We start from the raw sequence: 57,671 nt of genomic DNA on the forward strand, positions 1-57,671 counted from the left end.
GCCCACCGCCGCCCAGGGGCTGATGGTGGAGGCCCGCCGGGCCGCGCCGCCGGCCACGGGGACGCCGCCTCCTCCCCGAGCGGGCTACGGGCCGGCCCTGCCGCCCGCGAACACCCGCCCGCCTCCGCCCGTGCCGGACAACGCCCTGCCCCCTCGCGGCGGTACGGGTGCCACGGCGCCGGTTCCGGCAGGCACGCCCCCCGCGACGACGGGCGCCACGGCGCGTCCCCCGCCGGTGGCGTCGCGCTTCGGGCTGGCGGTGATCGCCGGGACGACGCGCGGCCAGCGCTACAAGCTGCCGGTGACGGGCTGCGTGGTGGGCCGCCAGCGCGGCGCCATCCTCTTCCCGGACGACGTCTTCGTGTCGCCGCTGCACGCCACCTTCCTGGTGAAGGACGGCGCCCTCTACGTGCGCGACGAGTCGAGCGCGTCGGGCGTCTACGTCACCTTCGCCGGCACGGAACCGCTCGCGCCGCGCGCCCTCTTCAGCGCCGGCCAGCGGCTGTTCCGCTTCACCGGCCGCGTGGAAGCCCCCTCGCCCGTGTCGGGCCGGCCCACCGCGTATGGTTCGCCCGTGCCGCTCGGCCAGGCGCTGTACGGAGTGGAAGAGGTTCACATGGGTGGCAGGGCGGGCCGCGCGGTGGTGACGGCCGCGGCGCTGCTCACCATTGGACAGGCCCACTGCGACCTGGCGTACCCGAACGACGAGGGGCTCGCCGGCCGGCACTGCGAGCTGAGCCCCACGGCGACCGGCGCGATGCTGCGCGACCTCTCTGGCGGCCTGGGCACCTTCGTGCGCATCCCGCCCGCGACGGAGCGGCCCCTGCGTCCGGGCGACCGCGTCCGCCTGGGCCAGCACGTCATGCAGGTCGAAACGCTGGGCTGACGGGAAGCGGCCCGCGCGGCACCGGGCCGAGGCGGGCCGAACCGGGTACTACCGGCAATCAGGGCGACGAGGGACGCGCCACCGGGCTGCCGAGCCGGACTTCGATGTACGCGCGCGCACGCGAGTCCGGCATGTCGGTCAGGTGGCGCACCCACCAACCGCGGGCCTCGTCCGTGTTGTCGCGCTGCCAGTACAGCTCACCCAGCTTGAGGGCCAGCTCCGCTTCCGGGTTGAAGTTGAAGGCCTCCTTGTAGCTGGAGGTCGCGCGGCCCAGCTCCCCGGCCATCACGTCGCGGTCCCCGTCCTGCGTCAGCTTGCGCGCCTTGTCCACGTTGCGCGCGTTGCTGGGGATCTGCCGCAGGTAGTCCGGCTGATCCGAACCGGAGGTGAGCAGCCGGGGCGCGTTGGGCGGCGCCACGTACTGGTTCCCCTCGGAGCCGCTGCCCGCGCCAATGCCGAAGTAGTAGACGAAGAAGCCCACCGCCCCCAGCACCAGCACGGTGGTGAGCGCCTTGAAGAAGAGGATGATGCCGTCGCCGCCACCGGAGGCGGGCGCGACCACGGAGGTCCGGGTGCCTTCCTGCGCGAGCGTGGACTCCTCGGAGACAGGGGTGCGCGAATGCGGCAGGCCCTGCACGGTGGCTTCCACCGTCACGTCGTTCCAGGCCGTGTTGTTGCGGGCGGAGTTTTGCGCGGCCTGCGACTTGCGCGGGATGGGGGCCAGCACGCCAGAGGCCTGGGGACGGCGCCCGCCCGTGTCGTTGGCGGCGGCCCCTCCGCGACGGCGCTCCTTGTCGACGGCGAGCAGCTCCGCCTTGAAGGCCCCGGCGTTGGCCGGCCGGTCATCCGGGTCCTTGGACAGGACGCGGAGGATCAGCCGCTCCATGCCCGGGGAGATGCGCGCGTCCGGACGGCGGCGCGTGGGCGGGGGCGGCTCCTCGGTGAGGTGCTTGGTGGCGAAGCCCACCGCCGAGTCGGACTCGAAGGGGAGCAGGCCCGTCGTCAGCTGGTAGAGGATGACGCCCACCGCGTACAGGTCCGAGCGGTGATCCAACACCGCGCCCCGCGCCTGCTCCGGCGACATGTACTCGGGGGTGCCGCACACGAAGCCCGCGCGCGTGAGGGCCGGGCCTTCATCCTGCGAGTCGGTGATCTTCGCGATGCCGAAGTCCAGCACCTTCACGAAGTCCGGCTCGTTGCGGCGCTGCTCCACCATGATGTTTTCGGGCTTGAGGTCCCGGTGGATGACGCCCGCGCCGTGCGCGTCCGACAGCGCGCTCAGGATCTGGAGGGCGATGCGCACCACGCGCGCCTCGCCCAGCGGCCACTCGCGGCTGAGGATCTGATGCAGGTCCTGCCCGGCCACGTACTCCATCGCGATGAAGAGCGCGCCGTCGTCGGCCTGGCCGAAGTCCAGCACGCTGATGGAGTTGGGGTGGTTCAAACGGCTGGCGGCCTTGGCCTCGCGCTGGAAGCGCGCGACGGTGCGCTCGTCCGACAGCAGCGTGTGGCGCAGCACCTTCAGCACCACCACCTTGTCCAGCGCGAGCTGCCGGGCGCGGTACACCTTGCCCATGCCGCCCTCGCCGATGAGGGCTTCCACCCGGTACTTGGAGGCAATCGTCTTGCCCACGTATTCGTCGCCGCCCTCCGCCGAGCGCAGGAGCGTCGCGCCGCAGGCAGGGCAGTAACGGGAAGAGTCTTCGGCGTCGGCGCCGCAGGAAGGGCAGTACACGTCAGCGTCCAGTCAGTGGGGCCGGGACTTCACCATGCCCCTCGGGTGGGGGCAAGCCGTACGCTGTCCGGCCCCCCAACGCGGCGCGGGCCTGCTAGAAGGGAAGCTCGCATGGACGCCGTGGACTATTGCCCCCGCTGTGACACCGAGAATTCCCGGGATGCCACTGTCTGCCGAGCTTGCGGCTCGGCGCTGCGCTCCGGAACCATGGTGATGGCCGTGGCGCACATCTCGTCGCGCCCACAGGTGTCCATCCGCGTGGTGCGCGCGGACGGCGGCCCTGAAGCGCTCGTGCGCATGCAGCGCGACACCCTCACCTGCGGACAGCAGGCGGACATCGCGCTCAACGACGACCCGTTCATCATGCCCGTGCAGGCGCGCTTCTTCTTCTCCGGCGCCCGCCTCGCCATCGAGGACGTGGGCGGCGCCAACGGCGTCTTCGTGCGCCTGCGCAATGAGCGAGAGCTGCCCGCCGGCGGTGAGCTGCGCCTGGGTCGTCAGCGCATGGTGCTGGAGCCCATCTCCGCCGCGGCGTTGGGGCCTGGCGGCACGCAGGTCTGGGGCTCTCCGGATCCCGGCTACCGGCTGCGGCTCATCCAGTTGCTGGAGGGCGGCCTGCGCGGCGCGGCCTTCCCGCTCAAGGACGGCGACAACCTGCTGGGTCGTGAGCAGGGCGACATCGCCTTCCCCACGGATGGCTTCGTGTCCGGGCGGCATGCGCTGCTGCAGGTGCGCGGGGACCGGCTGATGGTGCGCGACGTCGGCTCATCCAACGGCACCTTCATCCGCCTGGCGGGGCCGACCTTCGTCGACAACGGCGACCACTTCCTCATCGGCCGTCAGCTGCTGCGGGTGGAAATCCAGCCCGCGGCGGCCTGAAGCGGCTGCCCTTCGCTCAAGAGGCGCGGACCGCACGGGCAGGGAGCCCCGTGCGGCCCGGTGAAGCCACGGCCTTTAGCCGTAGGACTTCTCCTTCTTCTCCTGCTCTTCCTTGCAGCGGATGCAGAGCGTCGTCACCGGACGCGCATCCAGACGCTTGGGGGAGATGTCCTCCTCGCAGCGCTCGCAGATGCCGAAGGTGCCGTCCTCCACGCGCTTGAGCGCGCCATCAATCTTCTGCAGGAGGAACTTCTCGCGGTCCCTCAGACGGAAGACCATGGACTGGGTGTACTCGGAAGCGGCCTGGTCGATTTCGTCAGGCAGGTCGTCCGTGTCAAAGGACGATTCCTCCACCAGGGTCTTCTTCGCGCTTTCGAGCAGGCTCGTTTTGCTGTCCTCGAGCATCTTCTTGTAACGCTTGAGATCTTTCTGGTTCACAGCCTGCGGCTCCGTTGGACGGGTAGAGGGGGCCTGACCCCGAAAAAAAGGGCCCGAAAGCTTTATTCATGCAGTTCCCAGTGTCAAGCTGACCTGCTTTAAAAACGTGGGTGCACGAGGGGCGCCTTGAGCGACAACACGAAGTTCGATCGGGAATTCTTGCGCTCGGCGCTTTCCCTGGCCGCCAAAAGCGACGTCGACCACTTCCTCTACATCTGCGACACGCCCATTTCGCCGGACGACCTCCGGGGTAAGCCCGCGCGCAAGAAGCTGGTGTACGCGGTGACCTTGGAGCCGCTGGCGCAGGAGCTCCTGCGCAAGAAGGCCCGCGCGCTCGTCATCCCCGCGTATGACTACTCGCGCACGGAGCGCGTGAAGGTGGCGCTCGTCTCCGCGCTGTCCCAGGGAGCGTTCAAGGAAAGCGACCTCGTGCTCTGCATGACGGGAAAGGTAGGCCGCGCTCCGGACATGCTGATGCAGATGCGCATCGGCGGATCGCTGGACGACCGGCTGGCCATCGAGGGCGTGAAGCTGGGCGAGGAGTTCAACTCGCAGGTGGTGGACGCGCTGATTCAACTGGCGCTCCAGATTGGGCAGGAGGGCTTCGAGGGCCACCCCATCGGGACCATCATCACGATTGGCGACCACACGAGCGTGCTGGAGAAGAGCCGGCAGCTCACCATCAACCCGTTCCAGGGACTGTCGGAGTCCGAGCGCAACGTGCTCGACCCGAAGATTCGCGACGCCATCAAGAACTTCTCCGTGCTGGACGGCGCGTTCGTCATCCGCGAGGACGGCGTGGTGCTGGCCGCGGGCCGCTACCTGTCCGCCAACGACGACACGGTGAAGATTCCCCTGGGTCTGGGAGCGCGCCACGCGGCCTCCGCGGGCATCACGTCCTCCACCCACTGCATCGCGCTCACGGTGAGCCAGACCTCTGGCGCGGTGCGGCTCTTCAAGGGCGGCAACATCGTGCTGGAGCTGCACCAGACGGCGCGGCGGACCTGAGCGCCCTTGCCCTACTTCACGCGCTCGGGCGCGGCGTGGGGTGGGTGCTCCTCGCGGTAGATGTCCGCCAGGGCGTGTGCCTTCTCCACCTCGTCGCGCGCCGCATCCAGCGCCATCACCCGGTCGAAGCGCTCCACCTGCTCGCGCAGCGCTTCCGTGACGACGCCTCCCGCGGCCATGCGCGCGGACGCGCTCTCCCGCTCGATACGCAGGTCCGCCACGCGCTCGCCCAGCTCGCCAGCCGCGCCGAGCAGCAGCGCCGAATCCCGCTCCGCGCGCCGCAGCGATTCCCGCGTGGATTCCAACAGGCGTTCGGTCTGCACGCGGTCGCGCTCCAGCACGCCCACGCCCTTCGCGTCCCCCCGGTCATGCGCCGTCTGACGCCGTCCGGCGATGTCGCCCAGGCGGGCTGTGTAGCGCGTCACTCCCCGGGAGAGTTCGCCCTTGAGGGCCAGCAGCGTGGCGGCGGACTTGCGCACCTCGGCCGCCTGACGCTCCAGGTCCTCGATGAGCCGGTCGAACGTGGCCAACGGGTCCACGGGCGCCGCGGGTGTCTTCTTGCGTTTGAGGAAGCCGAACATGGCGCGTGCCTTGAAGCCTACCCGAACGGGCGGCAGAGCAACCGCACCCGTTCCAACGCCTCGGCCACCGGACGCCCTCCGCCGGACAGCACGGCCAGGTAGCGCGCGGGCGTGAGTCCGTAGACGGACAGCAGGTGCTGCAGGAGCACCACGCTCTCCGTCGCGCGCCGGTCCGCGGAGGCGAGCGACGCGGCCTCGCCCACCGCCTCCAGTATGTCAGCCACCCGCGCCACCAGCTCCGCACCGGGGGTCTCCGGCACGGTGGACGCCGCGGGAGTGGACGGGAAGAGCGCGTCGAACGAGGCCTCCACGGCGACGCCCGCCCCGGGTGCGCGACCCGCCGCCACCGCCTCCAGCGCGTCCAGGTGCGGGGCCAGGGCCTCCAGGGCCTCCAGCGAGGCCGGCACGTCGCGAGGCAGGAGCGTGCGCCAGGGCGTGTCGAACTCCGTGCGCGCCCAGCGGATCTCCTCGTCGGAGAGCGGGTGGTAGAAGGCGCGGCCTCCAGCGGCGCGCTGCTCCAGCACCAGGGACTTGAGGTCCGGGTTCTCCTCGCCCAGTGAGATGAAGCTCAGCGCGATGTCCAAGGCGCCCATGGGCGCGCGCGTGCGGCGGATGAGGTCCAGGTCCACGCGGTCCTCGCCGTCGGTGATGAGCACCACCGTGGCGCGCGCGAGGTACGGGTCGCGCCCCTGCGCGGCGCGGATGGAGTCGAAGGCGGACAGGAGGGCCAGCGAGATGTCCGTCTGCCCCTCCGCGGGCGAGTCCCGGAAGAGCTTCTCAATCTGCCGGGTCGCCTCCGCGGCGGTGTCCACGCGGGCCAGCTCCGTGGGCACGTCGTTGAAGAAGCTGAAGTAGAGCGGATCAAAGTTCTCTTCGCGCCGCGCCTTCACGCGCAGGTTGTTCAGCTCCGCGATGATCAACGCGTCACGGAAGCGCGCCCGCGCGCCGTGCATGGAGCCAGAGGCGTCACAGACGTAGACGCGCACGGCGGTGCGCTTCACCTTGCGCGGCTTGGGGGGCGGCGCGTCGTCCAGGTACGTGCGCACGAGCTGCCGGTGCCCCGCGAGGTCCTGGAGCAGACGCCGTGGATCCGTGATGACGAAGTGGTGGACCTCATCCAGGCTGCCCGTCGTGGAGAACGACATCGTCTGCGTCGGATAAGGCACCTGGCGCGGGACGGCCCGCACGGCGGCGGCGTCCTTGTCGACGATCTCCTCCGACAGCGCGTCCTCCACGTCGAAGTAGCGCGCGCACCCCGCCGCCAGGTCGAACGTGGCCAGCTGTTCCGGCTTCAGGGAGAACGCCAGGTCCGCGAGCTGCTCGTCCGGTGCGTCTTCCGCCTCGCGTCCGGAGTCGGCCTCGGCATCCGCCTCCCCCAGCCACTGGAGCCGCACGCCCGCCTCCGCGTCCTCCACCATCCGCGTCAGCCGGGACTCCGGGGGAAGCAACGGCGTCAGTGCGCGCCGGGCCGCCGAGGCCAGCTCCGCGTCTCCCGCTTCGATGGCGCGCTCATAGAGGCCCTGCAACGACCGATAGGCCTCCCGGGGATCCTCCTGGGCGGCCTTCCGCACGCCGCGCACCAGCGCCTCCAAGGAGCGCGTGGGTGGCACCTCGCGCACCCGCTCGCGAGCCTCCGCCACGTCGTTGCGCAGCGCCATGCTCCGCGCGCGGTCCGCGTCCGTGGTGCCCAGGCGCAGCAGCATCTCGTGGGCCAGGTCCAGGTCGCGCCGCTTCTGCACCAGGTCGATGACGTTGTCCCGAGCACGAGCGGCCAGCAGCTCCGCGATGGCCAAACGCGCATTCGCGGGAGGCCGCTCCCGGGTCGTCCCAGCCGGGCGTTCGAAGATCTCGAACGGCGCGTCCTCACCGCCCTGAGCCTCCAGTGGCCGGCTGAAGAGATCCGCCACTTTCACCGCGCGGGCCAACCGCACGAAGCCACGGTCCAGCGCGGTGAGGGCTCCCGAAGGTATCTCCCCGGAGCGGTGCGCCTTCTCCACCAGGCGCAGGCACTCCTCGTACTCCTCCAGGGCCTGGTTCGCGCGCGTCGCGAGCCCCTGCGCGAGTACCCCCGCCCTGCCCCGCTGGGTACCCAGCGCGAGCAACAGCCGGGCATCCGCGGCGGTGTGGACGCCCACGCGATCCAACTCGCGGTCGAGCGCCACGAGCACCGGCAGGCCCATGTCCTCCAGCCCCTTCAGCTTGCGGCCGAAGGGCCAGGACCACGGGCCGCCACGGGCCGCCACGGGCTGGCGGAGCGCATCCAGGCGCTGCCGCAGGGGAGTGAGCCGACGCGCCAGCACGTCTCAGCGCCGCCTTCCGAGCATGGCCCCGGCGCTCACGGCGCGGTCCGCCGCTCCAGCACCTGCCGGCTGAAGCGTCCGAAGTCCTCGTCGATGCCGCGAAGCTGGGCGGACAGCTTGCGCGCGCTCTCTCCCAGTTCGCCCGGGAGCGTCTCCAGCATGCCCAGCGTGGCCTTGAGCCTCACCATTTCGCCCTCCTTGAGCGCGAGCTGGGGGAAGCGGCTGCGCACCAGCCGCTCGAAGGTGCGCTCCGCGTCGGCACGGCCGTTGAGCGCCTCCGGGGCGGGCAGCGCGGACAACAGCTGGGTCAGCCAGCTGCGCAGGTACTTGATGCGCGACTGGAGGAAGGACAGCTCCGCCTCGGCCACGGCCGCGCGGACCGTGTCGGAGAGGAACGCGGACGAGGACGGAGGGCGTGCCGCCATCAGCTGGCCGTCCAGGCCCACGAGCGCGGTCAGCTCGCCGTCGGGGGCCTGCGCGGACAGCTCGCCCCGGTAGTAGGTGTACGCGTCGCCATTGAGCACGGCGTTCGGGGCCGGAGGCGGGCTGGCCACCTCGCGAGACAGCACCCGGGCATGCTCCCGGAGGCGGTTCTCCATCAGGTCGCGGCACTCGGCGAGCACCGGCTCCGCCATCACACCCTCGCGCCGCAGGTTCTCCGCAACCGCCTGCACCGCGCGGCCGTACTGCTCGATGCGCTCGAACGGGGTCGCGCCCAGCACCTCGCGCGCGTACGCCACACTCAGCGGCCGGAGCAGTTCCTGCTTCAACCCCGCCTGGGACGGATCCAACGCCGTCAGGGCGTTCTCCAACTGGGTGAGCCGCCGCGAGTCCGCGGACAGCGCATCCAGCGGATCCTTGCGGCCCCGGGGCGCCTGCGCGGGGAACGCCGCCGACACCCGGCGCCGGAGCGCGGCCACCACCCGGCGGCGCGTGTCCTTGTCCGCGTCACGCAGCCGTTCGTGGAGGGAGGGCACGGCCTCGCTGAGCATCGCCGCCAGCGAGCCCATCACACCCAGCTCCTCCTCCAGGTTCTCCGCGAGCCCGACCAGCCACTCCATCTTGACGCTGTCCTCGAACGCGAGCCCCTCCGCCGCGGACGCGCTCATCTCCAGCGCCTGCTCCAGGAACCGCGCGGCCGACTCGCACAGCGTGGGGTAGCTCGGCTTCAGCTCCGCAACCGACCGGCTCAGCTCCAGGACGTCGCGGATGGCGATGAGCAACGCCACGCCGCCGCGCCCTTCCCCCTGCCCCGCCGTCATGCCCCGCGACAACCGCTGCTCCAGGGCAGCCACCAACGCACGCGCCGCCACCAGCAGCGGCGCCCGGTTCTGTCCGTGGCGCGGCCCGGGCACCAGCTTTCCCAGCACGCCGCGCGCGGTGGTGGACACCACGCCCGCCTGCCAGTTGCGGCTCAGGCCCTCCGCGGCGTTCACGTCATCGGCGGCCGCGAGCGTCGTCGCCTCGCGCTCCACGCCACCGCCCAGCTCCTGCCGCACCTTGCCCAGCACCTCATCGAAGGTGCGCTGCTCCAGCCGGACGATCTCCAACTGCGCCCGCTCACGAGGGTCCACCGCCGCCTTGAGCAGCGCGTCCGCCTCCGCCGCGGGAGGACCGCCCAGGAGGAAGAACCAGCGCAGCGCGTCCAGGTCCTCCACCGTCGCTTCGAGCGGCCGGTCCGGACGGCGATAGATCTGATCGCGCACCACCGCGGCCTTCAACGTCCAGAGCGCCTTCACCACCGAACGCTGGGAGAAGTACTTCGTGGGCACGTAGTCCGGCAGCTTCGACACCTGCGCCACGAGCGCGCGCTCCAGCGCGTCCGTGAGCATCTCCACGCCCTCCAGCACGTGTCCGGGCACCTTCACCTGGGCCACCGCGTCCTGGAGCAGATCCAACTGCTGGAGCGTCAGCGTGGCGCGCAGGTCCGGCCGCGTCCCGTGCACGAAACGGTGCAGCATGGCGGCCCGGCTCTCCCGCCGGGCGAAGGCCTTGGGCACGAAGCTGATGAAGCTCAACCGGTCCGCGAACGCCAGGAGCAGCTCCGGCGAGCGCGCGAGCACCTCCGTGAGGTACCGGTTGCTCGTCATCACCACGCACTCGGTGCGGCCGGCCGTCACCTTGCGTCCGTGCTTCAGCTCCCGCTCGTACATCACGTTGAGGATGGAGCGCAGCAGCATGTCCCGGCCGTCGAAGACTTCGTCCAGGAACGCGTGCACCGCGCCCAGCATGCCCTCGTCGGTGAGGTACTCGGTGCGCCCCGTCTCCGTGAGCACCTTGAAGTCCACCGGACCGATGAGGTCCGTCTGCAGCGTCGTCTCCGCGATCTGCTTGGAGAACAGCGACGGCAGCCCGGACACCTCGTCGGTGATGCGCCCCAGGACGGCGCTGGCGACGGCGCTCTTCGCCGTCCCGGGCGGCCCCACCACCAGCACGTGCTCGCGGCAGAGCAGCGCCAGCTCAATCTGCGTGAACAGCGTTTCCCGCTCCAGGTACGTCTCTCTCAGCTCCCCGAAGAAGCGGCGAAAGGACTGGGCGGCCTGCAGGTTGGGAGGAGGCGAAGTCACTAAAGGGCCAGAGGAGGATGCGGGGAAGGCCGCATGCTACCCGCGCCCCTCCCCCTATTTGAAGTGCACCGCGCAGGCCCCGTCGGGGCAGTTGCGACCCGCGATGCGGAAGCGGTAGCGGGCCACCACCCCATACACCGCGTCCGCCAGCTGCCTTAAGCCCGGCACGTAGTACACGTAGAGCAGCCGCCCCAACGGCCGCCGGCCCAGCGCGCGGACAATGGCCTCCGCTCCTTCAAGGACGCGGCCGTCCGCCTGGATGAGCTGCATGGCCTTCTCGCAGCGCTCGAAGCTCACCCCCGGGAAAGCGTCCAGGACGCCCTCGTCGCGGAACGAGAGCAGCCGCGTGCCCTGCCCGCCCACCACCTTGCGCATCTCCCGCGCGGCGCCGCTGCAGACGCGGCAGTGGCTGTCGTAGAGCACCACGTCATGTCCCGGCGGTGTCGTCTGGAGCGTCGTCATGCGTCAGCGTCCCCTTGCGCCCAGTATGTCAACGCGGCTTGAGCATCTCATGCAGTTGTCCGTGCACGCTGCGCCAGATGTCATGTTGCCGTTCAATAGGATCCATCAGCGCCATGCCCACCGACGTCGCCGGGGAGCTGCCCTGGAAGGCCGAGTACTGTCGGATGCGCGTGCCGCCACTGCCATCGTCGTCGAAGACGAACTGGTTGGTGCCGCGCAGCGGGTGTCCGTCCAGCGTGGTGATGTGGACGACGCGCTCCGTCTCGTTGAGCTTCACGGCGATGGGCGCCCACACCGGCGGCGGACCCTGCTCCTCCAGGAACAGCCGGGCGCCGTCCGTCAGCGCGCTCGCAGCCGGCCGCAGCGAGATGCCCGCCGCCCCGAAGAGCAGCTCCGGGTTGCGGACGAAGGCCTCGAAGGCGTCCCTCGCGGACACACCGGGGATGGTGCTGGTGTAGTCGGTGAGCGCCGTGGGAGCGCCAGCAATCGGCGGGCTCGGGTCCAGGTGCCCCAGCTGCTTGCGCGCGTAGGCATCCATCGAGGCGCCCTTGTCCAACGTCACGCTGAAGGCGGCGGCCTGGGTCTGCTCCAGAAGCCGCGCGCCCTGCTTCAGCTGCTCCTGGAGGGACCCCGTGGGCTTCGGCGGGAACGCGCCTCCCACGCCGAAGTCGAAGCCGTTGCCCTCCCGCGCCCGGGGCGCCACCTGCGGCGCCCGCGCGGGAGTCGTGGCCTGCGCACCGGCCCCCCGAAACACCTCCACGGAGTTGGCCGGAGCAGCCGACGTCCGTGAAGGCGTCTCCAAACGCGGGGCCAGGGGAAGCGAGGCGCCCTCGGGCGCGGCGAGGTCGGGGAGGACGCCGGACAGCAGGGAGTCGATGCGGGACATGGCGGGACACCTTCGTGGTGGACAGCGAGGAACCCACCCGCCCCTTGCAGTGCCTCCGCCACGCGCGCCCGCGTGAATTCGCGGGGTTGCTCCCAGCCCTCATCCCGCGTCCGGCACACCCGTCCACCGCCGCGGAGAAAAGAAGAAGGCCGGCGCCCCTCGTCGGAGCACCGGCCCTTGGGACTTCAGCCCCCGCCACGGAGCGGGAGGCTCACGGCGTCAAGACTGGCGGAACTCGGCGTCCACCACGTCGTCCTTCGCGGACGGCTGGGCGCTGGAGCCCGGAGCCGCGGAGGGCTCGGCGCCCGGAGGAGGCGTGGCGCCCGGCGCGCCGCCGGTGGCCCGGTACATCTCCTCCGCCGCCTTGTAGCTGGCCTGCTGGAGCTTCTCGAGGGCCGCCTTGATGGCGTCCTTGTCCTGCCCCTCGCGGACGGAGTTCAGCTCCGCGACACCGTCCTCGACGGCCTTCGCCACCTCGGGGGTGAGCTTGTCCTTGTTCTCCTTGATCATCTTCTCCGCGGCGTAGGACTGGCTCTCCGCCTGGTTCTTCACCTCGACCAGCTCGCGGCGCGCCTTGTCAGCGGACTCGTTGCTGCGCGCGTCGTCGACCATCTTGGTCACTTCGTCCTTCGACAGGCCGGACGAGTGGCTGATGGTGACCTTCTGCTCCTTGCCGGTCGCCTTGTCCTTCGCGTTGACGTTGAGGATGCCGTTCGCGTCGATGTCGAACGTCACTTCAATCTGCGGCACGCCGCGCGGCGCCGGGGGCATGCCGGTCAGGTGGAAGCGGCCGAGGCTGCGGTTGTCGCCCGCCATCTCGCGCTCACCCTGCATCACGTGGATCTCCACCTGCGTCTGGCCATCCGCCGCCGTGGAGAAGGTCTCCGACTTGCGCGTGGGGATGGTGGTGTTGCGCTCGATGAGCTTCGTCATCACGCCGCCCAGCGTCTCCACGCCCAGGGACAGCGGCGTCACGTCCAGCAGGAGGATGTCCTTCACCTCGCCGCCGAGCACGCCCGCCTGCACCGCGGCGCCCAGCGCCACGACCTCGTCGGGGTTCACGGAGCGGTTCGGCTCCTTGCCGAACAGCTTCTTCACCGCCTCCTGCACCATGGGGATGCGCGTGGAGCCACCCACCAGGACGATCTCGTTGAGCTCCTTGGGGTCCAGCCCCGCGTCCTTCAGGCACTTGCGACACGGCTCCAGCGAACGCTCCACCAGCGGGCCAATCATCTGCTCGAACTTGGCGCGCGTGAGCTTCACGTTCAGGTGCTTCGGACCCGACGCGTCCGCCGTGAGGAACGGCAGGTTGATCTCCGTCTGCGTCGCGCTGGACAGCTCGATCTTGGCCTTCTCCGCCGCCTCCTTCAGGCGCTGGATGACCATCTTGTCCTTGCTGACGTCGAGCCCGGTGTCCTTCTTGAACTCGCTGATCAGCCAGTTCATGATCTCCAGGTCGATGTTGTCACCGCCCAGGTGCGTGTCGCCGTTGGTCGCGAGCACGTCCACCACGTTCTCGCCCACCTCCAGGATGGACACGTCGAAGGTGCCGCCGCCAAAGTCGTAGACGGCGATCTTCTCATCCTTCTTCTTGTCCATGCCGTACGCGAGCGCCGCCGCGGTCGGCTCGTTCACGATGCGCTTCACCGTCAGACCGGCGATCTCACCGGCATCCTTGGTGGCCTGGCGCTGGGCGTCGTTGAAGTACGCCGGGACGGTGATGACCGCCTCCGTCACCTTCTCACCCAGGTAGTTCTCCGCGGCGCGCTTGAGCTTCAGCAGCACCTGCGCGCTGATCTCCGGCGCGCTGTACTGCTTGCCGGCGATGTCCACGCGCGCGTCGCCGTTGGGGCCACGGCCCACCTTGTAGGGGACGAGCTTCGCTTCCTCGGTCGTCTCCTCGAAACGGCGGCCCATGAAGCGCTTCACCGAGTAGACGGTCTGCTCCGGGTTGGTGATGGCCTGGCGCTTCGCCACCTGACCGACCAGGCGCTCCCCGTCCTTCGTGAACGCGACCACCGAAGGCGTGGTGGGAGCTCCCTCTTCGTTGACGATGACCTTGGGCTCGCGACCCTCCATGATCGCCACCACGCTGTTCGTGGTGCCCAGGTCGATTCCGATAATCTTGCCCACGGTTCCCATCCTCTGGAAATGACTGCGTTTTTCCTGCGAAATCCCGATGTAAGCCCAACGTAACCACCCCCCCCGGAGTGTCAAACGCGAGGGTGGGTTTCCCGTAGGCCCGGGCACCCAGCGCAAAGGTGATGACGCCCGCTGCGTAGCGCAGTGCGCAGGCCCGGCCGGCCGCGTGTCACCGGAACGCCATCCGAGCGCCACGGGTGCGTAACGCGCTCTACACTGCCGTCACCCCGCGGTAGCAACCGGGCGGGCATTTTGGACACCAGCAGACCGTTCAACCCCTCGGAATCACTTCCACCTGCCTGCCTGACACCACGCGTCAGGGGTTGGCGAGAAAAGTGCACAGTCCGAACCGCGTCAGCGCTGTCATACCGCTCCCCGCCCCTTTGGAGTCGTCCATGCTGGTTCAGCCCCTGCGTTCCACGGACTTCCGCCGCTCCCCCGCGGCGCTTCCGTCCGTCGAACCGAAGGTCGCGGTGCTGCTGAACGCGAACGCCCGCAAGGTGGACGCCCGGGTGGTCAAGCTGCTGTCGCACGTGGTGCCGGAGGAGGACCTGTTCCTGTCGCGCTCGCCGCTGGACGCGCGGCGCATCGCGCAGACGGTGCTGGAGCGGGGCTACCCCACCGTCTTCACCGGCGGCGGCGACGGCACCTTCATGGGCTTCGTCAACGAGGTGCTGCAGCAGGTGGGCCCGCGCGGGAAGTTCGCCGGCCAGACCGCGCCGCGCTTCGGCATCCTCAAGCTGGGCACGGGCAACGGCATCGCGGCGTTCGTCAACGCGTCCAGCACCCGGGGCGACGGCATCCTCAACGACGTGGTGCGCGCCCGCGCGGCGGAAATCCCCAGCGTGCGCACCATGGACCTGGTGCAGGTGGACGGCCAGCGCGCGCCCTTCGCGGGCCTGGGCGTGGATGGCAAGGTGCTCAACGACTACATCGCCGTGAAGGAGTCGCTGGGCAAGGGCCTGTTCAAGCGGGTCATGTCCGGCGGTGGCGGCTACTTCTCCGCGGTGGCCTTCAAGACGGTGCCGCACTACCTCACCAGCTCCGTGCTGGTGGAGTGCGAAGTCGTCAACGGCCCGTCTGAAGCCTACCGCCTGGGCGCGGAAGGACAGACGGTGGGCGGGCCGCTGGCGCCGGGCGCGCTGCTCTTCAGGGGCAAGCTGATGATGGCCGCCGCGGGCACCATGCCCTTCTACGGCTACGGCTTCCGCATGTTCCCCCACGCGAATGACCGCCGGGGCTTCCTACAGCTGCGCCTGGGACAGGTGTCGCCCACGCAGGTGCTGGCCAACCTCCCCCGCCTCTGGAACGGCCGCTGGGCTCCGGAAGGCCTGCACGACTTCCACGCCCGCGAGGTCACCATCCGCTTCGCGCGCCCCATGCCCTTCCAGGTCGGCGGCGACGCGGCCGGCTACCGCGAGCAGGTCACGCTGTCCGTGGCGCCCGAGTCCATCGAGCTGCTCGACTTCAACGGCGTGCAGTAGTCCCGGCGGTTGAAGGGCCCGGAGTCTTCGGGCCCTCCCCCACGCATCAAGACTCCGACAGACTCAGCCGCGGTCGCGCGACGCCGGGGGCTTCTCACCCGGTTCCTTGCGACGGCCCACCGCGAACGCGTAGCTGACGCCCGGCCGCTGGTTGTGCTCGCGGTGCAGGGCCAGCTCCTCGCGGAAGGTGGCGCTCTCCGGCGACGCGCCTTCCGGCAGGTTCGCTTCCATGTCCTTGTAGAGCGCGTCCAGCTCCGTGTCGTGCAGCGACTCCACGGACTCCGGCTCGAAGCCGGAGGTCTCCAGCGCCTGGAGCAGCTCGCGCGGCAGCAGCAGCGGCGCGCCCAGTCGCTTCTCCCAGAAGTCCAGCACGGGCTTGGGCGTGAAGCGGCCCACGCGCGCCGGGAAGGTGAAGCCCACGCGGCCGCGCTTGCCCAACAGCGGGCGGAACACGCGCAGCGACACGTCCAGCGGGTACTGCACGCGCCCCGGCACGAGGATGCCGTGGAAGGGGCCGTCCAGCATGCCCAGCGCGTCCGGCGCCACGCGGCGCACTTCGATGCGCTCCGACAGGCCCTGGCTGCGCACGCGCTCGCGGACGGGGGACACCAGGGTCTCATCCGTGTCCACGGCCACCACGGAGCACTTGAGCTCCTGGGCCAGCAGCACGGCGGCGCCGCCCTCCGGACCACAGCCGAGCACCAGCACTCGGGAGCCCTGCTCCAGCTGGGCCACCTTGGCGAAGCGGCGCGTGGCGTCGTCGGATCCGAACGCGCGCTGCGCCCCCGGCGGGTGGTACAGCGGGAATTGCTCAGCGGGACTCATTCCACCCTCATATACGCACCCCGGCCGGACTTCCAGCCGCCGGCCGCCTCCGGGCGCCCTGGGGCATCCGCCCGCGCACCGCCTGCCTCACAGGTAGTAGACGATGCGGGGATCCTGGTGCAGCTCGGCGTAGATGGCCCGGCGCTGCTCCTCGGACAACAGCAGCACGGACACGCTCAGGGACACGAACTTCCCCTTGCGGCTGTGCTGCACGTGGATGGAGTCCGGGGAGACCTCCGAGCCCAGCTTCCGGCGGAAGAGCGAGCGCACGTGCTCCTCGAAGCCGGGCGTCTCCTCGACCGTCGCCTTGCCCATCACCTTGTACTCGTAGACGGAGGGGTACTCGACGAGGGGCTTCTTCTCCTCGCCGGGGGCGTCGGGCTTGTCGGTGCCGTCCTGGGTCATGACTCGTCTCTATCAGGCACGGGCCTTGGGCGCTTCACAGCAGGTTGGCCGCCAACTCGGCCAGCATGCTGCGCTCGCCCTTGGCCATGGTGATGTGGCCGGCGATCTTCTCGTTCTTGAAGCGGTTGACCACGTGCACGAGCCCGTTGTTCGTGGAGTCCACGTACGGGTTGTCGATCTGGAACGGGTCGCCAGTGAGGATGATCTTCGTGTTGTCGCCCACGCGGGTGAGGATGGTCTTCACCTCGTGCGGGGTGAGGTTCTGCGCCTCGTCCACGATGATGAACTGGTTGGGGATGCTGCGGCCGCGGATGTACGTGAGCGGTTCGATCTCCATCAGCCCCAGGTCGATGAGCTCATGGTGGCCGCGCCCGGCCTTCTTGTCCGCGCGGCTCAGGTTCATGAGGAACTCGACGTTGTCGAAGATGGGCTGCATCCAGGGGTTGAGCTTCTCCTCGACGCTGCCCGGCAGGTAGCCGATGTCCCGGCCCAGGGGGAAGATGGGACGGCTGACCAACAGCTTGTGGTACAGCCCCTCCTCCGTCACCTTCTGCAGGCCCGCGGCGATGGCGAGCAGCGTCTTGCCCGTGCCCGCCTTGCCCACGATCGTGACGAGTTTGATCTCGTCGTTGAGCAGCAGGTCCAGGCAGAAGGCCTGCTCCATGTTGCGCGGCCGGATGCCCCAGGTGCCTTCCTTGCTGCTGCGCGCGAGCGGCACCAGCCGCGCCTTGGCGCCACTGAAGCGGGCCATGGCGGTGTGGGACGGGTTGAGTTCGTCCTTGAGCAGCACCAGCTGGTTGGGGAAGAGCCGGTCCTGGACCGGCACCTCCACTTCACCGCCGGGCTTGTAGAGCTGATCCACCATCTCCGTGGGGACGAGCAGCTCCGTGAAGCCGGTGTAGAGGTCGGTGATTTCGACGCGCTCGGTGTCGAAGTCCTGGGCGGAGAGGCCCAGCGCGTCGGCGCGGATCCGCAGGTTGGTGTCCTTGGTGATGAAGACGGCCTGGGTCTCCGGCTCGGTCTCCATCATGTCCAGGGCCACCGCGAGGATGCGGTTGTCCACCAGGTTGCTGTCCGCCATGGAGGACGGCAGCGAACGGTCGGTGAAGGCCACGCGGAGCATCCCGCCGTGCGGCAGCGGGACGCCCTCCTTCAAGGAGCCCTCGGCGCGGAAGGAATCCAGGTAGCGCGCCACCAGTCGCGCGTTGCGCCCCAGTTCGGAGAGATCGCGCTTGAACTGATCGATCTCCTCGATGACGTAGATGGGGATGATGACGTTGTTGTCCTTGAACCCGTAGATGCTGCGGGGGTCATGGAGGAGGACGTTCGTGTCGAGGATGAAGTTCTTTCGCATCGAGGGCTTCGCGACCTGACCTGGTTCGGGTGCGATTGCTGACGGCGAGCGACGACCGTGGAGGACCAACACCGCTCAATATAGGCACCGAACGAGGGGCCAGCAGCCGCATTCCCGTCTGAAAGCGCGAAGGTCCGTCCGAAACAGCACGGGCGTTCCGGAGACGGGGCGCTACCGCGGGCCCATCAGGACGTCGCGGCCGAGCGCACCGGGGCCGGCGCGGGCTCGCTGGCGTCCTGGAAGAGCGACGCGGGCGCCAGCGGATCATACCCGAGCACCTCCACCACCCTTTCGGGCGGAGGGCCGGGAGGCATGCGGGCCCAGGGGAAGCGCGCCTGCAACGCCTCTTCGTCCAGCGACAGCGCCTGCTTCGCGTGGAAGCGCCAGGCCTTGTGCCAACCGCCCGTGTCGAGCCGCCGGGCCACCCGCCGCGACAGGGGGCTGATCATCGGCGTGGGCGTGAAGAGGGTCGGCTGTCCCTGCGCGTCCCGCATGCAGCCCAGCTCCACCGCCCACGCCAGCATCCAGCGGGGCCAGCCGCGGCCCGCGCGGCGAAGGGCGCTGAAGTGCCCCTGCGCGGCGCCGTCCGCGAAGGTGAAGCGCCGCTCGTAGACGCACGCGGCGGAGAAGGTCGCGGGCATCAGCGCCACGCCTTCCGCGCCGATGCGGCGGGCCATGAGGTGCAGGAGCTCCAGCAGGTCGCGCGACAGGGAGAGTCCGGGATGGAGCTGTCCCGGCAGCGGCGGACGGTTCCAGTCGAAGGGGCGCCCCGGGTGCTGGAGGAGGAGGCTGTCCACGTAGAGCAGCGGCGCCTCCGCGGCCGAGCGGGTGAAGCCGACCTCCGCGCCCATGGCCTGACGCAGGGACAGGTCCACGACGGCAGCGTGATAGCGGCGGCTCAGGAGCGTGATGCGCGGCTGGAACGGGTCCTGGCAGGACAGGCGCAGATCGACGGGCCCTACCCGCTCTTCCAGGCGCTGCGCGAAGCCATAGGCCCGGAGGGCGTGCTCCAGGCCCTCGCGGCTGTAGGTGCCGAACGCCAGGCCCACGCGGTCGCCGCCGGACTCCAGGCCCAGGTCCTCCAGGGACAGGGACTCCCCCGCGGACGCGGCCAGGTCCGCGCTGTTCAGGCGCGAATAGATGCGGCGAGCATGGGTGGTGAGCTCTGGCGTCCGGGGCATGGAAGCGTCCTAGTCGTAGCGGATGTCCACCAGGGTGAGTTCAATCTCACCCCGCGGGCGCCGCACCTCGACGGTGTCGCCCGGGGCCTTGCGCAGGAGCGCGCGGCCCATGGGTGACTCGACGCTGATGCGGCCACCGGCGGCGTCGATCTCGTCCGAACCGACAATCTGGTACGTGCTGCGGATTCCGCCCTCGTCCTCCAGGGTGACGGTGGCGCCGAAGTAGACTTTCGAGCGGTCCGCCTGTTCCGAGGGGGTGACGATGGTGGCGGTGTCCAGGCGCTTCGAGAGGAAGCGGATGCGCCGGTCGATCTCCCGCAGGCGCTTCTTGCCGTAGATGTATTCGGCGTTTTCTGAACGGTCGCCCTGGGCGGCGGCGGCGGAGACCTCGGCGGTGACCTTGGGGCGGGCCTCGTTGAGCAGTTGGAGCAGCTCGCGGTGCATCCGCTCGGCGCCCGAGCGGGTGAGGTAGCGGCGGAACGGGGCCTGCTCCCCTGCCTCTTCGTCCTCGGCGGCGTCGTCGGGCGGTTCGGGAGCTTCCTGGGACATGCCCTGTGTATAGCGCCGGACGCTGACGGACGGCGGGTGCCCGGCGAGCGGATGTTCACCCAGGGGCGGGACGGAGCGTGTCAGGAAGGAGCGCCTGCGATCGCCAGTGGAACTCCCCGGGCGCTGCTGGTAGGAAGCGCCTCGCGGGGCCGCTGGCGGATCCGCAGCCGGTGCCAAAAAAAGAATAGCGAGTCGCTAGCTCAGCTGGTAGAGCACCGGCCTTTTAAGCCGAGGGTCGGGGGTTCGAGCCCCCCGCGACTCAAGCAGTGACGACGTCCCCGTCGTCTAGAGGCCCAGGACGCTGGCCTTTCAAGCCGGTAACACGGGTTCGAATCCCGTCGGGGACAAGTAAAAACGCGGGGTTGGACGGGTCAAACCGTCCAACCCCGTTCGTTTCTGACCGCTCAGTGGCGTTACCACTGCGTTACCGATGCCGCGTAACGCACTCTGGTTCGTCGGTCCTTTGGCGGTCGCGTTCCCAGCGGCGGCACCGGGCTGTTGATCATCTCCCCAATGCGCTTCGGCGCGGTCGGCCTCCGGCGGATTACCTGCGGGACCGGTCCACTATGGGAACGACACGTTACCCAGCGTGATGCCGCGCGGGCCTTCTTCCCAAAGGCGAAGCGAGAAGACGTGATCCGCAACGTCAGGAGGTGCTTCGGCCTCCACGATCACCCGCCCTCGACTTGCTGGCGCAATGGGCCCCTGTTGCCACACCCGCAGAACCTTCAGCTCGCCTCCCAGCTTGTTTTTTAGGGTGGCACCGTTCGCGGTCCACGGCGGCCGACCTTCCGCGACGTCAATGGTGGCCTCGACCGCGACCCGTGAGGCGGAGCGGTAGGAGAATACGGATCTCACCTCGAACCCGCTTTCGGCCCCCTGGCGAACGGTCACGCGCAGGTCGCGTCCTGCCACGCCTTTCCGCTCCATGACGCCTGCTGCCAGGAGTCCTGCTAATCCCGACGGAATGTCGCGCTCTGCGAGCAATCGCGCATTCTCACTCTGGCACCGCAGTGCCACTGCACGGGCTTCTCGAAGTTCCTGTTGATACGTCTCCAGCGTTCGCTTCTGTCGATACACCTCGACTATCGCCTCTGCCCGGACAGGATGAACTTTGAGAAAGAAAGATGCCTGCCGAGGTGCTGCACCATCTCGGAAGCGCACGGTCAGGCGAACTCGTTCACCAACATGTTGCGACTGCGAGGGAATTAGCCGGATAACCGTTTGACCAATCTCTAGGAGCGAAAAATGCTCCCTGCCCTCCAGTTCAACTCCTTCGCGGGCAAGCTCCGAATCAAAGAGCAGCACCGACGAGAGGCCCGCACTGATCAACACCTCCGGAATCGAGTGGCTTGTCTCAGCCAACTCAATCCGACGTGTTGTCTGAACACCATCCTCAAGCTCCGGCTGTGCCAGCACCTCTCCTCCAATAAGCAGGAGCATTAGAGGAATCACCCAGCTTAGCGAATACACTCGGAAGAGACTCCCTACCTAGCCGCTATGGGAATTCGCTGACAGCTGTCGCATAGCCGGTCGAATAGATGCGGGCACGAGAGAGAGAGTTCTCTCCCGGTTCCCTTGTAAGGCCACTGCCGGAGTTCCCGGATTCAACATCCAGGCATACGGGAAAGCTGTCGCCCTGTGGCGTCGTTGCCCAATTGAGCCGAACGTAGACACGGTCACGCACGATGCTTCGTCCTGCGAGCATCGTGCCGTCAGGCATGTCAAACCAGTCTGCCTGCAACTGCACCTCAACGGGGCCTTCCCCGATGGAAATCACTCTAGCGCTACCCTTCAAAACGAAGCTGACCGCATGGCTTGATCCCTCTCGGATTCCAAGCTTCCGCATGGCTTTCTCCGCACCAACTGGGCACGGCTCAGGAGGCGGAGCCGGACGCACCTGCGGCCCAGGGCACGCGAGCGCCGTGCAGGCCGCCGCCGTGCCGACAGCACGGGCCATGACGCTCATGCCCTTCTTCGCGGGCTTCGAGGGGAGCTGAAGGGGCTGCGTCTCTTTCGGCTGCGTCGTCACGGTGGCTGAATCCTCCTGGAGCGTCGCGGGGAGAGCGACGGCCGCAGCGGTGGCCTCCGGCCCGGTGGGAGCTGCGGCGCGGTCAGCTTGAGACGACTTGCCAGAGGGCGCTACTTCCTGACGGGTGGGGACTGGCCCTGCGACGCGCGACATCCCGAGGCCCCACGCCGCCCCTGACAGGACGAGCACCGCTGCGAGCGCCGCCCAGGCGCGGAAGGCCCCACGCTGCGCAGGCGTCACCTGCACGGTCGTCGCGGGGGGCGGTGCCTCATCCGCAGCAGCCGCACCCACCGCTGGCACCTGCTTCCGGGGAATGCGTTTGCCTCGGCGGGGGCGGTGTCGGGGCTGGTGCCGCCACTGCTCAAAGCTGTCGATGTCCTCCCCTTCCGTCGTCGCGGAGTCCTCGTCGTAGGCATCACAGAGCGGCACGTCCCACGTCTCGTCCGCGCCGCGCAGTGCCTGCTCCAGCGAGTCGCATAGAGCCTGGGCGCTCGGAGTGCGCGCCTCGGGGGTCTTCTCCAGCAGCCGCAGGCACACGTCGCTCAGCTCCCGAGGCACCCGCTCGTTCTCCTCGTGCGGCGGCGTAGGTGAGCTGGAGAGAATCGCCTCAGTCACCTTGGCGCCGTCCTCTCCATCGAAGGGGAAGCGCCCCGTCAGCAGCCGGTAGGAGACGAGGCCCAGCGCCCACAAGTCGTCCGCCGGCCCCGCTGTGTAACGAGCGTCCCGTGCCTCAAGGTGGGCTCGCAGGAAGCGCCACGCTTCCGGGGAGCGGTAGTCCACCGTCCCAGGCGGGAGGATGTCCGCCGTCAGCTCGCGCGCGCCCACGTAGTCGCCAATGCCGAAGTCCACCAACTTGGCCAGGCCGTCCGAGGCGCGCACCATGACGTTGGCCTCCTTCACGTCCCGGTGCACCACCCCATCCGAGTGGGCGGCTGCGAGCGCCCGTGCCACGCCCAGCAGAACGCGCGTCACCTGCTTCGCCGTGGGGTTCTCCGCGTCGGCCCACGCGTCCAGCTGACGCCCGTCCACGTACTCCGTAGCGATGACGATGAATTGCGGCTGGGGCACCGGCCAGTAGCCATGGCCCAGAATCCGCACCACGTTGGGGTGATGCAGGCGAGTGAGGATGGAAACTTCGCGCTCCGCCCTCTCGCCTACGCGCGGCAGGTGCAGCAGCTTCAGAGCGAAGCGCTGGCCCTCGCAGTGCGCGAGGTACACCGTGCCGAAGCCGCCCTGCCCCAGCTGGCGCTCCACCGTGTAGCCCAACACCTGGGCCCCTGGAGACAGCACGGCCGGAGGTGGCCCCCGCATCATCGCGTCCGTCCTTCGGGCTCCCTGGCCTCTTCCATGCGTCCTCCCAGCGGGGCGCGGACCCTACCAGAAGCGTGAGAAGCCCGGGAATCCCTCCCTCTGGACGCGCTCGCCAGAAAGGACTCACGGAGTCCATCCGTAGTCACCCAACCTCTAGCATTCACCCTTGGCGGGACTTCGGTTACGCTTTCGCCATGGCGCGCCACCCCTCGCAGCCGGCCCATTCCCAGCCACTCGCCAGCACCATTGGTGACGCCGCGCGGGCCGCACGCACCCGCCTGGGACTCACCCAGGCTGAAATGGCCCAGCGCGTGGGCCTCGCGCATGCCGTCTACAGCCGCATGGAGCGAGGCCGCATGCTTCCCCGCGTCTCCACGCTCCAACGCCTGTGCGGCGCGCTGGGCGTCACCCCAGACGAGCTGATGGGCCACACGCCCGTCTCCAACGACTTCCCGGCCCGGCACCAACTCCTCCTGCGTGTGCGCAACCTGGAGGAGGCCCAGGTGCGGGCGTTGCTCCTGCTGCTTCCCGAGTCCCGGTAGCGCGCCCTCGGCTACGCTGCGCCCGCCATGAATGAAGAACTCGGCATCACCATCGGCACGGAGGCCCGCGCCGCCCGCCAGCACCTGGGCCTGACGCAGGCCGAAGTCGCGGAGCGCGTTGGACTGGTGCACCCCGTCTACAATCGCCTGGAGCGCGGGAAGATGCTTCCCAGCGTCCCCTCCCTCTACCGCCTCTGCCGGGAGCTGCGCGTCTCCCCTGAGAAGCTGATGGGCCTGACTCCCACGGGTGACGTGCGCAAGGCCACGAAGCCCAAGCCCAAGGAAGAGGACGCCCCGGAGCTGCGGCGCCTCCTCCACCTCGCGCGCAAGCTGGACGCGGAGGACCTCGCGGCCCTCCTCCACGTCGCCTCGGCCCTTGCGCGCTGAAGCCCTACTCCCGCTTCAAGCCCTCCAACTCGTGGGACTCCAGCCCCTCGGGGAAGAAGCCCTCCTCGCCGAACTCCACCTCGGCACGAAGGGCGCTGCCTTCCGCGAGCACCTGGGCCCATTCCGCTGCGGCTTCCTGCCGGCCGTAGCCCGGGTGCCGCCTCGCCAGGGCGACGCGCATCGCGTCGCGCATGTCCGCCGCCGTGGCGAATCGCTCCTCGGATTTGGCGCGCAACGCGACATGCAGCATGGCCTTCACGTCCGGAGAGAGTGAGGCCACGGCCTCCTCGACGTCCTCTGGCCCGAAGTTGGCCAGCAGCACCTGCATCTGCGTCAGCGGCAGAGAGGGGATGATTTCCGGCTGGAGGTGAACCATCCCCTTGAGCGGGCCCGGCACGTCCTCCACGTCGAAGAGGTGCTTGCCGGTGAAGAGTTCCACCAGCAGCACGCCCAGTCCGAAGACGTCGGAGCGAGGCGAGAGCGGCTTCCGCGTCAGGTACTCCGGCGAGGCATACGCCACATCGCCCCGGACGAGACTCGCGGGCGACTCCTCACGCCCCACCACCAGCGAGTAGGCCGCGCCGAAGTTCGTCAGCTTCACCTCGCCTTGCGTCCCCACGTAGACGTGCCGGGGGTTGACGTCTCGGTGGATGACGCCCAGTGACTTGCCGTCCGCGTCCGTCAGCGTGTGGGCGTGGTGAAGGGCCTCCGCGATTTCCGCGCCGACATAGAGGGCGAAGGCCTCGGAGACGGGACGGCCCCGCACCACGCCCGCACTCACCAGCGTCTCCAGCGAGGGGCCGTCCACGTACTCCATGACGGCGTGCAGCGCGCCCTTGTGCACCTTGCGGTGGAAAACCGTGGCGATGGCCGGGTGGCGTAGACGGAAGGCCAACTGAATCTCCTCCCCCAGCCGCGTGCGCTGCATGAAAGTGGAGGGGTTCGCCAGCCGCCGCACGAAGCAGTAACCGGGCAGCTTGTTGCCGCGCTCCGTGAAGCGCTGGGCCAGCATCAGCACCTCACCCGTCTCCATCCGCACCAGTTCGCGGACGGCTTCATAGCGGATGCCGTCAATGGTGAAGAGGTGCAAGGGCCGCTCAGGCGTTGGCGGGAGCTGCCTGCGGCGCGCGGAGGCTTCGGTGCGCGCCAGGTCATCGGTTGTCGTGTCGGGCATGGCTCCTCGGGAGGCGGGAGAAAGGCGCGACGGCGCCTCCCGAGGAGTTTGAGCGCAGTTAACTTTTAAAGTCCATAACAACGGACTCTAAAGAGCCATCACCGCACCCTGGCGAGGGCGAAGCCCGCCCCCGCGCCGAGCACCACCGCCAGCACTACAGCCAGAATAGGGACGGGGCGCGGCTGCTGGCGGAGCACCTCGTTCTCCGCCTGGAGGCGGCGCAGCTCGCGGGCCGTGAGGATGCAGCGCTCCGTGGACAACCAGCAGCCCTCCGACACGGCCACCGTGCGCCCGTCCTGAAGCGTCACGGTGGCACGGGCCACGTCCAGCACTTCGCCTTCGGCACGCGCACGCCCCGCCATCAGTAGGGCCAGCGCCAGCACCAGGCCCCTCACCGCTTGTTGCCCGGCTGGAGCGCGTCGAGGGCGGCCACCGCCGCCGCCTTGCCGGCAATCTCCCCGGCCGCTACCTCTCCCGCCTCCCGCGCCGCGTCCTCCACGGCGTCACCGAAGAGGAGCGTCTTCACCACCGTGAAGCCGCCTGCCGCCCCCAGGCCGATGGTGAGCGCCTTCAGCAGCAGGGCCACGGTGAAGGACTCACCCGCCAAGAGCGCGTTGGCCATCGCGCCCGAGACAGACAGCAGCAGCGCCAGCACCGCGCCCGCGCGCGCCGTGCGCAGCAGCGGCCACCACGCCCCCACGAAGCGGCGCAGTACGTAGACGAGGGCGATGACGGCCAGGGACGCGACGAGGGCCCAGTTGCGGGCCGTCACCGCGTCGAGGATGAGGCGCGCGAAGGCCTCGACGTTGCCCGGGTCCGGCGTGCCGGGCGCCTGCGCGAAGGCGACGGAGGGGAAGACAAGACAAAGGAAGAGGACGGCGAGACGTCGCAGCATGGGCATGCCTTTCGTGGGTGAGGCGCGGCGAAGTGCCGCGCGGGAGTCAGAAGCCGAGCCGCGCCAGCGAAGCGGCGAGCACCGGGTGCATGGCGCGCCACTCGGGCATCGAGCGCACCGTGTCGAGGAAGCGCCAGACGGCGGCGAGCCGCTGCGCGTCCGTGCTGCCCTTCGGCTCCGAGTAGAAGAGGCCGCGCACCGGCTCCAGTTGGCTGCCACTCACGAGGCTGGGCCACTGGCAGTGCGGCGCATCCCCGAAGGAACCACCCCACGCGAGGCCCGCGCGGCGCGTCTCCTCGCCGAGGATGGCGTAGGCCGGCCCGTCCCAGCGCGGCTGAAGGCCCGGGCGGTTCACGTCCGCGTCGCGACAGAAGTCGTTCGCCAGGCCGTAGTTGTGCGCGGAGAGCCCTTCCGGTGCGGCGCGTCCACCCTCCCCCTTCAGGTAGCGCAGGTGGAGCACGCGCTGCTCCGCGAAGGTGGCGTAGCCACGCGTGGCTACGTAGTCCGCGCCGCGCGCTCGGCAACGGGCGATGACTTCCCCCATCACCGCCGCGAAAGGCGGGTAGAGGGACTGCAAGTCGATGCGGGAGAAGAGGTCAGGGTTGGGAATCATCCCCCACTGAATGGGGGCGAGTTTCGACGTGTGGCGTGCGTCACCCTTCCGCGCGAAATCGTACTCCGTCGAGGCTCACCCAGGCCGCGCCCGTGGGCAGGCTAAAAACTTGGAGGCCCCCGTCCACGTTGAGCTGCCCCATGGCGAAGCCGTGGCTCGTCGGTAGCTCCAGGATGCGGTTGGAGCTGGCCCGGTAGCCCACCGGGAAACGGTACGCGTTCACGTAGCCCACCGTCCCAGGGCGGATGAGGCCGCGTGCGGACACCTCGTTGTCGCTGTTCTTGTAGAAGCCCAGGGGCCAGTTGGCGGCATCCCACGCCACCCAGCCATTCTCCAGGTCGCTAATCTGCCCGGTGCGAATGGCCGTCCACGGCTCGACGAGGCCGCCAATGCGGTCCAAGCGCACTGAATCGACGTACACCCACGGCGCGCCTTGCGTCGCCTGGGCCAGCAGGCGCACCTGGACGTAGCGCGTCCCGGCGGGTGCATTGTGGAAGCCAGTGAGGGGCTCCCAGCCACTCGTCGGCAACACCTTCGTCGTGCTCACCGTACCCAGCACGTTGAATGCGCCGCCGTACCAGAAAAGTTGGACGGAGAAGGCCGTCCCAACCTGTGACGCCCTCGCGAGGGCGTCCACGCTGTATCTGTCGCCCGGCCGCGCAATCATCGCCTGGGAGTCCAGCCGCGTGCCGCTCGCCACCAGCCGGACGGCACGAGCGCCCGTGTACGCGTCCGCCGTCACCTGGGCATGCGCGCCCCACAGGCCCACGCCCATCGTCCAGGCATCTGGCGGCAGTTCGTCGAAGGAGTGCGCCTCGAAGTCGGGGTTGGGCGGCGACTCGCCGAAGGCCACGGCGGGCTGCAACGTGGCGGGCGTCACGTAGCCCGTGGTGACGGACACCTCGGCGGATGGCGCGCCCAGGTTGCCCGAGGCGTCGCGGCCCACGACTCGGCAGTAGTAGGTAGCTCCCGGACGCAGTTCGGAAAGTGGGAAGCGTGTTGCCGAGGCACGTCCCTGGAAGGTGGCCTCCGAGGGCTGGAAGCCGGGCGTCCGCGAGGCGTGCACCTCGTACTCGTCCCAGGCAGGGCCGGTAGTCGCGGGGGTCCACGTCACCACACATCCGTTGACCGTCGGCGTCGCCCGCACTTCCTGCGGCGCAGCCGGGCCCGTGAAGGCCGCGCTGGGGGCAATGCCCGGCCTGCTGTCGCGCTCCAGCCACTCGCGCAGCGACGTGGAGGGCTGCCCGCGCAGGACCAGCTTCATGCGTGCCGTGCCGTCCGTGGCGCACTGGTGCTCCAGCTCCTGCACCGCGAGCCGCTGCGCCGTGTCCAAGCGCACGCCGTCCGGCAGCACGAGCACCAGGTCCGCCAGCTCCAGGCCGGGGTGCGGATCCACCGTCATGGTGACGGTGAGGGGCGAGACGGAGAGGTCCGCGATGGCCGCGTCCGCGAGCCGTTGCGCTTCCGGCTCCGTGTCGATGTTGCTGGAGGACTCCTCCGCCACCTGCATCCAGCGGCGGCCCACCTGCGCACGCGCCGTGGGGTTGCTGGCCGTCACGGTCTTTCGCTTCGGCGTGCCCGAGGCGTCCAAGTCAAACTTGTCGCTGTAGACGACCTCCACATCTGTGCGGATGTCAGCCAGTTGCCGCGTCACCGCATCGAGGTTGCCGTATTCGTCCGGGCCATAGCTCCAGTCCTCCTCCGTCTGGAGCCGGTTGGGCGCGGCGAGCGTCAGTGCGTAGGCGCTCGCGGTGGGCTGCCAGCGCATGCGGCAGTCCCAGCCAATCCGCTGCGCCAGGGTGCGCGCCGCATCCAGCACCGGCTCCACCTTCTGCACGTACCGACCGCGCTGGGACATGGGGTCCACGGGCGTGAAGAGCGCGAAGGAGGCGAGGCCGTTGTCGTCCAGCAGCGACTGGATGATGGTCTGCACGGCCACGCCCACCGTGTCGTTGCCGTATTCGCGCTCCACCTCGATGAAGGTGTCCTGCAGCAGCCCGTCCAAGTCACGGCCCACGACGCGCAGTTCGTCAGGCCCGGCGTCCACCTCGTCGATGCGGCCCCGGAAGACTTCGAAGTAGTCCTCCTCCTTCGGCACCGTGGCGAGCGGCGCGAGGCCCAGCTCCACGCGGAAATAGGCGCCCTCCACCAGCAGCGGCGCGAACGTGCCCGCGTTGGACGTGTTGGCAAGCGACTGCACCACCAGGGGCGAGAGGGAGAGGCGCGCCCCGGCCGCACCGCTTCGCACCAGCGACACTTCCGCGTCGGCCACGGGCGCGTCCAGCTTCTCGTTGACGCGCACGCCCAGCACCCAGTCGAAACCCAGGAGGGTATGCAGGCCACGCCACGCCCCCGCCGCGTCGCGTACCCAGACGCGCGGGTGGGTGGAGTAGCCGGAAGGACTGCCCAGCAGGGCCGCCTGGAAGGAAGAGAGGGGCCGCATGCGTCAGCGCTCCTGCAACTCGAAGTCGAACTCCTGCCCGAGGACGAGGACGCCGCCCTCCCACCACTGCACCGCGCGTCCAGTCCCCACCCGGCCCAGCACGGGCAGCGGCTCATAGAGGGCGGCGCCCGAAGCCCGGTGGTATGGGTACGGCGCGCCGAAGGACTCGCCGGAAGCGAACCAGGGGGCTACCCACGACGCGGGTGCTACCCACGGCAGCACCACCAGCTCATCCACAAGCAGCTCGCCCCCGCCTGCCGCTGCGTTGCTCAGCGTCACCGCGCCCTGGGGCAGTTGGCCCGCGCCGTCCACGACGAGGAAGCCGTCCGCATAGGGACTGGTGCCCGGCACGCCATTGATGCTGAGGCCCAGGCCCGCGCGGTGGACGTGGTGGCGCCACTTGTCTTTTGTCCCCTGGCGCTTCCACCAGTAGGCCACCGTCCACCTCGCCCCGAGGCCCGTGGGGAAGGTGACGCTCGCACCTGCATCCATGAGCATGCACCCGCCGAAGCGGCCCATGGCCTCCACCCCCCACACGTTGCCCACCATGGCGCTCGGCGAGAGGAAGGCCTGGCTGCGCAGTCCGTCCTCGAAGCTCCACACCTGGCCCTCGCCCTTGAGGAGTCCCCGGTACGCACGAGCCTCCTCCTGCGTCAGGGGGCCAGTGTTGCCCGCCAGGGTGAAGACTTCGCGCCGCTCACTGCTGCGCAGCCACCCGGAGAAGGTGCGGCGGTGCTCGCCCAGCAGCGTCGGCATGTACGTCAGGCCCCGCTCCGCTGAGACAGGCAAGGGGATTCCAGAAAGGGCCAGGGCCGCAGGCATGGAGGGATTCCTCAAGAGCCAGAGAAGCGCGCCGTGAGGCGCACGCGGCTGCCAGCAACGCGGATGCTCGCGCGCTGCTGGCGCAGCGACTCGTCCCGCCGCGTGGCTTCCATGGCGGCGTCGATGTCGTAGCCGGTGATGTTGTAGGTGACGGGCGCGGCCATGGCGGAGACGTTGCCCGTCTCCGGCGCACGCACCTGGCCTCCTCCGCTGAAGCCAGGAGGAAGGTAGCTGCCGAGCCACCCCGGCACCGCAGGCGTCGCGGGCACCTGCCCCAAGAGGAGCTGCTGAATGGCTGGCGGGAACATGCCGAGGAGCCATCCCGGCACCGGCCCACTGGACGAGGTGGGGCCGTCAGGTGCCTCCGCCTCGTCGTTGTCGGCCCCAGGCGAGGGCTTCGGCTTGGGCAGCACCGTGGGGCCGTCCTGCGTGTCCTCGGACTCGAAGCGACGCAGCGCCACCTTCCACGCGGCCGGCACGTTGGTGAGGGCCGCCGTGGCGCGGGCCACGGCTTCCGTGTGCTCCTCCACTTGGGCGGTTTCCTCGGCACGAGCCTTCGCCGAGTCCCACGTCGTGTCCTCCAGCACGCGCAGGGAGTCGTCCATGCTGTCGGTGTCCACCTTCAGCTTGTTGAGCGAGCGCGCGAACTTCTTCAGCCCGTCGAAGCCCGTCCAGTCGATGAGGCTGGAGATGGCGCGGATGACGGTCTGCACCGCGCCGATGACGGCATTCCAGACTTCGCTGATGGCCTTCGCGATGATGAGGACGACGCTGCCGACGAACTTCAGCGCAGTGAAGAGGGCCTTCATGATGGGCCCGCCCAGGATGCTGAGCGGCTGCTGAATCAGCAGGAAGGTGCGGCCCAGCACCTCGAAGAGGGGCGCCAGGCCTTTCAGGATGTCGCCCAGCACCACCAGCGGCGGCACAATCGGTTCAATCGCCTCGCCCAGCATCTCGAAGACAGGCGTGAGGGCAGAGAGGAAGCCATCCACCACCATCGTCACGGCGTTGAGCAGGGGCTGGAGCGGCTCCAGCAGCGTGCCCAGCGAGTCGGCCACCTTCTGGATGAGGGTATTGACGGACTCGATGACTCCCTTGAAGCCCTCCGACTGCATGAGCAGCTCGCCCACCACGGCGATGATGGCGCCGTAGGCCCCGCCCGCCTCCATACCCTGGACGCCCGCGTTGATGAGGTCGCCCAACTGGCCCAGGCCGCCGATGAAGCGGTCCACCAGCGACTCCCTGGCGGCTTCCATGGCCGCTTCCGCTTCAGCAGCGAGGCTCTCCGCCTCCAGGCGCATCTCGTGGAAGGCAGCGGCGCCGGCGGCCTCCTCCGCGCGAATGCTGGCCAGGTACTCCTTGCGCGACTCCTCGCTGGCCTGGGCTTGGAGCTTCGCCATGGCGGCCTGCTCCGCCGCCTGCTGCTTCTGGGCGGCCTCCAGCGCGGCCTTGTCCGTGGGCTTGCGGATGCGCGCCTTGCCCTGCGCCCCGCCCCCACCTGCCAGCTTCGCCAGGAGGGCTTGAATCTGCGACGTGACGCCCTCCAGGTTGAGGGCCCGCGCGAGGTCCGCGCCAAGTCGCTTCGCGCCCGCCGCGCTGGTACGCAGGCCGTAGGTGACGCTCTCCTCCAGCTCGCGCCCCGCGCCGGCCACGGCGTCGCCCACCGCCACGGCCGTCTGCCGCGCTCCGTCCCAAAGCACCTGGGCGCCCTGCCCCAACGTCTCCAGCAACTCCCGGCCCGTGACGGTGGACACCTGCCGGAAGGTGGCGGCCAGCTCCGGGAAGCCCGCCTGCCGAGCCACGGGCTCCAGGAGACGCGAGACGCCGCGCACCAGGGCCGCGACGCCGTCCAGGACGGAGAGGGCCGCTCCCTTCACGAAGTCTCCCAGCGACAGGAAGGCCCGGGAGAAGCCGTCCGCGATGTGGCCCGCCCACTTCGCCAGCTGGTCGCCCATGTCCCGGAAGAAGTCCGCGAGGCCGGTGCTGCTGTCCTCCCAAGCCACGTAGACGCTGCCCGCCAGCAGCACCAGCGCCGCCACGGCGGCGGCTACCGCCGCGAGCGGCACCAGTAGGCTTCCGGTGGAGAGGGCCAGGCGCCCCAGGCTTCCGGTGACAGACGGCGTGCTCGCCACCATGCCGCCCATGGAGGCCGTCACCTTGTCCATGGAGGCCGCCAGGGAGGCCAGGGTTACGGACTTGTTGAGCAGGCCCAGCACCTTCACCAGCCCACCAGCGCCCGTGGCCACGCCTTCCACCACGCCCGCCACCTTCCCCAGCGCCCCAGCGGCGAGGCCCGCCCCGGCCACCCACACCAGGACACCCGAGGCGGCGGCCTTCATCGCCGGAGAGAGGGACTGGAAGCTCGCCACCACGCGCTCGACGCCGTCCGCGACGTGCTGCACCACCGGCAGGAAGGCATCGCCGACGTCCGCAGCCAGCGTGTAGAGGAGCGCCGTCATCCGCTCCGTCTCGCGCTCCATGGCCGCGTTGGACTTGGACGCTGCCGCGACTGCGCCGGCAATCCCAGCCGCCACCGCTGCACCAATCTCGCCCAGGCCCTTGGACTTCTCCTTCACCTGCTTGGCGGACTTCTCGACGGCCTCCACCACCTTGCCCAGGTTGGACAGCGCCTCGCCGATGGAGGCAGTGACAGCCACATAAAGTCCTCCAACTTTCAGGGCACCGGACATGCATCACCTCTTGGGACGCTTCCTGAAAACCGTTGTCGTCGTCAGCGGGCCGGCATGAGAGGCGGGGCCTGGAGCGCGCACTCCGCGCACCTCCTCGGCCTCCAGGGCGCAGTGGGCCAGGAGGTGGACGACGTCCTCCCAGGCCCAGCTACGCACTTCCTCGGGCGACTGGCCCGTCAGCTTCACCACCGCGTGCAGCGCCCTCAGCTCGGGGTGGTGCCGGAGTTTCCCTTCGCCTCCTCCAGCGTCGGGCCCGCGAAGGCACGGGCCAGCTCGTCCTGAATCTCCTCCAGCCAGGGCTCGCGCTTCACCTGGTCCACCTCCGACTCATCGAAGACACGGGTGGCCGTGCCCGGGTGGTAGAGGCAGAGGACGGCGATGCGGGCGATCATCGCCATCCCCGCGAACTCATCGACAGGCTTCCGGTCGGGCCCCAGTTCCTTGGCGGCCTTTGCGGCGGCGAGCAGTTCGAGCTTTTCGCCCAGAGGCGGCTGGCAGATGTCGTAGTCGGCGCCGTCCAGGGTGACGCGCTTGTGCAGCTTGCGACGGGTGCCGAGGGGCTTTCGGAGCATGGTGGGTGCGGTCATGGTGAGGCCTCGGGGGTGAAGTGGAAAAGCAGCCGGCTACACCGCGGCGGGCGCGCCCTGGCCGGCCAGGGTGGCGGAGAAAGTGACGACATCCGTGGAACTGCGGCCCTCCTCGTAGGACGTCACCTTCACCGGATAGCGGTAGCCCTGCGTGCCCATGGGGGCCGTCTCGTCCTCCACGATGGTGAAGAAGACGGTGGCGTCGCTCTCGAAGGCGTCCCGCAGAACCTGCTGCGGAGCGCTGCCCTTGAAGACGTGGCCGGACAGGGGGATGGAGAAGGACTTCCAGGTGCCCTTGGTGCGCTTGTAGCCGTCGCCACCGAAGTAGTTGGCGTCCACGGTGTCCTTGGCGCGATTGACGGGCGCCTCCAGGACACCGTCCAGCGCGTCCGCCTCCACGGACGCAGTGTCCGTGGCGCGAATGTAGAGCTTGTCGAAGAAGGCCTCTCGGGGTTCGGGCATGGTGGTGGCTCCTGTCATTGGGAGGGAAAGCGCTGCGCGAGGAAGTCCTTCAGGACAGCGGCCACGCGGCGGCGAGCGCTGCCCCGGGCGCGGCGGAAAGACTTGCGAAGGAAGTGCGGCGGTGGGTTGAAGAGCTGCGCGCCCCAGTGCCAGCCCTCGTGAATGGGGCCTGCGGATGAGTGCGAGTAGCCCGCTGTCCACGTCGTGGAGAGGCGCTGGCTCAGGTTGTGAAGCGGGCCGCTTAGGAAGGCACTGTCACGCAGGTGGCCCTCTCCCACCGGCACGAGGAAGAGGGAGTAGTCCAAGGCGAGGCGGGCGATGTCCCGACAGGGGGTATCCAGCGTGCGCAGCACCTCAGCAGGTGAGCGTCGCAGGCGCTCCAACTTCAGAACATCGACTTTGACTCGAACAGGCATCCCCTACTTCAATGGGGGCAGTTGCAGCATTCGCCTTCAACGCGACAAAAAAACACCCCCCATGACAAAGACCTCCTGGACACCCAGCACCCTCATCTCAAACAGAAAAAAACAATTAAGAGAAAAACACTACTACATCGCCAAGAGAGCAACCAAGAAAATGCTAAAGGCACTAATGAAGATAAAATCAATAGACGCGAAATCCAAAGCAGAAATCAAGAAATCATTCACCCACCATGCACTTCATGCCATAGCGGTCAATATCTGGTTTAATTCCATCGAAACGTTCACAATAGGCCTAGTCATACTGGCGACCTTTGCAACATGGGCGCTAGCCCCATATCAAATCATGACAAGGCTCCTGGAAGTTCAGAACATCCCATGGTATTGCCACATCCTGGCCCCCCTCCTATCCGTCCCTCTCTTTCTCCTACTATTCAACCCAACCCTCCTCAATGAAGGCAAATCCATAACATCCGAACTAGACGAGAAGGCAAGGCCGATATTTACAAACATAGCGATCGTCGGAATCACTTACTCCGTATTTCTGACAAAAATCCTCCTCCCCCTGCTGCCTACACCTTCGCTGTCCGCGCTCCTGGCCACATACGCACTAGTCGGAGCCCTATCAATCACGGCATTCCTTTACTGCCTAAGCACAATCTCTGCGTACTGCCTAGTCCTAGCAAAACGAAAAGCATTATCAATTCGCCCAGAGGCGACAGTCGTCGACAGACTACTGACGCTGCTCCTTCTCCTGGAACAGCACCCTGATAGAGGATTAGACAGCAAGGAGAAGAGGAAAATATTGAAATCAATCAACGAAACGGCCAACGCAATCACACAAGCATTTAGTGAGCATGCAAGGGCATCCGACCAAGATACCGCGATCTGGTCCCGGGAGCGTGGAGACGAATTTGCAGGCAGTGTTCGCGCTCTCGCAAAGTGGGTTGTTACTCCCGACCGCAATACGCGCGAAAACATCAAACAACATGTAGCAAAAAATTTCATCTGCGCAGTCCGCGGAGACTGGGACAACTTCAGCCGCACCCCAATCTCATCCCAACCACGCCGATTTTTCTCCAAACACAATGCCGTGCTCACCCTGAGGACACTGCTGTCCTCCGCAACGCCCATTGCCATCCTGGTTACACTCAAGAAGTTCGACATCATCCCAGAGCAAGTATCAAGCTATTTCGCCGTTGGCGCCTATCTCTGGTCGGCGCTTACTCTTCTTGCTCATCTAGACCCCAACTACAGCTCGAAACTTTCAGCACTAAAAGAGGCTGCCCAGGCTCTCTCTGTTGGCAAAAAAACGTAAGCGCCCTCAGGAAACACGCCACCTAAGCAATCCGGCCGTCACACCAAAGGTCCACCGGTGCCGGCTGGCCCCATCGACCCCTAAGTAAGTAGGAGCGCCGTCTTCAATCCAAAATCCAATGCCCACCTTCATCGGCATCAAGCATACGGCTAAGTAGACTGAGGCGGCGAGTTGCTGTCCGCCCTCAAAATCCTCACAATTGGACCGAGTTCTCACCTGGAATCTTGGGGCAGAGATGCATTGTCTTGCCCCTCCAATATATGCCAGTGGGGCGTCACCACCCGACATAACGATGGCCACTGATCTGTCCGGAACATCGCCGTCCGCCTCGGGCATGGGCGCAGTGAAGAGGTTAGCGCATGGAGCTGGAGGCCGGACAAGTCCCAGCCCAGCGCCCTCTAGCAACCCCGCAAGCTCCGAAGCAATGTCGAGCATCAGAACCACACCTTCCGGAAGCGCACTGCCCCAACTCCGTCCACGCTTTCGTCTACTGCGACGGGGCGCCGAGCGCAGTTGAAGTCAGCAATGTTCTCCCCTGGCAGCCACACACGGTGCTGCAAGGTTATAGGCGCGTCCGTGTAGACGACATGCGCAGTCAGATGCTCGTTGCCGTTGGCGTCACGGATAAGACGCCGGGACGGCTGCACACGAGCCCGCGCCGGCAACTGGAGCCCGAGCGTCGGCTTCCCATAGGCATCCCGCCCCGTCAGCACAGCATAGGTGATCGACTGACGAAAGGTGTCCGTGGGCGAAGCCATCAACTCACCCGGTGAATTACGTAGGGCGCGAGCAACGCCTGCGCGGCGCCAGGGATGGGGCTCTTCCCCTCGGCCTTCGCGGCGAAGTAGCTGACGGACCAGTCCCCGATGGACTCGCTGGCCACCATCGCGTCCACGCCGCGCGAGCGGTACAGCTGCACTGCCGTGAGGATGGTGGCCTCCTGCACATCCTCCGGTAGAGTCACCACGCGGGAGGCTTCCAGAGCACGCTGTCCCGGCGTCACGAAGCCCCCGTCGTAGACGACACGGATGCCGTCCTCACTGCCCTGGAAGCTGTCTACCGCATCCACCACCAGCCCGCCCGAGCGCGCTGTCTCCGGCCACACGCCGCGCTTGCGGTACAGCATGCCGGCGTCCGCCAGCCTCCCGTGACTCTCGTACTCCTCGGCCGGCACGAAGGCGCCGCCCTCCCAGACACCCACCACCAGGACAACGGGCGGACGCTCCACCAGCAGCAATGGGCGCCCGTAGCCCGCCGGGAACTCCACGAGGCCCTGGCCGTACTCGAAGACTCGGCCGCAGTAGCCAGCAACGGCCCGGCTCGCCGCCGTGACGAGGGACTCCAGGCGCGGCGTCACCGCCACGCCCAGGTCATCCGCCACGGTGGCAGCCAGGCACAGGTCCGCAGGACTCGCCATGGCCTCACACCGGCAGCGTCATGGCGCCGCCGAAGACGACGAAGGCGCATGCATGGAGGCTGGGCGACGTCCCCCCCGTCAGCGTCGTGGACTCCGCCACGCGGATGAACTGCTTCGCGGCGCCGAGGTCCACGTCCTTCTCCGCGAAGGCGTTCGCTGCCGTCAGTTGCACGGAGGCCGAACCCGGCCCGGCCGGCACGAAGTCCGTCCAGGCGTCATCCGCTCCATTGTCGCTGGAATGCTGGAGCTTCACCTCGTAGCCCTGCGCGGTGGGGCCGCCCGTCACCGCGCCCGTGGCCGCGACAAGGACGCAGCTCTCGCCCAGGACGAGCCGGTCGTAGCCCGTCCCCTGGCGGGTTCCAGCGGGCGTCGCGGCGGGCGGCGTGCCCAAGCGAGCAGCAACGAAGGCGCCAATCTGACTGATGTGCGGTGCACTCATGATGTCCTCCCTTTCGTGGGCGTGGCCCCGGTCAGTTGCTGCCCCAGCTCAGGTCTTTCACCACGACGCCGGACTGCCGGTGGCGCATGGCCAGGTCGTGCTTGGTGATGGCGCGCAGCACCGTCTGGTCCGTGGAGATGCCGGACACCAGCTGTCCGCCGCGAGTGAAGGCGCCGTTGGGAAAGACCTCGATTTCCAGCGCCATGGACTCGCCGATGAGCACCTCGGCCATGTCCACGAGATACAGCTCCGAGCAGTTCTTGCCCGAGCCGAGCGTCTCCGGAATCTGGTTTGTGACGAAGAAGGGCACGTTGCGCAGCGTGCCGCGCTCCACCATCTCCCGCTCCAAGGCGTTGGTTCCCTCCCCGCCAGGGCCCGGAGCATCGAGGATGGCCGTCTCCGCGTTGGGGGACATCAGCCACACCGGCTGCACCATGGGCACGTTGGCCTTCTTCAGCTTCTTCTTCGCCTTGTTCAGCTCCTTCTTCATTTCGCCCAGCGTCGGCGTGCCCACCGTGGCCACCGTCTCCGCGTAGACATGGGCCGCGTCCACCTGGTTGCGGATGCCGCGCGGCTCCAGCTGCGTGCCGCTGCCTCGCAGGAAGGCCATGTCCTCCCGCAGCGCCATGACGTTCAGCAGGTCGTTGCGGATGAACTCCTCCGCGTTGATGGACGCGTTGCGGATGAGGTCGTTGGGCACCGCCGTCAGCGCCGTGAGCTTCTTCTCGGACAGGGACACCGTGTCCGTGCCCGGCTCCGACTCCTGAATGGTGCTCGTCTCCCCGCCGTAGAAGGCCGTGCCCGTGCTGGACTGCCGGTCGAAGGTAAGGGAAGCGCCAATGGGGATGACGCGGGCGCCGGCCTGCCGCACCACGGCCTTGTTGCGAAGCAGCTCGATGAACTCGGAGGCGAACTGGGGATGCACCAGAGAGCCCAGGCCCGAGTAGTTGCCCTGGGAGAGGGCCTTGCTCACCACCTCGTCGCCCCAGCCCTTCAGCACGTCAACCACGTTGCGCCCGTCCATGCGCGCGACGGCCTTCGCTTTGACGAAGCGGATGAGGTTGAGGCCCGTGCCCTCCGTCATGTGCTTGCCGGTAATCGGCGCGCGGCGGGGCTCCTCGGGCGCAGTGTCGGCCGCCTTGGAGCCCAACAGCGCCGCGTAGCTGTCGCGATGCCCCTTGGACTGCTCCACCAACTGCGCCGCCACCAGCGGGCCCAGCGACTTCGCCATCTCCTGCATCTGCTCGGGGGTCATGCCTTCTCCTGGAGGTGCTGCAACAGGGCCCGCGCCGTGTGAGCGGCAAGGGCATGGGTGTCGGACTCGGAAAGGGAGGGCGGTGCGGCGGACGGCGCGGCCTTGCGCTTCTTCCGCGTCTTACGGCCCAGGGCCTTCACCACCGCATCCGCGATGTCGCGGATGAGAGCGGCGCGCTCGTCGGCATGCTTCTTCAGCCGCACCGCGCGCTGATTGCCAGGGATCGTGACGACGCTGATTTCGAGAAGCTCCTGCTCGTCGCAGTCGAAGCCGCCGCGCTCGTTCTCGTGGTAGCGCAGCATGCGGTAACGCACACTCACCGCGTTGAGGATTCCCTTCTCCACCTTGCGCTCGACGCGCCGGGCGAAGTCGTCGTCTTCGTCGAACTCGATGTCCACCAGGAGGGCGTCGCCCTGGACGTAGGCGCGCCCCTTGCCGATGGGCAGGACGTCCTTGCGGCCCGCTCCGAACAGCCCGCCGGAGCCGTCGTCGTGCATGTAGAGAACTACGGGGTTGGCAGCGTAGGCGTCGAGGCGCCAGCCCTGGATGGACAGGCGGTCGTTGTACCTGTCGTAATCGGCGTCGTTGGCCCGGAAGGTGAAGACCTTCGGCTGGCCTTCAACCGGCAGGGGCGCGTCCTTCTGGGCGACGAGGCGGCAGGTCCGCTGAAGAGGCTTGTGCATTCACCTTTTCAATGGGGGCATTTTTAGGCTTTGCCCTAACTTTCGCCACGAGCTTAAACTGGCAGCACTGAACGCCGAACATTCAGCTCATTACGTCAGCACTATCCTTCACTGCCATCAACTTGCCCTGACGGTGCCGTTTCGGGCTGTTCGGTCTCTCGACGAGATGCTTTCTGAGCAAGGGGCGTTAGCCCCACGGCAAGCTCATTCGAAAGCGCTCCCAGGAATTGCGCATATTCTTCCTCGCTCAACTCCCTCTCCGCTTCGCCAGCAAGAGCAGCCTTCCAGTGGCGTTCAACAACCGTCCCAATCCAATGCCGAACCTGAAATCTATTAACCTCATACAAAAGACTCTTCATCTGATCAACAGCCAGATCGGCACACTGTGCATACTCTCTCTTCGAGCACAGTTCGAAGTCTGGAACTTCGAGTTGGGCTTCAGGGGCGCCATTCAACCTGTCAACTGCGCCAAGCTGATCAACTCGATAGCTATAAGAAAAATCTCTTTCCAATTCACACTCAGCCAACCTCACTGAAAATGAAAGCACCCCAAAGTAGGTGACAAATCCGACCACGCGCCCCAGTCTAGAATCGCCGCGCACCATCACAAGATGATCTAAAGGACCAAGAGGGCTTGTCTCCATCCGCCGCAGGTCCAATGGAACAACCTCCACAGGGGGCACAACTGGCTGAATTCCATGCAAAACAAACTGCCTAATTGGATCGAATTCGGCGCGAAGCGCAAGCCGGCTATCGCAAAATCCCAGCAGATTAAAAGCAATTTTCGAAGCAACTCGATATGATTCGTCACCCCAAAGACTAGCTCCCGCCTGAATTTCAGGAACAGGCTTGAGTTGCGACCTAATCAGCGGCCTAACATGTGCCATTGCTTTTTCAATATCAATATCGATATCAGCCTTCTTCGCGCGCCTTTCTAACGCCAGCTGGACATCCGCCTCGTCTTTTATCACTCCAGATATCGTCACCTGCCTCCCAACAATATCAACCTCCAGCCTTGGAACGGAGCGAACACCGCGCCCCGCATCAATTACCAACTTCTCGCCATCAACAGAAGCCACCTGGAGCGATGGTGGATGTTTATTCGGCTCCCTATGTGAGCGAGCATCAAGGGAGACAATGAAGAACCGAAGCTCCCTCGCCAACGCATCTTCGATGCCGCTGAAGCGCCCATTGGTTGAATCATCGATAATCGACTTAGAAATCAACCTCCCCCCAAGGAAGTTGGGGATAACATGCTCGCCGCTAGACTTCTCTATGGGTCGCCCCGAATAAATGTCAACAGACACAGGAACACCTCTCCCCAACTCCAACAGCCAAGTTGAACCAGCCACACTCCACTCAAGCACATTCTCGCTTTGGCGGCCACTGACGCGGGTCTCCTCCGTAAGTCAGGGCTCGTGCGTCGCCAGAAGTCTGCCCAGGCATCGGTAGCGGATACCCCTGGCGTTTCGGGTCTGGCTTGAAGCCCGCAAGATCTCGCCATTCGTCGTAGCTGAAAGCCTCCGGCATGGTGCTCATGACGCGCAGCTGGTGCTCGCGGTCCGCTGGCACGGGGCTGTCGTAGTCGAGGATGGCCTCCTCGTCGCCGAACAGCGGCATCAGCCGCATCTGGTACTCGGTACGGAGGAGCTCCATACGAGGGAGCGTCGCCTGCTCCGCGAGGTTCTCCCGCGCAGCGAAGGCCGTCGCCTTATTCGAGCTGGAGATGTCACCCACGATTTCGGGCGGCACCCGGTACGTCATCCGCACGAACCCCATGAGAAACTTCCGCAGCTCCACCAACTGCATGTCGCGGAAGCTGGTGTCGAGGCGGGCGAACGTCACCCGGCCACTGGTGAGCAGCAGCTTGCCCGCCTTGTCCGGCCCCTGGTGTTCGCGGGCTAGCGACTCTTTGAATGCCTTCGCCCCTGCGCTGTTCGCGTCCGTCAGTCCCTCGATGGACGCGATAGCGGGCGGCAGCATGTTGTTCCAGAAGCTCGCTCGGAGAAACCGCGCCACGAACTCGTCCGTGTCCAGCTCGTCCCCCAACGCGAACGCCGGGCCAACGCCGCGCCCGAGCGGATCCTCAGGGTCTAGGTTGCGCAGGTGGAGCACGTCCGCCGCTGGAATCTCCCGCGTCACGCCGCCCACGACGACAGTGAACGTGCGCTGCTCGCGCGGCACGTCCAGCGCCGGAAGGCGGGTGACGAGGTTGGGCGGCACGGGCCAGAAGCCCACCGGGAAGCCCGCCACACGCTCCAGCACCAGGAAGGCTTCGCCCACCAGGTCCAGGTACACCTGCACCAGCTTCGTGACGGAGCGGCCCGTCAGGTAGTCGTTGGGGTCGGCGAGCATCCGCAGAATGGGATGGTCCGGCACCTCCTGGACTTCTCCTGCATCCAGCATGGACTTCAGCCGCATGGCGCGGACCTCGCGCGTTGCGCTGCGCAGCGAGTAGTCCTTCACCGGGTGGCCGTCCTTCGCGACGCGACGGTAGACGCGCCAGTTCACCCCGGCCACAGAATCCGCGACCACGTCCACGACAGATCGAAGCCAGGGGAGGTCCCTGTACGCCGCCAGAAGCTGCGCCGTGCCCCGGCGCGGCGGCGCCTGCTGCCAGCGCGCCAGCTCAAGGCCGGTGCCTTTCCTTGCTGCTCGATTCCCCACCGATCGGATGCGTTCCCACCAAGACATCAGCACTTCTCCACAGGCGAATTCACAATAATCAGCAGCGCGCGACGCAAATTTTTTCTCTTCCAGGTTTCTCGCATTGAGGCAGCGCGCTTCTCAATGTGCTCTTGGCTCTGAGGCCCAAGCACTCGCCCCCGAAAGGCCGCAGCTCTCTTGGCAACATGCTCTGGGCTTTGTTTGCGGCCACGAATGGCGGCAGCCCTTTTCAGTACGGATTCCGGCCGTTGCTTCTTTCCTTGCTGTACAAGGCTGATGCGCTGTCGAGCTTCATCACTCAACTTTCGCCCACGTTGCGCTATAGACATTAGCTGACGGGACGCAAGCGTGTGTTTTCTCCCTCGCAATGCCGCGCCCCGAGCTGCGCGAACCTCTTGAGGAGGATTAAGCGCACCTTCTCCGCCGTCAGTCATATTGGTTAGCCGCCAACCAATGGCTCGGGCGTGTGAAATCCAGAACCGCTCTCGACTAGCAAGATCTTCTGGACGATCCACTTCCTCAAGAATGACAATCCCGTAAGACATCCCTAGCGCCAACAGCGATCTAATCCAGTTGGACTTGTGTGTTCTCTCATGCTTCAGGCGGGCAGCTCGACGATGATCGCGAGGCCTGTGCAGTCCCCTGGCACTCTTGCCGATGTAGCGAACCTCGCCGGTACGCGGGTCGGTCAATCCATAAACAATGTACTTAGAGACAGAAGAAGCTGTCAGCGAAGACCAAATCATGCACACCCCATAAAAGTGCATCTACGCGGTCATCACGGCGGCCGTTGATGCCGCTGAATTTGGCGAGCTGCGCCTCCAGCTTCGGGAAGGTGCCCACCAGCTCGATGCGGCCCGTCTCCGCCAAGGCGCTCACCGGCTCGGCACGCTTCGACTTCGCCTCCCGGGCGCGCACCGGCTTCACGTTGACCTGGACGCCCATCTCCGAGGCCACGGTCTGGATGGTCGTCTCCACCATCTCGCCACCGGAGTTCACCTCCGCCACCAGGGCGTCGCAGCCGAAGGCCAGGTACTCGCGAATTGCGGCGGCGGCCCACTCACGCGGCGAGCCCCGGAGGCTCGCGTCCTTGAGCACCGACACGCGCTTGAGCGGCGTGCCATCCGTCCCGACCAGCGGACTGCTTCTCACGCCCTGGACGACAATGCCCGTCTCGTCTGAGCCCGTCTCGCTGGTGGGCGCTGGGTCCACTGACACGATGCGCCGGTCCAGTCCCTGTGCGTACTCATGGGCATCCGCATCCACCCTGCCCCACTTCGCGGAGCCAAAGATGGCGCCGGGAACGTCCATCAGCAGCCGGCCCAGGACCTCCTGCTGCCCCCAGCGCGTGTGCATGAGAGCGCGCATCGTGGCGACCGCACTGGGCGCCAAGTTGGCGCGGTTGGCCAGCGAGGAGCCTGTGCGCAGCACCACGCCCGGCCGCAGCGTCTTCGCTTCAGCATCCGCGAAGAGAAGGTCTTCCAGCTTCCGCAGCGGCCGGGGCGTTCCGGTGAGTAGCAGCTGGGGTGGGTGCGCTGAGGTGCCGATGCGCAGCACCATGGGAAGCTGGTCCAGGGCCGCCATCTCATGCTTCCACGAGGCGGGCTCGTCGCCCCAGGCCCAGCCACAGTTCGGGCCTCGCAGCCGGTCTGGCTTATCCGCCGAGTAGCAGATGGCGTAGACACCGTTGGGCCACGTCACCCGCCGCTTGCTGGGCTCGTACACCGGCAGGAACCAGGGCGGCGACAGTGCCAGGATGCCGCTGGAGCCTCTGATCATCGTGTCGCGCACGTCAGCCGCAGTGGGGCCGACGAGGGCGCCGATGGACTTCGCTTCCCGGGCCTTCTGGATGATCCACCGTGCTCCGCTCCACGTCTTCCCGAAGCCCCTACCCGCCATGATGACGCAGGTGTTGAAGGACGCTGGGGGGACCTGTTCTCGGCGCGCCCAGAAGTCCAGGTCGTGGACGAGGGTTTCCACCTCGGGATGGGTCATCCTCCCGAAGAGGCGCGTGAGGCCTTGGCGGGTGCCGGCCTGGCGCACCATGAACGCGGCGGGGGACTCGTCCGGGGCGAGCTTCTCCAGCATGCCTGCGAAGGGCAGGCGCTCACGGCGCATCGTCGCCCCCACTGCTGCTGGCCCCCGCCGTTGCTGCGGGAGCGTCCGGCAGCAGGCGGCCCAGCCGGTCCATCAGCAGCTCGCGCAGCGCGCGCTCGTCGGCGGCCTTGTCCTCGGGCGCCACCTCCGCGACGTTGTCACGCCTCCCGTAGAGTTCCGGGAAACGCCGAGACAGAAGCCACTGCACATGCTTCGGGTTGTGCGCAGCAGCCGCCATCAGCATGTCCGTGGCGGACTGCATGAAGCGCGCTTCTGCCGCGCTCACCGCGAGGAAAAAGTCGTGAAAGCGGCCCCTTTCCTCGCCCGCGCCGCGATGAAACCAGCGCGAGAGGGTCTGTTCGTTGATGCCAACGAGGCCCGCGACAGCGCGGCGGAAGAGGCCGCGCTCCAGGTGGCCGCAGATAAGTGCCTGAACTTCGGGAGTCAGCTTGGATGGGCGAGCCATTTCCCCTGAGAAATGGGGGCGGTTTCGCTGAAGATTCGTGCCTCACGCCCGGCAAAACTCAGGGCGACGCGGACCGAGCCGCGTTTTTTGCGAGATTTTTCGAGCGTGGGGGCCCGCCGAGCAAGGCAGGAACGGGACGACCGTCCCAAATTCGGACCCGGGGGGGCCTCAAGCCATGTTCAACGTGACTGCAATCCGGGCAGCGCCGCCACGATGCGCTCGTGGCAGGCCACCAAGTCCACGCAGGACACCGCCCAGCGCCGCGTATACGCCCCGCCCTCGCACGTTTCCGCGACGGACAGGGCTCCGGCGCCCTTCGGCACCTGGACGCCGCACAGGGCGCAAGGCGCGGCGTGCTGGTTGCGGCGCAGCTCCGGCGCCCGGTCCGCGCACGAGAGGTGACACGGCCCCGTCCCCAGCGTGTACTCGATGCGCTCGCCCTTCAGCACGGGCGCACCGCATGCAGCACAGGGGCCGCCACGCTGGGCGACGAGGACGGGCATCAGTCGCCCCTGTCCGCCAGACGCTCGCGGAGCTGCTCGTGGGCACGGGCCAGCAGCACGTCCAGCCGGCTGCGTGGCTCGTTCCAGTCTTCGGCCACATCGCGGATGCCGCACGCCTCCCGCCCCAGGCCATGGACGCGGGACACCAGCTCGCACAGCTTCGGGTCCAGCCGCAGCACCTCACGCCGGAGACGAGCGCACTCCTCACGCAGCGCGTACAGCTCCTCGACGGTGGCCACCTCCAGCGCCAAGGCCGCGTCGTGCATCTGCGTGAGTGAGCCGGGCAGCGACTCGGCCGCGTCATCACGGCTCACCAGTGGCATGGGCCGCGTCTTCGGCTGGCCCTTGCGCCCGCGCTGGGCTGCGTCCGAGGGACGGACGTCCGCGTAGTGCAGGCGGATCTGCTCCATGATGGCCCGGCGCGCCCGCCACTCTACCCAGGTGGAGAACGTCTGCCGGCCGCGCTTCTCTGGCTTGTACGTCTCCACGGCCTTGAGCGCTTCGAGGAGCGCCACCTGGACGAGGTCGTCCTCCAGCAGCGAGCCACTGAGCTTCTCGTAGCCACGGGCCTGCCGTCGCAGCTGGGGCTCCAGCAGGCGCAGCAGCGCGTCCACCAGCTGCCGAGCCCGCCCGGACTCGCCCGCCGCATGGCGCCTGTGAATCTCGCTCACCAGCTCATCCGGGCTCGGCCGCGACGCTCCGCTACGTGAAACATGAGACTCCCGCTTCGCTGCACTGCCCTTCTTCACGCCTTGCCCCTCTCGTGCGTTGAGAAACACGTCGTTCCCCATGCGACAATGTGCGACGCGCACAGCAAGACACCTGCCATGTCACGCAGGGAGGGCATGCCTCCGCTATGCGTGAAACATCCACGCACTTGTGACATGGCGGGATACAGGGCGTTCCGACTTGCTGTGTCCGGATGGACCCACATAGTTGCTTCCAACAGCCAGGACCTGGGGAGTAGCATCGCCGTCTGACACGGCGCCGCGTGCCGCCATCACCCGGCAGGTCTCCAGCCCCTCCCCTGCAAATGGGGGCAGCCGCAGGCCGTGGCTTTTCGAGGGCATTCCGTCGCAGGCGCCAGAAGCGGCACCGCAAGGCAGGGCGGCGAGCCCAACACACCCGCCACACACCTATCACTCTCGTTCTCTCTCTTTCATAGAGAGACTGAAAGAGAACTACATATATACGCGCGAGAACCAATAGGAGATAGGACAACGACCCCTGTGTGTGGTGTTGCCGTGTGCCTCGGCTGCTCCTGCCGCTGCACGCCACCCGTGGAAAGTGCCCCCATTGAGACAGCGAAGGGCGTCGTCCGTGCTGGGCGCGCCCGCTGCCGCGAGGCTGGAGCACACATCACCCATGAAAGTCGCATTCTACGAATCCGCCCAGGACAACACGCCGCGCGTCGAGGACTGGGACTGGACGCGGCTGCGCGCACTGCTCACCACGCATCGCCGCAGCAAATGCCCGCAGACGCCCTGCCCTGGCCGGTGCCCAGCGAAGAACGGCCCCGCCTGGAGCCCCGTGGACATCGGCGAGCGACGCGGCAACGACTTCGTGCACGCCATCACGCTTGCCGTCTTCGACCTGGACCATCTGACGCCGGAGCAACTGGCGGCGCTCGAAGTGCTGGAGCGCGACGGCTACGCCTACGCCCTGCACACCACGCACAGCCACCGGCCACCAGACTTCTGCATGCGGCTCGTTATGCCGCTGAGCCGCCCGGTGCTGCCGCGCGAGTGGCCAGCCGTGCGAGCCGCCGCCCTGGCCATGCTGCGCATACCGGCGGATCCAGCCACAAAGGACCTGTCGCGGCTCTACTACCTGCCCGACGCGCCCGAGGGTGCCGAGTGCTTCGCGGAAAGCGCGCAGGGCAAGCCCCTGGACGTGGATGCCCTGCTGGCGTCGTCACGCGCGAGCACTGCGCCGGCGCCGCCGCTGGCCACCGTGGACATGCAGCACTTGGCCACGCTGCTGCGCCGCCATGCGCGTCCGGAAAACAAGCCGCTCGTGGGCCGGGCGCTTCGCGGCGAGCCGCTGGCTCCGCGCGGCAGCCAGGACACGTCCCTGCAGCAGCTCATGAGCACCGTGGCCTTCTGCTTGCCCAACGACACGCCAGACACGGCCATCGTGGAGCTGCTACGCCCGTGCTTCGCCGCGACGGACTGGGGCCAGGGCACGGAGCACCTGGTGGCGGAGGCACTGAAGAAGCTGCACCGGGCCCGCGCACGCAAGGCGGAGCGCGACGTGAAGCGGCTTGCGGCGAACCACGACCTCGTGGCCCTGCTGGGCAAGCCCCTGGGGGCACCGACGTCCGCCGAGAAGCTGCCTCCCGTAGACGAGGGACTGGAGACGCCGGAGGCCTGGGGCAAGGAGCTGCTCACCTACGAGACGCGGGACGGGGAGAAGAAGCTGCGCAACTGCGAGGCCAACCTGTCCATGGTGCTGCTGCGCTCACCTGAATGGCGGGGCACGCTGCGATTCAACGAGACCTCGAAGGAAATCGAGTTCACGGACAGCCCCCTGCGCGCGGACGTGCGACAGGACGACCTGGACACGGAGATAGCCGTCTGGGTCCAGGGCAGTAGCTACGGGCGCCTCGGCCTCATGCCCCGCCCCGCCCAGGTGCGCGACGTCCTCCGCCAGGTCGCCCACGCCAACGCCTACGACCCGCTCCGGGACTACTTGGAGGGCCTCGTCTGGGACGGCAGGCCGCGCATCGACACCTTCCTGGAGCGCTACCTGGGCGCCACGGGCGACGTGGCGCACCTGCGCACCATCGGCCCCAAGTGGCTCATCAGCGCCGTGGCACGGGCGCTCCGTCCGGGCTGCAAGGTGGACACGGTGCTCATCCTGGAAGGTGCCCAGGGGCTCCGGAAGTCCACAGCCTTCCGTGTTCTGGCGGGAGAGTGGTTCAGCGACGCGACGTTGGACATCGGCCACAAGGACTCTGCCGCGCTCGCATCGCAGTTCTGGATCATCGAGTTGGCGGAACTGGACGCCGTCCGGCGCGCGGCTGACGTGCAGGCACTCAAGGCCTACGTGTCACGCAGCGAGGATACCTACCGGCCACCCTATGGGCGCGTCACGGTACGTACGGCGCGGCGGTGCGTCTTCGTCGGCACCACCAACAGCGAGGAGTACCTGCGCAACGACCCGAGCGGCTACCGGCGCTGGTGGCCGGTACGGTGCACGTCCATCGACATCGAGGCGCTAAAGGCGGACCGCGCGCAACTCTGGGGGGAGGCAGTGGCGCGCTTCCACCAGGACGAGAAGTGGTGGTTGTCGGAGGAGGAAATCCCTCGTGCCGAGTCCCAGGCGAAGGAGCGCAGCGAAACGCCCAATGACGGGAAGCGAGACGCCATCGTCCAGTGGCTCCTGCGCATGCCGCCCTCGCGGCGTCCGGTGGACGTGCCACTCCTGACCGTGGCGGAGGAGGCCCTGGGCGTCCTGAAGGGCAACCTGAACGCGGCGACCGACAGGGAGATCGCCAGCGTCCTTCGCGACCTCGGTTTCCGGAAGCGCATCCAGAGCGTGGCCACCGTTCGGCGGCGCGTCTGGGTGGTGCCGGAGGCGCTGCGCACCGCGCCCGAGGAGCGAGCGCCCGCGCGCGTCATCACGGGAGCCCAATTCGCCGATGAATGAAGCTACTGATGGGGCTCGCCCGTCCCATTGAGGGCGAGCCCTATAGCGGAAGAACCAATTCACCGTGGATGCAACATTCACCGCAGTCCATCCATTTATCCCCAGATATCAACAGGGAGCGCCTCGGTTGCGCCTAGCTAGCAAGTCTCTGCGGCACTGCCTCATGCGAGGCAGGCACAGCACCACGCTCCAAATCATGTAGCGCAACCGGCCCGAGTCGGCGCCTCAGTTCCTGCTCACACTCGTCAATCTTCTTCACATCGTCCTCAAACAATCTCTTCCAGGCATCTGGCACTGAGCCCGCGTGATTAAGCTCCATGACATACATTGACTCATCAACAATAACATCCGCCCGGACCTTCCAGAGCCGCTCAACAGGTTCGATTAGTGATTTTTCAAAGTGCAAATCAGCCAAAGCCCAAGCATCAAGGAGCGCATTGGCGGCCTCATACATGATGCGCCGCTGTGAAGTTTTGGCCGCCAAATAACTGTCTCCCTTCGACATCTTCTCTCGCTCTGCTCTATTCGCCTCATCCCTACTCACCACGACTGAAGGATCCGTCATGCCGCGAAGGGCTAGCAACAATCTGAAGGAAGCCGACCAAACTGTCTCGGCAACCTCTGCACGACGCTCTGCTCTTTTTGTGTGCCTGATTCTTTCCAGCTCTCTTGGGATGGCTTGCTTGAAGCCCCACACCGCAACAGCAAACGCCGCAACAGAGAACACTCCACCAAGGAACGAACCCAAATTCGACAACGCCTGAAGCAATGCAGCCAGATTTGAGACATCTGAAGTTTGCAAGTCAAATCCCCCTTTATGCATTGAGCCAGCTGACCAGCCTAGCTTGGCGGCCAGCGACAACACCATACCCCTTAGGGGGAGGCAGGCATACCTACTACGGGCCCCATCCCAAGGCAGAAGATCGCAAAGACACAGCCACCGCTGAAAATTGCCCCCATTGAATGGGGGGTGAGCCCCGCCCGCGAAGCACCGGAGTCCCACGCCATTGAAGGCGGCGTCCTTCGACACCTGTCCGTCTCGCAGTTGCGGAAGTTCGCCCTCTGCGAGCGCGCGTGGTTCTTCGCCAAAGTCCTCCGGCTGCCTGAGCGGCCCCTCAAGGCCCGGGAGCTTGGCACCGCAGTCCACGCCCAGCTTGAGCATTTTCTGCGCACGGGCCAGGACGTGCTGGGCCCCTTCGCGGCGGCCGGCAAGCACCTCCTGCCCGCGCCAGGGGCGGCTCTCCTCGTAGAGGAGCACTTCGGCCAACCCTCCCCGCTCTTCGCGGATGGCATCCCGCTCACCGGCTACATCGACCTCGTCAATCCGCGACGCCTCACCGAGGGCGTACTGCGCGTCACGGACCACAAGACGACGAAGTCCATCGCCAGCTACGCCGCCGCGCCCGAGCAGCTCGCCTCTGCCGCCCACGACGCCGGCATCCAGATGGTGGGCTACGGCTACTGGGCCGTTCTCGCCGCTGAGCGCTTCCCGGGACTGAAGCAGCTGGAGCTGGAGCACCTCTACTTCCAAACCCACGGCGCGAAGCTCGCCCGCTCCGTCGTCACCACCGTCAGCGTCGAGCACATCCGCGACGAGTGGCACACGCACGTCGAGCCGCTGGCGCGCCGCATGCGCGACGTCGCGCGGACCACGTCCCCCAGCCAGGTCAAACCCACTTGGAGCGCCTGCCAGAAATACGGCGGGTGCTCCTTCCAGGCGCAGTGCCTCAACTCGCAGTCGCAAGGAAGCAAGACCATGGCCCTGATGGATCGCATCCTGAAGCCCCAGACTCCGCCCGTGCAGCCCGCCGCGTCCGCGCCTGTGGTGGCTCCCACGCCGCCCGCGCTCGCCCAGGCCGCTCCAAAGCTGGAGCTGGCGGCGGTGCTGCCTCCGGACGCGCCCAAGAGCAATCCGGCGCTGGCTTCCATCCCCGCGCCCGAGACGCCCGCTCCGGTGGCCAGCGACGAGGCCCCGCGCCGCAAGCGCCGGACGAAGGCGGAGATGGAGGCCGCCCGCGCCGGCGCCCCCACGCAGCCCGCCGAGGCCAGCCTGTCCCTCTTCGTGGACTGCGTGCCCAACTGCCCCGTCGAGCCACTCGCCGGCTACGTGGGCCGCATGGTGGCGAGGATTGAGCAGGAGTGCGGCGTCGTGGACATCCGCGTCGCCCCCAACGACTCGCCCCTGGCCTATGGGAAGTGGAAGGGCGTCCTGGCCGCCACCATCCGCGCTGAGCCCCCCGAACCCGGCACCTACGCCGCCCTGGGCGTGGCCGGCAGCGAGCTGATGCAGGTCGCGGTGGAGGCCCTGGAGCCGCTGTGCGGCACGGGGCACTTCGTCCGGGGTGTCCGGTAGCGAGGGCCGCCCGTGAAGCTCCTCCAGCGCCTTGGCGTGACCCAGCCGCCGTCCCCGCCTCCGGGCGACGTGCCCCAGGTCGCCGAGAACTACTCGCGCACCGGCCGCTCGCCCGTGGGCTGGTCCTCGGACCTGGCCCGCATCCTCACCCTACCCCGCCGCGACCTGGCCGCGTCCTACACGGCAGCGGGCGTCGAGGCGCTGGAGGCCCAGCTGCGCGCCCCTGCAGGCCCCTGTGGCTGCGCGGCCATGTCCCCTGCCCGTCCATGCCCCACGCGGCTGCGGCGCGTCCAGGCCCTGGCGCTGCTGGAGGCGTCCCGCGTGGGCGGGCTGCTGGGCCCCATCGGCACGGGCCACGGCAAGGAGCTGACCACCTTCCTCATGCCCATGGTGATGCCGGCCTGCCGCGTGGCCTGCCTCTTCATCCCCGCCAACCTGCTGCCCCAGTTCACGGCGGAGTGGGACTACTACGGCGCGCACTGGCGCTTGCCCAACCTCGCGGGCGGACGCTGGTTCCGGCCTGGGCTGCCGGTGCTGCACGTCATCACCTACAACAAGCTCTCCAGCCAGGAGGCCACGGACCTGCTGGAGCGCATCCGCCCGGACCTCGTCATCCTCAACGAGGCACACAACCTCAAGGACCCGAAGGCCTCGCGCACCGGGCGATTCCTCCGCTATTTCGAGAAGCGTCCGGAGACGCGGCTCGTGGCCCTGTCCGGCACTTTCGCGTCCAAGAGCATCAAGGACTACGCGCACCTGTCGCGGCTGGCGCTACGCGAGGGCTCGCCATTGCCGCTGGCCCACCACGTTGTGGAGGAATGGGGCACCGCTCTGGACCCGGGCAAGGTGATTGCCCCACCTGGCGCGCTGGAACGGCTGTGCGAGCCCGAGGAGCACGTACGCGAAGGTTTCCGGCGCCGCCGCAACGACACGCGCGGCGTTGTCGCCACGGACGAGAGTGCCCTGGACAAGCCCCTCATCATCCGCCCGCGCTACCCGGGGCCGGTGCCCGCCGAGTTGCTGGCGCTCATCGAGCTGGCGCACGGTGGCGAGCGTCCGGATGGGGAGCAGTTCCAGGAGCAGCTCCAGGCCATGGCCTGCGCCCGGCAGCTATCAGCCGGCTTCTACCATCGCTGGCGCTACCCCAGGGGCGAGCCTCCAGAGCTGATCGAGGAGTGGTTCGCGAAGCGGAAGGCCTGGAACAAGGAGGTGTGGGAGGAGCTGAAGGGTGAGCGGCGCGAGCACCTGGACTCGCCAGGGCTGCTCACCAAGGCCGCCATTCGCGCACACATGGTGCCGCCCTACGAGGGCGACATGCCGGTGTGGCAGGCGGCAACGTGGCTGGACTGGGCGGAGATTCACGACGCGGTGCAGCCCGAGCCCCAGGCCGTGTGGGTGTCGGACTTCCTCGTGCAGGACGCGGCGGAGTGGGCACGGACCCAGGTGGGTATCGTTTGGGTGGAGTTCCCGGAGCTGGGGGAACGGATCGCTCGGGCTGCTGGCGTTCCGTTCTACGGCGGGGGCCAGACCGCATCCGAAGCCATCCTCCAGGAGAGCGGGCGGCGCTCCATCGTTGCGAGCATCAAGGCCCACGCGACAGGGAAGAACCTCCAGCAGTTCTGCCGCAACCTCGTGGTGACGCCTCCCTCGGACGGCGCCCTCTGGGAACAGCTCCTCGCGCGCACGCATCGACCTGGGCAACAGGCTGCGTGTGTCGAGGTGGAGGTGTGCCTCCACACGCAGGACTACGCGGCAGCATTCACGACGGCGCAAGAGCGGGCGCTGTTCATCCAACAGACGGACGGGCAGCCGCAAAAGCTTCTTATGGGGACAAACTTGTTGCCCCGGCCCGTTTGTTGTCCTCCATTGTCTTAGACTAGACTGCTCACAAAAGAGCCCCCCACAGGAGCAAGAAAGCGCCGTGTCAGCCGACAGCAATTCGAACCGTGTTTTCCGCCCGCCCTACCCTGGACAACAAGTCACAAACAATGACCGAACATACTACATGGGACAAGCAGTAGGACAAGGACACTTCGGAAGTGTCTATGAATGCATTGACGACTGGGGCAACCATCTTGCAGCAAAAATAATCACTCCCAAGAAGGAGTCCTACGAAGAGGTTAAACGGCGATGGATGCATGAGGCAAAGAACCTAATCCTTATGAGGCATCCAAACATAACCTATGTCTACGACGTATTCGAATACAACGACACTTTCTACATTATAATGGAGCGCTGTGCGCTAACTCTGAAGAACCTCATGGATGGAGCCAATTTCAACGGGCATCTATGGATTCTCCCAATCGCCAGATGCATCCTACAGGGAGTCGATTTCATTCATGATCAGGGGTATGCGCACAAGGACCTTCATTACCAGAACATCTTCATCTCGTTCATTCCGGACGAGGTAGTAAAATCAAGCCAACCCGCAACCGTATTCAAGGTTGGTGATCTCGGAATCAGCCGCCTTGAGGACGAAATAGACCAAGTAAACACCGTTCTTGCGGACTGGATGCGGCCTCCCGAGGCCCTTGATCCTCTCCAGTTTGGAACCATCAGCCGATTGGTCGACATCTACCACGCAGGCTTGTTGTTTCTGACCATCCTCCAAGGCCGTGTGCTTAGCTTTACGCGCGAAGAAGTTCTAGCGGGGGCTCCTCGCATAATGGCTGAATCCCTTGCATCCCCCTATGGACCCGCCATTGCGAAAGCACTTCGGCGCCACACCCAAAAGCGGACACAAACTGCCCTTGAATTCTGGCGCGACCTCAACAACATCGCCCAGGTCACCAGAAGCGATCCGCTAGCCCACTCTGCCTTCAGTCAATCAAGTAGAAAATAGGCCGGCATTCATTGTCGCTTTATTGAAACCCTAGCGCCGGCCCGTTCACCGTCAGGCCACGCCCAGAAATTGCCCCCATTGAAGCAGGTGAGGACGTCCTTCCGACGTCCCACTCAATGGGAGCAACGAGAGATGAGCAACGCAGCACTTTCGCGAATCGTCAGCGCCCAGGCGGCGCTGGGCGCGCAGTACCTCAAGGCTGGCCGCTACCGCTTGGAGGTGCAGTCCATCCGCACCAAGGACGGCTTCAAGGGTCTGTCCGCCATCGCTGAGCTGAAGGTCGTGTCCGCCGAGCGGACGCAACCCGCCAGCGAGCCCAGCCGCATCGGCATTGTGGCCTCCTACGTGGAGAACCTCTCCGACGCGAAGAAGAACGGCGGCGGACGCTTCAAGGCCTTCGTCATGGCCCTGGTCGGCGCCGAGGAGCAGGAGCTGTCCCTGGAGCAGCTCGCCAAGTTCACGGGCGACAAGCAGGCCGGGGCCTTCCTCCTCATCGACTGCGAGGTCTTCCCCAAGACGCTGCCCGAGAAGGACGGTAAGCCAGGGAAGGTCATCGAGGGCTACCGCTGGAGCACCGTCAGCCCCACGGACGACGAGTTGGCGGCGATTGAGGCGAAGCGCGCCGAGGCGAAGCTGCCGGCTCTCGCCGCCGCCCTGGCCTGAGCAGTCCCCTCCCCCAACGCTGCTGAGTACCTGGCGCGACTCCCCTACCGCCACGGCTGGCCCACGACACGGGCCTCTTCGTGTTGTGCCCACCTCCCTCTTCAGCTTCGACACCGAGACGCACCTGATTCAACCCGGGCTCCTCGCACCGCCGCTCGTCTGCGCCTCTCTCGCGCATGCGGAACCGGGCAGCGAGCGCCTTCTCTCCACAGCCCAGGCGCGTGACTGGTTCCGAGATGCTCTCTCCTCCCCGAGCATCCACCTGACGGGCGCCAACCTCTCCTACGACCTGGGCGTGATGTGCGCGGATGATGCGCGGCTCGTGGACGCCGTCTTCGACGCGGCGGAGGCTGGTCGCCTGCACGACGTCGCCATCCGCGAGGCCCTCATCGACATCGCCCGAGGGCTGCACGGCGTGGACCCGGAGACGGGCCGCCAGCTGGGCGACGACGAGGGCGCCCGCTATCCGCTCTCCCTGCTGGTGAAGCGCCACCTGGGGCTCGACATCAGCGCGGAGAAGAAAGCTCCGGATGCATGGCGCCTGCGCTACGCGGAACTCGAAGGCGTGCTGGTGGAGCAGTGGCCCACCGCCGCCGTGGCCTATCCGAAGCGGGACGCCCGCTTCACCCTGGACGTCCACCTCGCCCAGGAACGCGTCGCGGCCACGGTTCCCAACGGCGGCAACCTCCACGCGGAGGCCGACCAGGTCCGCGCCGCGCTGGCCCTGCACTTCGCTTCCATCTGGGGCCTGCGCACCGATGGCACACGCGTCGCGGATCTACGGCAGCGAGTGGAGGCGGAGTGGAGCGCCAACCGCGCCCGCTTCCTCGCGGCGGGCATCTTCCGGCCCGACGGTTCCAAGGACTCGAAGCGCCTCTCCGCGCTCGTCTCCGCCGCCTACAACGGCATGCCGCCCGTCACCTCGCCCTCGGAGCGATTCCCGGACGGACAGGTTGCCACCGACAGAGACACGCTCCTCGATTCGGGCGACCAGCTGCTGGAGGAGCTGGGCAAGGCCGGCAAGGTGGACAAGTACCGCTCCACCTACCTGGGCAAGCTGGAGGCTGGCGTCGCGGTGCCGCTCAACCCGCGCTTCAACGTCCTCGTCTCCACGACGCGCGTCTCTAGCGACTACCAGCAGCTTCCCCAGAAAGGCGGCGTCCGCGAGTGCCACGAGGCCCGCCCAGGCTTCGTTTACTGCTCCGTGGACTACGCGGGCTTGGAGCTGCGCACCATGGCCCAGCGAGCCATCTGGGACGTGGGCTGGTCGCGGATGGCGGAGGCGCTGCTCGCCAAGGAAGACGTCCACACGTCCGCCGCCGCGACCTTCCTGGGCGAGAGCTACGCCGCCCTGCTGCCGCGAGTGAAGGCGAAGGAGGCCATGCCCACGTCCTTCCGTGCGCTCGCCAAGGTCTTCAATTTCGGCAAGGGCGGGGGCATGGGCGCGGGTGCCATGGCCTACCACGCGCGCGCGAAGGACGACGTCCGCTTCTGCCTGTTGGCCAAGTTGGCGGAGGCGTGCGGCGTCGAGCGCGTGCCGGTGCGCGTCCAGGGCAAGGTGAAGATGGTCTGCGCCACGTGCGTTGAAGTCTCCCAGCGCTACGGCGACAGGTGGCTGGACGCGTGGCCCGAGCAGCGGGAGCTGTTCTCGCGCGCCAGCCGCCTCACCTACGGCGGGCAGCTGGTGGACGTGCTCATTCCCGGGGCCAACATCCTCCGGGGCGGGTGCGGCTACACGCAGTGGCTCAACACGCCTTTTCAGGCCCTCGGTGCCGTCGGGGCGAAGCTGGCCACCTGGCGCGTTGCCCGCGAGATGTACACGGCCCGGCGCTCCCCACTCTGGGGCTCGCGGCTCGTCCTCATGGTGCACGACGAGCTGGTGGCGGAGCTGCGCGCGGACTGCCCCAACCGACTGCACGACGCCGCCGAGCGCATGGCTCACATCATGCGGCAGGCCATGCGCGAGACGACGCCGGACCTTGCCGATGCCATCGAGGCGGAGCCCGCCCTCTCGCGGGCGCTGTCGAAGGACGCGGCCACGGTGCGCGACCCCTTCGGCCGACTATTGGTGTGGAAGGCCAGCAGCAACCAAGCGCTACCTTGAAAGTTCCCTCGCAATAAACAAAGGGTAGCCAAGCAAATCATTCGTCCGATAGTTGACACCCGAGAGCGAAAAACACTGCTCATCCGTAAAATATCTCTTCAAGTACAAAGAAGAAATCTTCCGCACTTCACCTGTCGACATTGCACCACAATCAATCAGCTTTTTAACGGGGTGAAGAAATGTTCCCCTCCCAAGCGCCTCCTCTCCCATTGACGAAAGCCGATAAATTACTCCTCCATCAATGAAGTTCTTGATCATCTGAAGTGCGGAACAACCCGACACCAAGGAACCATTGTATTTCTCGTCGAACCAAGTCTCCGTCAGATAAAGAAAACAACCCGTCCAGTCGTAGGGACCAAGGCTCAACTCATTCTCGGCTGGCTCTGCGATCCACACGGCCAACTCATTCAACCCCGGCAGATTCTCAAGCGCCGCCTTAGGGAAGACGAGCCTGATTGCGTTTATCTCCTCGAAAACAAACGGCCGATCCCGCTCTCGGTCAGGACACTGCTGAGGACGATGCTTAGCCACGAGATTCCGCTCTTGCAGAATCTCCATTAACATATCAATCTGCTCGTATGCCGTCGGCAAAGTGTCGCACGTCTCCTCAACCCACTCGAACTTTGGGACTGCTCCTGAGAGCCCCAAGGTCCTCCTCCTTCTGGGCCGCCGTGAACGCAGGTCCGAGAACTGTCCAAAGATCATTTCAACGCGCCGACGATCAATGAAAATATAGTCTCGCATTTAGGTCCAAATTGCATGAGTCTACTTCGAGTTGGCCGCGTGTTGGAAGTGCCCCCATTCCAACAAGGTGACATCCAATCCAACTGTCAACGACGGCAAGCCCTGCACGAGGCTTGTATCCATTGACCCAGGGCTCCGGCACTGCGGAGTAGCCCTCTTCGACGTTCCCTCAGCCTCCCTTCTCTGCGCAGGGTTGCCGAAGAACCCCGAGCCCGCCCACGCGGCGCGGTCCCTGCCCTCCTGGGCGGCCATGGCCGGCGCCGTCCAGGCATGGCTCTGCCCACGCGTCCAGGACGAGCCCTTGCAACTCGTCATCGAGCTGCCCCGCGTCTACGCCGCCGCACACCAGCGGGGCGACCAGAACGACCTCATCCAGCTTGCCGGCGTCGTCGGCACGCTCAGCGGAGCAC

The 57,671-nt window shown here is 67.3% G+C and carries 51 protein-coding genes and 2 tRNA genes (1 of these 53 running past the window's edge); 16 read left to right on the forward strand and 37 right to left on the reverse strand.

From position 1 onward, the window contains the following. The coding region (locus D7X99_RS20665) for an FHA domain-containing protein (protein ID WP_233613571.1) at positions 1-886 on the forward strand (886 nt) is incomplete at its 5' end. A gap of 58 nt (positions 887-944) precedes the next feature. Here D7X99_RS20665 and D7X99_RS20670 read toward each other — a convergent pair. Next, positions 945-2,621 (reverse strand): serine/threonine-protein kinase, encoded by a 1,677-nt coding sequence (locus D7X99_RS20670; RefSeq protein WP_121779279.1) that lies wholly within the window; start codon positions 2,619-2,621, stop codon positions 945-947. Between the two features lie 111 nt (positions 2,622-2,732). Here D7X99_RS20670 and D7X99_RS20675 point away from each other — a divergent pair, with 111 nt between their 5' ends. Further along, the gene (locus tag D7X99_RS20675) at positions 2,733-3,500 is read left to right on the forward strand and encodes an FHA domain-containing protein (protein WP_120596514.1); all 768 of its coding nucleotides are present in this window, start codon (positions 2,733-2,735) and stop codon (positions 3,498-3,500) included. 75 nt (positions 3,501-3,575) lie between these two features. On the opposite strand, the gene D7X99_RS20680 is transcribed toward D7X99_RS20675, so the two are convergent. Beyond that, positions 3,576-3,938 carry a TraR/DksA C4-type zinc finger protein gene (locus D7X99_RS20680; protein WP_120564404.1) on the reverse strand — a complete coding sequence of 121 codons (363 nt, stop codon included), beginning with the start codon at positions 3,936-3,938 and terminating at the stop codon, positions 3,576-3,578. Between the two features lie 126 nt (positions 3,939-4,064). On the opposite strand from D7X99_RS20680, the gene D7X99_RS20685 reads away from it, so the two are divergent. Then, on the forward strand, positions 4,065-4,946 hold the full coding sequence (locus tag D7X99_RS20685) for a diadenylate cyclase (protein ID WP_121779280.1): 882 nt from the start codon (positions 4,065-4,067) through the stop codon (positions 4,944-4,946). 11 nt (positions 4,947-4,957) lie between these two features. On the opposite strand, the gene D7X99_RS20690 is transcribed toward D7X99_RS20685, so the two are convergent. The 6 genes from D7X99_RS20690 to dnaK all read right to left on the reverse strand — a co-directional run bounded on the left by D7X99_RS20690 (position 4,958) and on the right by dnaK (position 13,875). Continuing rightward, positions 4,958-5,527 carry a PspA/IM30 family protein gene (locus D7X99_RS20690; protein WP_121779281.1) on the reverse strand — a complete coding sequence of 190 codons (570 nt, stop codon included), beginning with the start codon at positions 5,525-5,527 and terminating at the stop codon, positions 4,958-4,960. 17 nt (positions 5,528-5,544) lie between these two features. Then, positions 5,545-7,827: a vWA domain-containing protein gene (locus D7X99_RS20695; RefSeq protein WP_121779282.1), complete on the reverse strand. Its 2,283-nt coding sequence runs from the start codon at positions 7,825-7,827 to the stop codon at positions 5,545-5,547. Positions 7,828-7,862: 35 nt separating this feature from the next. Then, positions 7,863-10,394 carry an AAA family ATPase gene (locus D7X99_RS20700; RefSeq protein WP_121779283.1) on the reverse strand — a complete coding sequence of 844 codons (2,532 nt, stop codon included), beginning with the start codon at positions 10,392-10,394 and terminating at the stop codon, positions 7,863-7,865. Between the two features lie 54 nt (positions 10,395-10,448). Beyond that, on the reverse strand, positions 10,449-10,856 hold the full coding sequence (locus D7X99_RS20705) for a thiol-disulfide oxidoreductase DCC family protein (RefSeq protein ID WP_120575124.1): 408 nt from the start codon (positions 10,854-10,856) through the stop codon (positions 10,449-10,451). 28 nt (positions 10,857-10,884) lie between these two features. Next, the gene (locus tag D7X99_RS20710) at positions 10,885-11,742 is read right to left on the reverse strand and encodes a hypothetical protein (RefSeq protein ID WP_121779284.1); all 858 of its coding nucleotides are present in this window, start codon (positions 11,740-11,742) and stop codon (positions 10,885-10,887) included. A 219-nt stretch (positions 11,743-11,961) separates the two neighbouring features. Then, positions 11,962-13,875 (reverse strand): molecular chaperone DnaK, encoded by a 1,914-nt coding sequence (dnaK, locus tag D7X99_RS20715; protein WP_121779324.1) that lies wholly within the window; start codon positions 13,873-13,875, stop codon positions 11,962-11,964. 404 nt (positions 13,876-14,279) lie between these two features. Between dnaK and D7X99_RS20720 the strand changes: the two genes are divergently transcribed. Then, positions 14,280-15,368 carry a diacylglycerol kinase family protein gene (locus D7X99_RS20720; protein WP_121779285.1) on the forward strand — a complete coding sequence of 363 codons (1,089 nt, stop codon included), beginning with the start codon at positions 14,280-14,282 and terminating at the stop codon, positions 15,366-15,368. Between the two features lie 63 nt (positions 15,369-15,431). Here D7X99_RS20720 and D7X99_RS20725 read toward each other — a convergent pair whose 3' ends face one another. The 5 genes from D7X99_RS20725 to greB all read right to left on the reverse strand — a co-directional run bounded on the left by D7X99_RS20725 (position 15,432) and on the right by greB (position 19,682). Then, entirely contained in the window at positions 15,432-16,193 is a 762-nt protein-coding gene (locus D7X99_RS20725) for a cyclopropane-fatty-acyl-phospholipid synthase family protein (protein ID WP_121779286.1), read from the reverse strand. A gap of 87 nt (positions 16,194-16,280) precedes the next feature. Further along, positions 16,281-16,598 (reverse strand): YbeD family protein, encoded by a 318-nt coding sequence (locus D7X99_RS20730; RefSeq protein ID WP_120596522.1) that lies wholly within the window; start codon positions 16,596-16,598, stop codon positions 16,281-16,283. Positions 16,599-16,632: 34 nt separating this feature from the next. Beyond that, on the reverse strand, positions 16,633-17,952 hold the full coding sequence (locus D7X99_RS20735) for a PhoH family protein (RefSeq protein ID WP_121779287.1): 1,320 nt from the start codon (positions 17,950-17,952) through the stop codon (positions 16,633-16,635). A 185-nt stretch (positions 17,953-18,137) separates the two neighbouring features. Next, positions 18,138-19,133: a deacetylase gene (locus tag D7X99_RS20740; protein ID WP_121779288.1), complete on the reverse strand. Its 996-nt coding sequence runs from the start codon at positions 19,131-19,133 to the stop codon at positions 18,138-18,140. A gap of 9 nt (positions 19,134-19,142) precedes the next feature. Beyond that, positions 19,143-19,682, reverse strand: a complete 540-nt coding sequence (gene greB, locus D7X99_RS20745) for a transcription elongation factor GreB (protein ID WP_121779289.1) — start codon at positions 19,680-19,682, stop codon at positions 19,143-19,145. Positions 19,683-19,871: 189 nt separating this feature from the next. On the opposite strand from greB, the gene D7X99_RS20750 reads away from it, so the two are divergent. Together D7X99_RS20750 and D7X99_RS20755 are read left to right on the forward strand one after the other, a co-directional pair. After that, positions 19,872-19,944 (forward strand) — tRNA-Lys (locus D7X99_RS20750). Between the two features lie 12 nt (positions 19,945-19,956). Then, a tRNA-Glu gene (locus tag D7X99_RS20755) sits at positions 19,957-20,029 on the forward strand. 217 nt (positions 20,030-20,246) lie between these two features. Here the strand turns inward: D7X99_RS20755 and D7X99_RS20760 are convergent. Together D7X99_RS20760 and D7X99_RS20765 are read right to left on the reverse strand one after the other, a co-directional pair. Next, complete coding sequence (locus D7X99_RS20760) at positions 20,247-21,125, reverse strand: DUF2381 family protein (protein ID WP_121779325.1); 879 nt, start codon at positions 21,123-21,125, stop codon at positions 20,247-20,249. Positions 21,126-21,180: 55 nt separating this feature from the next. After that, the gene (locus D7X99_RS20765; RefSeq protein ID WP_306465343.1) at positions 21,181-23,028 is read right to left on the reverse strand and encodes a serine/threonine-protein kinase; all 1,848 of its coding nucleotides are present in this window, start codon (positions 23,026-23,028) and stop codon (positions 21,181-21,183) included. 191 nt (positions 23,029-23,219) lie between these two features. Here D7X99_RS20765 and D7X99_RS20770 point away from each other — a divergent pair, with 191 nt between their 5' ends. Then, positions 23,220-23,567: a helix-turn-helix domain-containing protein gene (locus D7X99_RS20770; protein WP_121779290.1), complete on the forward strand. Its 348-nt coding sequence runs from the start codon at positions 23,220-23,222 to the stop codon at positions 23,565-23,567. A gap of 27 nt (positions 23,568-23,594) precedes the next feature. Beyond that, on the forward strand, positions 23,595-23,954 hold the full coding sequence (locus tag D7X99_RS20775) for a helix-turn-helix transcriptional regulator (RefSeq protein ID WP_121778336.1): 360 nt from the start codon (positions 23,595-23,597) through the stop codon (positions 23,952-23,954). A 4-nt stretch (positions 23,955-23,958) separates the two neighbouring features. Here the strand turns inward: D7X99_RS20775 and D7X99_RS20780 are convergent, their stop codons facing one another. The 10 genes from D7X99_RS20780 to D7X99_RS20825 form a co-directional block, all read right to left on the reverse strand. Further along, positions 23,959-25,128: a serine/threonine-protein kinase gene (locus D7X99_RS20780; protein ID WP_121779291.1), complete on the reverse strand. Its 1,170-nt coding sequence runs from the start codon at positions 25,126-25,128 to the stop codon at positions 23,959-23,961. A 98-nt stretch (positions 25,129-25,226) separates the two neighbouring features. Further along, complete coding sequence (locus D7X99_RS20785) at positions 25,227-25,511, reverse strand: hypothetical protein (RefSeq protein ID WP_233613572.1); 285 nt, start codon at positions 25,509-25,511, stop codon at positions 25,227-25,229. Positions 25,512-25,519: 8 nt separating this feature from the next. Beyond that, a complete protein-coding gene (locus D7X99_RS20790) occupies positions 25,520-26,023 on the reverse strand; it encodes a hypothetical protein (protein ID WP_233613573.1) in 504 nt (167 codons plus the stop codon). Positions 26,024-26,069: 46 nt separating this feature from the next. After that, positions 26,070-26,636, reverse strand: coding sequence for a M15 family metallopeptidase (locus D7X99_RS20795; RefSeq protein WP_121779292.1), 567 nt, complete (start codon positions 26,634-26,636; stop codon positions 26,070-26,072). Between the two features lie 40 nt (positions 26,637-26,676). Further along, on the reverse strand, positions 26,677-29,079 hold the full coding sequence (locus tag D7X99_RS20800) for a fibronectin type III domain-containing protein (protein WP_121779293.1): 2,403 nt from the start codon (positions 29,077-29,079) through the stop codon (positions 26,677-26,679). A 3-nt stretch (positions 29,080-29,082) separates the two neighbouring features. Continuing rightward, entirely contained in the window at positions 29,083-29,868 is a 786-nt protein-coding gene (locus D7X99_RS20805; protein WP_233613574.1) for a hypothetical protein, read from the reverse strand. Between the two features lie 44 nt (positions 29,869-29,912). Continuing rightward, entirely contained in the window at positions 29,913-32,558 is a 2,646-nt protein-coding gene (locus tag D7X99_RS20810) for a hypothetical protein (protein WP_121779295.1), read from the reverse strand. A gap of 236 nt (positions 32,559-32,794) precedes the next feature. Then, positions 32,795-33,163, reverse strand: coding sequence for a phage tail protein (locus D7X99_RS20815; RefSeq protein WP_233613575.1), 369 nt, complete (start codon positions 33,161-33,163; stop codon positions 32,795-32,797). 51 nt (positions 33,164-33,214) lie between these two features. After that, positions 33,215-33,640 carry a phage tail tube protein gene (locus D7X99_RS20820; protein ID WP_121779297.1) on the reverse strand — a complete coding sequence of 142 codons (426 nt, stop codon included), beginning with the start codon at positions 33,638-33,640 and terminating at the stop codon, positions 33,215-33,217. A 14-nt stretch (positions 33,641-33,654) separates the two neighbouring features. After that, positions 33,655-34,023, reverse strand: coding sequence for a hypothetical protein (locus tag D7X99_RS20825; protein ID WP_233613576.1), 369 nt, complete (start codon positions 34,021-34,023; stop codon positions 33,655-33,657). 94 nt (positions 34,024-34,117) lie between these two features. On the opposite strand from D7X99_RS20825, the gene D7X99_RS42350 reads away from it, so the two are divergent. Further along, positions 34,118-35,377 (forward strand): hypothetical protein, encoded by a 1,260-nt coding sequence (locus D7X99_RS42350; protein ID WP_147476200.1) that lies wholly within the window; start codon positions 34,118-34,120, stop codon positions 35,375-35,377. A 757-nt stretch (positions 35,378-36,134) separates the two neighbouring features. Here D7X99_RS42350 and D7X99_RS20835 read toward each other — a convergent pair. From D7X99_RS20835 to D7X99_RS20880, 10 genes are all read right to left on the reverse strand, one after another. After that, entirely contained in the window at positions 36,135-36,794 is a 660-nt protein-coding gene (locus D7X99_RS20835) for a hypothetical protein (RefSeq protein ID WP_121779300.1), read from the reverse strand. A 4-nt stretch (positions 36,795-36,798) separates the two neighbouring features. After that, positions 36,799-37,233: a hypothetical protein gene (locus tag D7X99_RS20840; RefSeq protein ID WP_121779301.1), complete on the reverse strand. Its 435-nt coding sequence runs from the start codon at positions 37,231-37,233 to the stop codon at positions 36,799-36,801. Positions 37,234-37,264: 31 nt separating this feature from the next. After that, the gene (locus tag D7X99_RS20845; RefSeq protein ID WP_121779302.1) at positions 37,265-38,488 is read right to left on the reverse strand and encodes a phage major capsid protein; all 1,224 of its coding nucleotides are present in this window, start codon (positions 38,486-38,488) and stop codon (positions 37,265-37,267) included. Further along, positions 38,485-39,171 (reverse strand): HK97 family phage prohead protease, encoded by a 687-nt coding sequence (locus D7X99_RS20850; RefSeq protein WP_121779303.1) that lies wholly within the window; start codon positions 39,169-39,171, stop codon positions 38,485-38,487. Before D7X99_RS20850 ends, D7X99_RS20845 begins: the two co-directional genes overlap by 4 nt. A gap of 101 nt (positions 39,172-39,272) precedes the next feature. Continuing rightward, positions 39,273-40,397 carry a hypothetical protein gene (locus D7X99_RS42355; protein ID WP_147476201.1) on the reverse strand — a complete coding sequence of 375 codons (1,125 nt, stop codon included), beginning with the start codon at positions 40,395-40,397 and terminating at the stop codon, positions 39,273-39,275. A gap of 133 nt (positions 40,398-40,530) precedes the next feature. Next, on the reverse strand, positions 40,531-41,706 hold the full coding sequence (locus tag D7X99_RS20855; RefSeq protein WP_233613577.1) for a phage portal protein: 1,176 nt from the start codon (positions 41,704-41,706) through the stop codon (positions 40,531-40,533). A gap of 840 nt (positions 41,707-42,546) precedes the next feature. After that, the gene (locus tag D7X99_RS20865; protein WP_121779306.1) at positions 42,547-43,956 is read right to left on the reverse strand and encodes a terminase family protein; all 1,410 of its coding nucleotides are present in this window, start codon (positions 43,954-43,956) and stop codon (positions 42,547-42,549) included. Continuing rightward, positions 43,946-44,401 carry a hypothetical protein gene (locus tag D7X99_RS20870; protein WP_121779307.1) on the reverse strand — a complete coding sequence of 152 codons (456 nt, stop codon included), beginning with the start codon at positions 44,399-44,401 and terminating at the stop codon, positions 43,946-43,948. Before D7X99_RS20870 ends, D7X99_RS20865 begins: the two co-directional genes overlap by 11 nt. Positions 44,402-44,580: 179 nt before the next feature. Beyond that, a complete protein-coding gene (locus tag D7X99_RS20875; protein ID WP_147476202.1) occupies positions 44,581-44,904 on the reverse strand; it encodes a hypothetical protein in 324 nt (107 codons plus the stop codon). Continuing rightward, positions 44,904-45,575 (reverse strand): sigma-70 family RNA polymerase sigma factor, encoded by a 672-nt coding sequence (locus D7X99_RS20880; protein ID WP_158627042.1) that lies wholly within the window; start codon positions 45,573-45,575, stop codon positions 44,904-44,906. The genes D7X99_RS20875 and D7X99_RS20880 overlap by 1 nt, the downstream gene beginning before the upstream one ends. Before the next feature lie 694 nt (positions 45,576-46,269). Here D7X99_RS20880 and D7X99_RS20885 point away from each other — a divergent pair. Beyond that, positions 46,270-48,555, forward strand: a complete 2,286-nt coding sequence (locus tag D7X99_RS20885; protein ID WP_121779310.1) for a VapE domain-containing protein — start codon at positions 46,270-46,272, stop codon at positions 48,553-48,555. Between the two features lie 133 nt (positions 48,556-48,688). Here the strand turns inward: D7X99_RS20885 and D7X99_RS42360 are convergent, their stop codons facing one another. Further along, positions 48,689-49,417 carry a hypothetical protein gene (locus tag D7X99_RS42360; RefSeq protein WP_147476203.1) on the reverse strand — a complete coding sequence of 243 codons (729 nt, stop codon included), beginning with the start codon at positions 49,415-49,417 and terminating at the stop codon, positions 48,689-48,691. Positions 49,418-49,525: 108 nt separating this feature from the next. Here D7X99_RS42360 and D7X99_RS20890 point away from each other — a divergent pair, with 108 nt between their 5' ends. From D7X99_RS20890 to D7X99_RS20910, 5 genes are all read left to right on the forward strand, one after another. Further along, positions 49,526-50,908, forward strand: coding sequence for a PD-(D/E)XK nuclease family protein (locus D7X99_RS20890; protein ID WP_121779311.1), 1,383 nt, complete (start codon positions 49,526-49,528; stop codon positions 50,906-50,908). A gap of 12 nt (positions 50,909-50,920) precedes the next feature. Beyond that, complete coding sequence (locus D7X99_RS20895; protein ID WP_121779312.1) at positions 50,921-52,783, forward strand: DEAD/DEAH box helicase family protein; 1,863 nt, start codon at positions 50,921-50,923, stop codon at positions 52,781-52,783. Positions 52,784-52,829: 46 nt separating this feature from the next. Further along, positions 52,830-53,750: a protein kinase gene (locus tag D7X99_RS20900; protein WP_199756357.1), complete on the forward strand. Its 921-nt coding sequence runs from the start codon at positions 52,830-52,832 to the stop codon at positions 53,748-53,750. Positions 53,751-53,882: 132 nt separating this feature from the next. Then, positions 53,883-54,413 carry a hypothetical protein gene (locus D7X99_RS20905; protein WP_121779314.1) on the forward strand — a complete coding sequence of 177 codons (531 nt, stop codon included), beginning with the start codon at positions 53,883-53,885 and terminating at the stop codon, positions 54,411-54,413. Between the two features lie 85 nt (positions 54,414-54,498). After that, positions 54,499-56,517 (forward strand): DNA polymerase I, encoded by a 2,019-nt coding sequence (locus D7X99_RS20910; RefSeq protein ID WP_121779315.1) that lies wholly within the window; start codon positions 54,499-54,501, stop codon positions 56,515-56,517. Here the strand turns inward: D7X99_RS20910 and D7X99_RS42365 are convergent. Then, positions 56,509-57,165 (reverse strand): hypothetical protein, encoded by a 657-nt coding sequence (locus tag D7X99_RS42365; protein ID WP_147476204.1) that lies wholly within the window; start codon positions 57,163-57,165, stop codon positions 56,509-56,511. The genes D7X99_RS20910 and D7X99_RS42365 overlap by 9 nt on opposite strands. 397 nt (positions 57,166-57,562) lie before the next feature. Here D7X99_RS42365 and D7X99_RS43785 point away from each other — a divergent pair, with 397 nt between their 5' ends. Beyond that, on the forward strand, positions 57,563-57,671 hold the 5' end (the start) of the coding sequence (locus D7X99_RS43785) for a hypothetical protein (RefSeq protein WP_233613579.1). 224 nt of this gene lie beyond the right edge of the window; the window shows 109 of its 333 coding nt (coding positions 1-109); it begins with the start codon at positions 57,563-57,565; the stop codon falls past the right edge of the window.

It is taken from the genome of Corallococcus sp. AB032C (genome assembly GCF_003668935.1).
In the GTDB taxonomy this organism is placed as follows: Bacteria; Myxococcota; Myxococcia; order Myxococcales; family Myxococcaceae; genus Corallococcus; species Corallococcus exiguus.

Coding starts and splice junctions, on each gene's coding strand:
- D7X99_RS20675 (WP_120596514.1), top strand. CDS start 2,733: ATGGACGCCGTGGACTATTGCCCCCGCTGTGACACCGAGAATTCCCGG.
- D7X99_RS20690 (WP_121779281.1), bottom strand. CDS start 5,527: ATGTTCGGCTTCCTCAAACGCAAGAAGACACCCGCGGCGCCCGTGGAC.
- D7X99_RS20705 (WP_120575124.1), bottom strand. CDS start 10,856: ATGACGACGCTCCAGACGACACCGCCGGGACATGACGTGGTGCTCTAC.
- D7X99_RS20710 (WP_121779284.1), bottom strand. CDS start 11,742: ATGTCCCGCATCGACTCCCTGCTGTCCGGCGTCCTCCCCGACCTCGCC.
- D7X99_RS20720 (WP_121779285.1), top strand. CDS start 14,280: ATGCTGGTTCAGCCCCTGCGTTCCACGGACTTCCGCCGCTCCCCCGCG.
- D7X99_RS20725 (WP_121779286.1), bottom strand. CDS start 16,193: ATGAGTCCCGCTGAGCAATTCCCGCTGTACCACCCGCCGGGGGCGCAG.
- D7X99_RS20730 (WP_120596522.1), bottom strand. CDS start 16,598: ATGACCCAGGACGGCACCGACAAGCCCGACGCCCCCGGCGAGGAGAAG.
- D7X99_RS20735 (WP_121779287.1), bottom strand. CDS start 17,952: ATGCGAAAGAACTTCATCCTCGACACGAACGTCCTCCTCCATGACCCC.
- D7X99_RS20740 (WP_121779288.1), bottom strand. CDS start 19,133: ATGCCCCGGACGCCAGAGCTCACCACCCATGCTCGCCGCATCTATTCG.
- greB (WP_121779289.1), bottom strand. CDS start 19,682: ATGTCCCAGGAAGCTCCCGAACCGCCCGACGACGCCGCCGAGGACGAA.
- D7X99_RS20760 (WP_121779325.1), bottom strand. CDS start 21,125: ATGCTCCTGCTTATTGGAGGAGAGGTGCTGGCACAGCCGGAGCTTGAG.
- D7X99_RS20765 (WP_306465343.1), bottom strand. CDS start 23,028: ATGATGCGGGGGCCACCTCCGGCCGTGCTGTCTCCAGGGGCCCAGGTG.
- D7X99_RS20770 (WP_121779290.1), top strand. CDS start 23,220: ATGGCGCGCCACCCCTCGCAGCCGGCCCATTCCCAGCCACTCGCCAGC.
- D7X99_RS20775 (WP_121778336.1), top strand. CDS start 23,595: ATGAATGAAGAACTCGGCATCACCATCGGCACGGAGGCCCGCGCCGCC.
- D7X99_RS20780 (WP_121779291.1), bottom strand. CDS start 25,128: ATGCCCGACACGACAACCGATGACCTGGCGCGCACCGAAGCCTCCGCG.
- D7X99_RS20790 (WP_233613573.1), bottom strand. CDS start 26,023: ATGCTGCGACGTCTCGCCGTCCTCTTCCTTTGTCTTGTCTTCCCCTCC.
- D7X99_RS20795 (WP_121779292.1), bottom strand. CDS start 26,636: ATGATTCCCAACCCTGACCTCTTCTCCCGCATCGACTTGCAGTCCCTC.
- D7X99_RS20800 (WP_121779293.1), bottom strand. CDS start 29,079: ATGCGGCCCCTCTCTTCCTTCCAGGCGGCCCTGCTGGGCAGTCCTTCC.
- D7X99_RS20815 (WP_233613575.1), bottom strand. CDS start 33,163: ATGCTCCGAAAGCCCCTCGGCACCCGTCGCAAGCTGCACAAGCGCGTC.
- D7X99_RS20820 (WP_121779297.1), bottom strand. CDS start 33,640: ATGCCCGAACCCCGAGAGGCCTTCTTCGACAAGCTCTACATTCGCGCC.
- D7X99_RS42350 (WP_147476200.1), top strand. CDS start 34,118: ATGACAAAGACCTCCTGGACACCCAGCACCCTCATCTCAAACAGAAAA.
- D7X99_RS20835 (WP_121779300.1), bottom strand. CDS start 36,794: ATGGCGAGTCCTGCGGACCTGTGCCTGGCTGCCACCGTGGCGGATGAC.
- D7X99_RS20840 (WP_121779301.1), bottom strand. CDS start 37,233: ATGAGTGCACCGCACATCAGTCAGATTGGCGCCTTCGTTGCTGCTCGC.
- D7X99_RS20845 (WP_121779302.1), bottom strand. CDS start 38,488: ATGACCCCCGAGCAGATGCAGGAGATGGCGAAGTCGCTGGGCCCGCTG.
- D7X99_RS20850 (WP_121779303.1), bottom strand. CDS start 39,171: ATGCACAAGCCTCTTCAGCGGACCTGCCGCCTCGTCGCCCAGAAGGAC.
- D7X99_RS20865 (WP_121779306.1), bottom strand. CDS start 43,956: ATGCGCCGTGAGCGCCTGCCCTTCGCAGGCATGCTGGAGAAGCTCGCC.
- D7X99_RS20870 (WP_121779307.1), bottom strand. CDS start 44,401: ATGGCTCGCCCATCCAAGCTGACTCCCGAAGTTCAGGCACTTATCTGC.
- D7X99_RS20875 (WP_147476202.1), bottom strand. CDS start 44,904: ATGCCCGTCCTCGTCGCCCAGCGTGGCGGCCCCTGTGCTGCATGCGGT.
- D7X99_RS20885 (WP_121779310.1), top strand. CDS start 46,270: ATGAAAGTCGCATTCTACGAATCCGCCCAGGACAACACGCCGCGCGTC.
- D7X99_RS20905 (WP_121779314.1), top strand. CDS start 53,883: ATGAGCAACGCAGCACTTTCGCGAATCGTCAGCGCCCAGGCGGCGCTG.